Origin of the sequence: Gordonia oleivorans (genome assembly GCF_040044975.1) — a bacterium.
Lineage (GTDB): Bacteria > Actinomycetota > Actinomycetes > Mycobacteriales > Mycobacteriaceae > Gordonia > Gordonia oleivorans.
On the sequence record NZ_JBDZDI010000020.1, the window covers coordinates 1 to 57,671 of the forward strand.

Below are 57,671 nucleotides of genomic sequence, written 5' to 3' on the forward strand. Positions count from 1 at the left end.
CACGCCGTCGACCGCATCCTCGACTGGACCCTGTGGCGCCGACGTCACCAGAAACGCGCCCAACAATGCCACCAAAACCGCAGGTCACAACAACAATAAACCCGATCTACGGCTGTAGTACTAGACAACCATGACGAAGAACATGATCGACATGCCGGTCGCCATGAACACCTGACACAGATCGCCGGCGAAGGACAGCACGTCGTCGGGCGCACCGGCACGTCGCCGACGATCGAAGTACAGATACAGCCAGACGGCCGCCGCGACCGCGAACCCGAGCGCCAGCACCCAGTTCAGCGGCGCCACATAGCCCGGTTGCGGTGCCATGTGGGTCATGTCCATCCCGCCCATGTCGCCGCCACCGTGACTGTGCGCGAGCACCACCGTGTGGCCGGAACCCACACCACCCGGGCCCATCGCCAACGCCATCGGTTGCGCCGCAGGGGTTCCCGGCAGCAGGCTGCCGTTCATCACCGCATACATCCAGGCCATCGCCCCCATCATGGCCGCGTGGTACACCGCCGCCACCCGCCCGGTGGTGGTGGATGTCGGTGGGACGCAACCACAGTCGACGGCAGGGCGCGACGAGTTCGGCACCGCCAGGCTGGCCAGGAACCACACCGCCGCGGCGACGAAGAACCACAGCGGGCCGATGGTCGGCCAGTCTGAGGAGAACGGCCAGGCCATCAACAACATCGCGACCGACATGACCAGGTGCAGTGCATGCCCCACATAGGCCTGCCAGGGCATCGATTTCACGACCATCAGGTACAGGCACTGCGCCGCGGCCAGTCCGAACAGGATCGTGACGACCCACCGCAGCAACTCGTCGGCGATCATCGCGGCGCGCTCACCCGGCGCTCACCCGGTTGCGCGGACTCGCGCCGCTTCGACACGATTCCCCACACCGCGTCGACGATGACGAACAGCGCCAACGGGATTCCGAACCAGGGGAGGAACCAGCCGAGGACGGCGACGACGACGATCAGGGCCAGCGCCTCGGCCGGCAGCAGGGAACTCAGCGAACCCCGCCCGGGCGCCTTGGGGAGCCCGCCCTTCGTCGGGCGGCGACGCCACCACATCAGGTAGCCGCGGCAGATGACGGTGATCAGCCCGATGCCGAGCAGGATCAGCACGATCTGGTTGATCAGGCCGAACAGGCCCATGTGGGCGCTGATCGCCCACGTCGTCATCTTCGCCATGAACGGCCAGTCCGCGAAGTCGACGCGGTCGGTCACCGCATAGCTGTGCGGATCGACGGCGATCGAGTCGTAGTGACTCGGAAATCCGCGCGCGTTCTCCGACACCGACCACGCCGCACCCGTGGCCGCCGGCACCGAGATGACCATCGGGCCGACCAGACCGGCCTGCTGTGCGGTCTCGTAGACCTGGGTGAACGCCGCCGGATCGATCTCGGCCGGTGCCGTTTCGGCACCCGCGCCGTGATGCGCGGCCGCATCGTCGGACGGTTCGGTGGATGCTTCGGTGGACACACCGGGCGTCGTCCACGACAACTCGGTGCGCAGTTCCCCGATGTTCTCACCGGCATAACGGGACCAGCTCAGCCCGGACGCGGACAACCCGATCAGGCCGATGATGATCCAAACACCCACCGCGCCATGCCAACTCAGGGTGCGTTGGCGTTTGGGTGCGTCACGATCGGGCACCAGCAGTCGCTTGAGTTTGTGTGTGCGGCGCCGGTATCCGATCCACAGCACCAGGCCGCCGAGCGCCACGACCCACAACCAGCTCGCACCGATCTCGCTGTAGTTACGGCCCACCTCACCCAGGTGCAGATTGCGGTGCAGATCGTCGAACCAGGCGCGCACCGGCAACCACTCACCGAAACTGGTCAGCTCGCCACGCACCTCGCCGGTGTAGGGATCGACGAAGACGGTGCGGTTGTGATCGGCGGGGACGTCGTCGACGGCCAGCACCACGCGGGTGGTCTCGCCGGCCGCCGGTGCCGGAGTCACCGACACGATCGAACCCTCCGGGTGGGCGGCGCGGGCCGCGGCCACCTGCTCACCGAGGGGGATCGGCGCGCCACCGGGATCGTCGACGGTCAGCTCGTGGCTGTAGATCGCGCGATCGAGCTGCGGGATGAGCGCGTACAGCGTGCCGGTGATGGTGGCGACCAGCAGGAACGGGCCGATCAGGATGCCGGCGTAGAAGTGCCAGCGCAGCAGCAGCGGACGCCAACGGTCGGCGGCGCCGCGCGCACGACGCGGCCCCGGGGACGGCGATGACGCAGAGGAGCGCGCCGGCGCGGACCCCTCATCCAGGGGTGGGGTGGTGACCAACTCGAATCCTGCTTTCACACGAGGGGCTGATGAGTCCCGTGGCTGACGAGTCTCGCGTCAGAGGTCGGTGCTGCCCACGCGAAAGTTCCCGGCATCGCCGTGACGCGCGTCACTTCCCCTCCTGCGGTGGCCGGAGGACCTACCCTACGAGGGATGCAGCCGACCACCGAAGCGCCGACCACTGGGGCACCGACCACTGGGGCACCGATCACCGAACCCCCGATCACCATCTTCGGTCCGGACTTCCCGTTTCCCTATGACGACTGGGTCGGCCACCCGGCCGGGATCGGCACGGTGCCGCCGGAGGCGCTCGGCAGTGAGGTCGCGGTGATCGGCGCGGGGATGGCGGGCATGGTCGCCGCCTACGAGCTGATGAAGATCGGTCTGAAGCCGGTGGTGTACGAACCCGACCGGATCGGCGGCCGACTGCGCTCCGAGCCGTTCGTCCCCGGCGAACCGGAGGTCGCCGAACTCGGTGGCATGCGGTTCCCGATCTCCTCGAGCGCCTTCTTCCACTACGTCGACACCTTCGGACTGCGCATCCGCCCGTTCCCCAATCCGCTGACCGAGGCCGCGGGCAGCACCGTCATCGACATCGGCGGGGAGACGCTCTACGCCCGCACCCTCGACGATCTGCCGCCGATCTACCAGGAGATCTCCGACGCCTGGGACGCCGCGCTGGAACGCATCGCCGGCTTCTCCGGTCTGCAACGGGCCATCGCCGAACGGGACACCGCCGAGCTGAAACGACGTTGGAATGCCCTCGTCGCCGAATGGGACGACCGCAGCTTCTACGACTTCCTGGCCACCTCGACGGAATTCGGATCGCTGAGCTTTCGGCATCGCGAACTGTTCGGTCAGGTCGGATTCGGAACCGGCGGTTGGGATTCGGACTTCGCCAACTCGATGCTCGAGATCCTGCGGGTGGTGCTCACCAACTGCGACACCGACCAATACCTCATCGTCGGTGGGGTCGAACAGGTTCCGCGTCGACTGTGGTCACACGCACCGCACCGGATCGCGCACTGGCCGGTCGGCACGTCGCTGTCGTCGCTGCACCGCGGGGTGCCCAAACCCGGGGTGCGCGCACTGCGGCGCCTCGGCCCCGACCGCATCGAGGTCACCGACCGGTGGGGTGAGCGACGCGAGTTCTCCGCGGTGGTCGCCACCTGCCAGGCGTGGCTGCTGTCCACCGAGATCGATTGCGACGAGTCGTTGTTCAGTCAGGATCTGTGGATGGCGCTGGACCGCACCCGCTACATGCAGTCGTCGAAGACCTTCGTCCTCGTCGACCGCCCCTTCTGGTCCGACCGCGACCCCGACACCGGCCGCGACGTGCTGTCGATGACGTTGACCGACCGCCTGACCCGCGGCACGTATCTGTTCGACAACGGACCCGACCGGCCCGGGGTGATCTGCCTGTCGTACTCGTGGATGAGCGATTCGCTCAAGATGCTGCCGCATTCGGTGGAACGCCGTGTGTCCCTGGCACTCTCGGCATTGCGGAAGATCTATCCGGACGTCGACATCGCCGAGCACATCGTCGGACGGCCGATCACCGTCTCGTGGGAGGACGACCCGAACTTCCTCGGCGCCTTCAAGGGCGCGCTGCCGGGCCACTATCGGTACAACACCCGCATGTACGGGCATTTCCACGATCAGCATCTGCTGCCCGACGCCGAGCGCGGCATCTTCATCGCCGGCGACGACGTCTCCTTCACCCCGGCGTGGGTGGAGGGCGCGGTGCAGACCGGGCTCAACGCGGTGTGGGGTGTGCTGACGCATTTCGGTGGTCGCTGCGCACCCGAGAATCCGGGTCCCGGCGACGTGTACGCCGACCTCGGCCCGATCGACATCGGTGAGTGACGCGACGATGAACGAGACGACACCGGCGGACGTTCTGCGCGTCGCACTCTGGCAGGCCACGCCGCTACCCCCGGACACCCCGGACATCGTGGAACGCAATCTGGAGCGTCTGAGACGGGCGGCCGCGACGTGCGCCGGGCGAGCCGACCTGCTGATCACACCCGAGATGTTCGTGTGCGGGTACAACATCGGCGCGCGGGCCGCGCGGGAACGGGCCGAGGCTCCCGACGGGCCGATCGCGGCGGCGGTGTCGCAGATCTGCGCGGCCAACGGGCTCGCCGTGCTCTACGGGTGCGCCGAGCTGGTGGCCGGCGAGGTGTACAACGCGATCCGGCTCGTCAATTCCGACGGTCGGCTGCTGGCCACCCACCACAAGACCCACCTGTTCGGCGACCTCGACACCGAGATGTTCGCGCCCGGAACGGTTCCCGCCCCGGTGGCCGACCTCGGCCGCTGGCGACTGGGCCTGGGGATCTGTTATGAGGTGGAGTTCCCCGAGGTGGTGCGTTCGCTGGCGCTGCGCGGCGCCGACATCGTCTGCGTCCCGACCGCCAACATGCCGGAGTACGACGATGTGCAACGCATCCTGTTGCCGGCCCGCGCCCTGGAGAACCAGGTGTATGTGGGATACGCGAATCTCGTTGGCCGTGAAGGCGATCTGGCCTACGGGGGTCTCAGCGAATGGATCGGCCCCAGCGGGGCGGTGCAGGCCCTCGGCGAACCCGGCGAACACCTGGTGTTCGGTACCGCCGACCGCGGCGAACTCACCCGGTCGCGGGCGGGCTGGACCTACCTCGCCGACCGGCGGCCCGAACTCTACTGACCGTTTTGCTGTTCTGAACGGCGCACTGCCACTACGACATTCGGGATACGCCCGTTTCCAGAAGGTGTATCCGCCTCGTCTGGACATCACGGGCGCTGTGGTCTAACTTACATCCGGGAACGTGCACGTCGGGGCGCAGGAGAAACGCACGCAGGGCGGGATGTGGACGGGATGACCGACGTGGATTTCGAGGCGGATCTGCAGGGTTTCGAGGATGCGCAGTCGCGTGCACGACGCGGATTCCTCGGTGCGGCCGCGATCCTCGAGGCGCTCGACATCGAGTCGCTACTGTTCCTGCCCTCGCTGCGAATGATGTTGTCGCCCAATGCCATCTGGGATGACGGTGCCGGACCGGATGCGGCGCTGGCCCACCAGATCCGCTCCTCCATCAATCGGCACACCCGCGCCGCGGACGTGCTCGGCATGATGCTGCGCGACGCCATGCTCACCCGACGCGACGCCGAATCGGCCCTGCGCACGGCATCGGGTGCGCTGCCGGTCCGTGCGCAGCGGACACTGGTCGACGACGCCGTCGCCCTGTCCGATCCCCGCCGGGCCGATCTGCTCCGGCTGGCCTTCCTGCTGGTGGCCACCCATGCACTCAGTGATCCCACCGACTGCGCGACGGCGTCGCGGTCACTGAACCTGGTCCCGCCACCCCTGCATCGAGATCGTTCGATGATGAATTCTGTTCTTTCTCAGATCGTTCCGATGTTGTCGGCATCCGACGTCGACGGATTGGGCCGGACGTCGGTCATGCCGCATCGATCTTCGCGGTACCCGATGAACACCGGCTGCCGACCGCCGGCGCCGTCGAATTGGTGCACGGCACTTCGGATCTCACGCTTGTCCGCCTCAACCCGCATTCGCTGCACCTGGCCTGCAAGCTGTCCGGACTGCCGGCGCCGGAACCGGCCTGAGCGGCCGCGGGCACTGAGCTGCCCGGGTAGGCTGGCTCGGGTGAGCGCGTCGACCCCGCGCCGCCACCGGTGGCTGCTGCACATCGACCTCGACCAGTTCCAGGTCGCCGTCGAGCGACTCCGCAGTCCCGAGCTGGTCGGCGCGGCGGTGATCGTCGGCGGCAATGGTGACCCCACCGAGGCCCGCAAGGTGGTGACCTGCGCGTCCTATGAGGCCCGCGCGGTGGGGGTGCGAGCGGGGATGCCGCTGCGTACCGCGTACCGCAAGATGCCCGATGCGGTGTACCTACCGCTGGACATGTCCGCCTACGACGCCGCCTCCGCACAGGTGATGGAGACGTTGCGGCAGATGGGCCATCCGCTGGAGGTGTGGGGATGGGACGAGGCGTACGCCGGGATCGGTGACGTATCCGGCAGTGATATATCCAGCGGTGACAGTGAACCCGGCGACCACGAACCCGGTGACGACGAGATCCTCGCCCTGGCCTCGGACATACGCGACCGGGTGGCCGCCGAGTGTGGGCTGGCCTGCCGAATCGGTATCAGCGACAACAAACAACGCGCGAAGATGGCCACCGGCTTCGCCAAACGCGGAATCCGCGACGCCGGGCTCGATCGGGTGATGCCGCCGGGGTTGTTCCTGCTCGACAAACGGAACTGGTTGCCGCTCATGGGTTCCGCGCCGACCGGCGACCTGTGGAGTGTGGGACCGCGCACCGCGGACAAACTGGCCGCGATGGGCGTGGCCACCGTCGAGCAACTCATCGCCACCGACAAGGACGACCTCATCGCCAGATTCGGTCCACACCAGGGCAACTGGCTCTACGTCCTGTGTCGCGGCGGCGGGGATGCGACGATCACCGTCGAACCCTTCGAGGCCAAGTCGCATTCCAAGTCACACACCTTTGCCACCGACCTGACCGAACCGGCCGAGATCGCCGCGGCCGCCACCGACCTCACCGACGAACTGCTCGGCGAGATCGTCGCCGAGGGCCGCACACCCTTCCGGGTGGCGGTCACCGTGCGGACCGCCACCTTCTACACCCGCACCAAATCCCGGAAGCTGGCCGCACCGACCACCGACCGCGACACGATCGTCGCCGCCGTGAACGAGGTGCTCGCGAAATTCGAGCAGGGCCGGCCGGTGCGTCTGCTCGGCGTGCGGCTGGACCTCGTCGACACAGACACTGCCACCGACACCGACGAAGACGACGAACACGACGAATGAGTCCGAACGGACGACATCGCGCCGATGGTTGCCATTGCTAATTTGGCACGATGGCCACACCTCCGTCACCAACCCATGGGCGCAATCAAGCGGCCGATGTCGTCAATCGGATACCGCTGCTGCCCACCGTCGCCGCAGTGCTCGTGGTGTTCGGCCTGCTGTTCGGGGCTCTCGGCAGCTGTGGCGGTGCCACCTCGGCGTTCAACAGCTACTCCACCACGAACAGCGAACTGTGCTCTGCGTACCGGGTCGCGGTCAACGCCTTCGAGGACGACTCCGAGTACGACGTCACCGACGAGCTCGACGCCCTGATCAGTGCGGCCAAGGACTACGACGACAGTGGCGTCCGCGCCGACGCCGACGACCTCGACTCCAACACCGGCTACCTGGTGAGTGAGTCCAGTTTCCGTAGCGATACCCGCAACATCGCGGCCGAGTGCTGAGCAGGCAGGTAGAACGATGACCACACCTCCGTACGGCGGCGGACCGAACCCGCAGCAGCCCAACCCGTATCAGTCCTCACCCGGCTGGGGTCAACCCCCGACCGGGCAATCGCCCAGCGTGCCGCCCACCGGGCCGTATCCGGCGCAACAGCCACCGGCGACCGGGCCGTATCCGGCACAACAGCCGCCGGCCACCGGACCCTATCCGGCACGACAGTCCGCACCCTTCGGTCCGGGCCGGCCGGGACCCGGCACCCAGGGTTTCGGTGCCCAGGGTTTCGGGGCCCAGGGCCCGAACACGGCCGGCGCGCCGGTCCGTGCCGCGGTGGGCGGCGGGATCATCGCGGTGCTCGCGGTGATCCTCATCTTCGTGTTCTGGCCGGTGGCGATCTTGCTGTTCATCGTCGCCGGCGTGTACGCCTTCTTCCTGGCCACCGGAATGCCGATGGCCGCGGGCCCGCAGACGACGATCGCGCACGCCGCATATGCGTGGCGCTCGGTGATCGCCCCGGCATTCGGCGGACGATCGACCCCGAACCCGGCGCATCCCGGCCCGAACCCGGCATATCCCGGACCGAACCCGATGGCGCCCAACCCGATGGCCCCGAACCCGGTGGCGCCTGCGCCGGCGACACCGGCCCATCCCTACACGGCGGCGCAGGCATCCAACCCGGCCACCGACCCGCAGGTCCTCTCGCAGATCGCGGCCGCCGCACCGGAGTTGCGAGTGCTGGTGGCCAACAATCCGGCGACCTACCCGGGGTTGCTCGACTGGCTCGACTCCTACGGCGACGCGCAGGTCAAGGCGGCCGTCGCGCGGCGTCGCGGCGGCTTCTGACTGCACGAGCCGCGCGAGACGGGCGTACCGTGCGGACATGCATCGTGCCGAGGTGAGCTTCCGACACCGACGCCCGCGCGGCCTGCTGAGCGCACTGACGGTGTGCGCGCTGCTCGCGCTCGGCACCGCCACCGCGTCGGCGCAACCGTCGCCGTCGCAGCCCTTGCCGGTGACCTACGACTTCCTCGCCGGGATCTCCGCAGAGCTCGAGAACCCCGGTGGCTCGCTGCCCGGCACCAACGATTTCTCCTGCCGCCCGGCCGCGGCGCACCCGCGTCCGGTGATCCTGGTGCACGGCAGTGGTGGTGGGCGACAGACCAATTGGGCGACGATGGCGCCGGTGCTGGTCAATGCCGGCTACTGCGTGTTCGTCCCGACCTACGGCACGCTGGGCACCGCATGGCCGGCGTCGGCGCTCGGTGGGCTCGGGCCGAAACCCGACAGTGCCTGGCAGCTCAAGGAATTCGCCGATCGGGTGCGTGCGGCCACCGGCAGCGATCAGGTCGACATCGTCGGTCATTCCCTCGGCACCGAGATCCCCACCTACTGGATGAAATACCTCGGCGGGCGCGGGCACGTGGCGCACTATGTGTCGCTGGCCCCGTATTGGCGTCAGGGCCCCGACGACGATGACGCCCGCGGTGAGGCGATCGCGGAAATCCGTGCGCGCCTGGGCATTCCCGAACCGGTCCGGCCGTCGTGTCCGGAATGCTCACCGGCCCCGGCCGATCGGGATTTCAATCGTGCCGTGCGTGAGCCGACGCCATATCTGCCGGGCGTGCGGTACACCAACATCGTCACCCGGCACGACGAGATCGTCACGCCGTATGACGTGGGGATCCTCGACGGTCCGGTCGGCACATCGGTCACCAACATCGTCGTGCAGGACGGGTGCCCGGCCGACCATTCCGATCACCTGTCGATCGTGGCGAATCGGCGGTCGGCCGCGCTCGTGCTGCGGGCGCTCGATCCGTCATCGCCCGCGCCGGTGCCCTGTGTGCCGGTCTCCCCGGTCACCGGCGGTTGATCGCCTCCGGCCAGGGCCGGCCATGGCGTGGCGATATAGGTGGTCAGTACCCGAACGGCCGCGTCGACGGTGTGCTTCATCGCGGGTTCGTCGGCGGTCATGACGTATCCGAGCGTCATACCGTCGGTGAGTGCGATGACCACCGGCGCGATCTCCTCCTCGGCGACCGCCCACCGGAAGCTGCCGAGGCGGGCCCCCTCCCGCAGCATGCGCACCACCAGTTGGGCGTAGTTGGTGTAGAGATATTCGGCGAGCGTCTCGAGTCCCGGGGTGCGACGGGCGTAGAGCCCCAACGAGATCAGCGCGTGTTCGCGGGTGGCGTTGCCGGCGACGTCCCCGGCGAACGCCTCGAACCCGGCACGCAACACCGACTCCGCGGGCAGCCCGGCCGGCGTCGACTCCGTCTCGAGCATCCTCACCCGCTCGGTGAGAGCCTCCAACTCCTGATTGATACCGAATTCCGCGACCGCGGCCAACAATTCATCGCGATTGTCGAAGGCATAGAACAGACCCGACTGCGGGACACCCGCTTCGTCGGCAATGCGCCGGGTGGTGGCGCTTTCGACTCCTTCGCTTGCGATCACTCGCAACGTGGCCTCGATGGCGAGTCGGCGTCGCTCTGCGACACTCAACCGCATCTTTACTCCTCAGTTCTATTCGGTGACGCGTGGACGCGCGTCCAAAGCAATCCTAACTTTCACTGAGTGCTTCGTTTGGTGAGGTCGGCGTCGTTACATGTGAGCGGGCATGGGCCACCGCCTCATCGAGCGTGGCCATGAGGTGGTTCTCGTGCCGCAATGAATCGATGACGCCCACACCATTGAGCAGTCCTAGGTGTTCGGACTGGACGCCCTTGAGGATGACCGTGATTCCGCGTGATTCCAGATCGGTGACGATCTCGGCCAGTGTGTGGGCGCCCGTCGCATCGAGCATCCCCAGATGCGACATGCGGATGATCACCACCGAGACCTTCGATCGGCCGGCCCCCTCGCTGATCGTCGAGGAGATGCGCTCGGCCGCACCAAAGAACATGGCACCGTCGAGGCGGAGCAGGGCGATGTGCTCGTCGCCGGGCTGCGCCGGGCCGGGGAGTTCCTCGCGGGTGACGCTGGACCGGCGCGCGATCTGCCGCAGCGCGAAGAACGCGGCGACCACGATGCCGATCTGGACCGCCTCGATGAGGTCGAAACACACCGTGATCAGTGCGGTCACCACGAAGATGATGGCGTCGGACCGGGTGGAGCGGATGATCTTGCGGATCGTCGATGTCGAGATCATCCGGAAGCAGGTGACCATCAGCACGCCCGAGAGTGCGGCCAGGGGAATCGTCGCCACCGGGCCGGTGGCCAGGTACACGACGCCGAGCAGGAACAACGAGTGCACGATCGCCGACACCCGGGTGCGGGCCCCCGAGCGCACGTTGACCGCGGTGCGGGCGATGGCGCCGGTGGCGGGCATGCCGCCGAAGAGTCCCGACGCCACCGATGCAAGCCCCTGCCCGGTCAGTTCGCGGTCGGGATCGTAGGGGCCCGTCGGCGACATCGTCGCGGCGACACGCGCCGACAGCAGCGATTCGATCGCGGCGAGCGTGGCGATGGCCAGCGCCGCGCCGAACAGTGATTGCAGCGCACCGGCATCGACGTGCGGCAGGGTCGGGGCCGGCAGATGTGAGGGCAGTTCGCCGATGGTGGCGACGTCGATGTGGGCGAACCGCACGACAAGGGTGACGACGACGATCGCGGTGAGCGATTCCGGGATCGCCCGGTGAATGCGGGGCAGCGCGACCATCAGCACGGCGACGGCGGCCACCACCCCCAGGGTGCGTCCGGCGGCCGCCCAGTCGGCGTGCACGATGACCGTCCACGCCGCCGGCAGCGTCCGCTCACCCTTCGGCGGTGACGTCGCGAAGGCCGCGGGCACCTGCTGCAGGAAGATGATCACCGCGATGCCGAGGGTGAAGCCCTCGATGACCGGCCATGGGATGAAGGTGACCGCCCGGCCGAGTCCGACGGCACCGGCGATCAGCACGATCAGCCCGGCGAGCACGGTCACCATCGCGATGCTGGCGAGGCCGTGTTGCGCCACGATCGGCGCGAGGATCACCGCCATCGCTCCGGTGGGGCCGGACACCTGCACATGCGAACCGCCGAAGATCGCGGCCACCAGGCCGGCGACGACCGCGGTGATCAGTCCGGCCGCGGCACCGACACCCGAGGAGATGCCGAAGGCCAGCGCGAGGGGGAGTGCGACGACGCCGACTGTGACACCGGAGACGATGTCGAGCTTCCACGATGAGCGCAGACCTGCGTAATCGCTGCGTCCCGGCAGCAGTCGCCGGACGCGGGAGATGAGCGGTGTCATGGCCGGACGACGGGCGGCAGAGCGGAGATCGCGTCGAACTGATCGCGCTGGGCGCCGAGGGTGTCGTAGAGGAAGGTGCGGGCGATGAGCAGCAGTTCGGAGATCTTGGGGTGGGCGAGCCGATAGAAGACGGCGTTGCCGGTGCGCGTCGAGGTCACCACATGATGCCGTTTGAGCACGGCCAGATGCTGCGACATCGTGGTCGGTCCGATGTCGACGATCTTGAGCAGGTCACTGACCGGGGTGGGGTCGTCGTTGGCGCTGAGCACCTCGAGGACGCGGATGCGGGCCGGGTGGGCGAGCGCCTTGAAGAGATTGGCCTTGATCTCGTAGAGCGGCTGATCGGTTGTGGAGAAGCCGTGGGTGGTCATGAGGTCTCCTCGTGGCAGCGGATTCCGGAGCGGATACTGCGGACTAATGGATTACGCAAGCGCGAAAGCCATCGTACGACGGTTGGTGACAATCGCCAAACATGAGTGACGCGGATCGCGGGGGAGTCAGGAACGGGGAGTCAGGAACGCGGCACGCGAACACCCACCAGATGGGCGTCGGGATCGGGTGCCAGGCCGATCTCGGACCACGGCGAGCCGAGGGTCACGGCCGCATACGCCGACGTGGGGAATCGATCGATCTGGCCGTCGGAGTCCAGGCTCAACGCCGTCGACGGCATACCCGGTTCGTGCCCGACGACGAGCACGGTCGCCGCGTCGGCCGGGACATGAATGCGGATCGCCTCGAAGATGTCGTCGGGAGTTCCGCCGTAGATCTCGTCGAGGAACTCGGTCGGGGCGTCGATACCGGTCCGTTGCAGGGTCTGGCGGGTGCGGGTGGCGCTCGAACACAGCACAGCGTCGATGTGCAGGCCCTCGGCACGCATCCAGTCGCCGGCCAGGGCCGCCTCCCGGCGTCCACGGTCGGCCAGCGGCCGCTGATGATCGCCGACGCCGGGCGGATATCCGGACTTGCCGTGACGCATCAGGACCAGCGTCCGGGTGACCGAACTCACGCCACACCGCGCTCGGTGCGGCGCTCGCCGGAGCGGATTTCGGGCGTCGCCGAACGCAACACCCGCGCGGTCGCACGCCACGCGGCCGCCTCCTGGCGATGGAAATCCGCGAGATCGTCGTCGCCGGCCGCCTGCGCCGCATCCGCGAGGTCGTCGCACTCCCACGACTCGTCGAGGCAGTCGGTGATCACCGCGGGAATCAGTGTGTGATCGGCGCACAGCGCGCCGATCGTGGCGGCGTCGAGCGTCGCGAGGAGTTCCAATTCAGACCGCAACCGCATGACTCCAACCTACGAGCGACGCGCGCACGGATGCGGTAGCGACACCGCCCACCTCGCGGGAGACATGCCCTAGCCTGGTGGGCGTGCACTCCTGGCTCCCCGCGCTTCTCGCGGTTCTCGCGGCGCTGATGATCGCCGCCGGAACCGTGCTGCGCCAGCGCGCGTCCCGGGCGTCGGGGGCCATCACCAAGGGCTGGTGGCTGGGTGCGGGGATCGCGATCACCGGGTTCGCCCTGCAGGCCGGTGCGCTGGGCCTGGGATCGATCCTGCTGGTGCAGCCGCTGGTGGTGCTCGCGGTGCTCTTCGCGCTGCCGCTGGAGGCGTGGGCCGACCGCCGGCATCCGGCACATCGCGAATGGGCGTGGGGTGGGGTGCTGGTGGCGTGCGTGGCGACGTTCCTGGTGATCGCGCGCCCGGAGCCGTCGATGCGCCGACCCCCCGATCTGGTGATCTGGGTGACCGTCGCCGCGGTGATCGGGGTGATCGTGGCCTGCGTGCTGTGTGCGGAGCGCTCGACCCCGCACTACCGGGCCCTGTTCTACGGGCTCGCCGCGGGCACCCTGTTCGGCGTGTCGGCGCTGCTCATCAAAACCATCGTCTACCAGCTGTTCCATCATCCGGTGCACATGTTCGTACACCCGGAGATCTACCTGTTCGTGGTGGTCGCCGCGGGTGCGGTGATCGCTCAGCAGAAGGGCTTCGGGGCCGGCGACCTGCAGACCTCGTTCCCGGCGATGAACGTCATGGAACCGGCGGTGGCGATGGTGCTCGGCGTGGTCCTACTGGGGGAGAACCTCAAGGTGTCCACGACCACCGCACTGTTCCTCGGCGTCGTGCTCGCCGTGATGATCCGTGCGGTGGTCGAATTGGCGAAGGAATCGGCGGTGCGTTGCGGCACCCTGCCGGACTCCGTCGAGGCGCCGTCGGTCAGGCGTTTACCGGAGCGATCACCGGGATCAGATCCTGGGCCCACTGGGCGGCCATCGCGCTCGGCTTGATCGCCGAGGAGTTGTCGTGGCGGGCGTGCTCGCCGACCTGGGTGGCGCCGCGCGCGGTCAGCTTCTCGGCCATGATCTCGCCACCGCGGTTGAAGGTCTCGCCGTAGACGGTGTCGCCGAGTCCGAAGACGGCGAAACGCACACCGGTCAGATCGGGGGCCACCTCGTCGAGTTCGGCGGCAAACGGCTCGGCGCCGGTCGGCAGTTCGCCCTCACCGTAGGTTGAGCAGATCACCACCAGGAAGTTCTCGGGATCGAGATCCTCGACCGCGAACTCGCTCATGTCGTAGATCGACGGGTCGTGGTCGGCGGCCAGGACGTCGGCGATGGCGTCGGCCACCAGTTCGCAGTTGCCGGTCTCGGTGCCGTAGAGGATGACGACGGACATGGTGACTCCTTCCGATGGGTCGCGCGCAGGTCGCACAAACAGGGGCAAGGGTAGCCTTTTTTCCTGCCGAAATGCCATTGGACTTTGGTCACCCCTTGGCGCAATTACTTGGATGTCCTAGTATTGGTCGTGTCACGACCCCGATCAGAATTCAGGTGATCTCGCGGTGAGCGCATCCTCCACCACATCCATCCCGCACTACCTCAACGGTGCCAAGGTGGCCGCCGACGGCGGTCGCTTTGCCGACGTGTTCAATCCCAGCACCGGCCAGGTCGCCGCGCAGGTGCCCCTCGCCGACGCCGACGAGGTGGCCGCCGCCGTCGAGACCGCCAAGAAGGCGCAGAAGGAATGGGCGGCATGGAACCCGCAGCGCCGCGCCCGGGTGCTGATGCGCTTCGTCGACCTGGTGAACAAGAACGCCGACGAGATCGCCACCACGCTGTCCCTCGAACACGGCAAGACCCACGCCGACGCCCTCGGTGACATCCAGCGCGGTATCGAGGTCATCGAGTTCGCCATCGGTATCCCGCACCTGATCAAGGGTGAGTTCACCGAGGGCGCCGGTACCGGCATCGATGTGCACTCGATCCGTCAGCCGCTCGGCGTCGTCGCCGGCATCACCCCGTTCAACTTCCCGGCCATGATCCCGCTGTGGAAGGCCGGACCGGCGCTGGCGTGTGGCAACGCCTTCATCCTCAAGCCCAGTGAGCGCGACCCGTCGGTGCCGGTGCGGCTGGCCGAATTGTTCACCGAGGCAGGACTTCCCGACGGTGTCTTCCAGGTCGTCCACGGCGACAAGGAGGCCGTCGACGCGCTGCTCACCCACCCCGACGTCAAGGCGCTGGGCTTCGTCGGCAGCTCCGACATCGCGCAGTACATCTATGAGACCTCGGCGGCTCACGGCAAGCGGTCGCAGTGCTTCGGTGGCGCCAAGAACCACATGATCATCCTGCCCGACGCCAACCTCGATCAGGTCGTCGACGCGCTGATCGGCGCCGGGTACGGCAGCGCCGGTGAGCGTTGCATGGCCATCAGTGTCGCCGTTCCGGTCGGGGAACAGACCGCAGAACGCCTGCGCGCCAAGCTGATCGACAAGGTGAACGCGCTGCGCGTCGGGCACTCACTGGACCCGAAGGCCGATTACGGTCCGCTGGTGACCGCCGCAGCGCTGGAGCGGGTGACCGGTTACATCGGCCGGGGCGTCGAGGAAGGTGCCGACCTCGTCATCGACGGGCGTGAGCGCACCAGCGATGAGCAGACCTACGGCGACGAGGACATCTCCAACGGCTTCTTCATCGGGCCGACCCTGTTCGACCATGTCACCAAGGACATGTCGATCTACACCGACGAGATCTTCGGCCCGGTGCTCGCGATCGTGCGTGCCGGTGACTACGAGGAGGCACTCGCTTTGGCGTCGGATCACCAGTACGGCAACGGTGTCGCCATCTTCACCCAGGACGGTGACGCCGCCCGCGACTTCACCGCCCGCGTCGAGGTCGGCATGGTCGGCGTGAACGTGCCGATCCCGGTTCCGGTGGCCTACTACACCTTCGGTGGCTGGAAGCGCTCCGGCTTCGGTGACCTCAACCAGCACGGACCGGCGTCGATCCAGTTCTACACCAAGACCAAGACGGTCACCTCGCGCTGGCCGTCGGGCATCAAGGATGGCGCCGAGTTCGTCATCCCGACGATGGACTGAGGCCGTCACGTGACGACCTTCGCCGACGCGGGTCTCGACTCCGACGAACGGGTCATCGTCGAGACCGCGTCCGATTTCGCCGCCAAACGTCTTGCCCCCCATGCGCTTGCGTGGGACGCCGAGAATCACTTCCCGGTCGCCGAGTTGCGCGAGGCCGCGCAACTCGGCATGGGGGCCATCTACTGTTCCGAGGATGTCGGCGGTAGTGGCCTGCGCAGGCTGGACGGGGTGCGGATCTTCGAGCAGCTCGCCTACGCCGATCCGGCGGTGGCCGCGTTCCTGTCCATCCACAACATGTGCACCTGGATGGTCGACGCCTACGGCACCGACGAGCAACGCGCACAGTGGGTTCCGCGGTTGGCCGAGATGGACACGGTGGCCAGCTACTGCCTCACCGAACCCGGTGCCGGGTCGGATGCGGCGGCGCTGGCGACCCGGGCCGAACGCGTCGGCGACGACTACGTCCTGACCGGGGTGAAGCAGTTCATCTCCGGGGCGGGCTCGTCGGATCTGTACGTGATCATGGCGCGCACCGGTGACTCCGGGCCGAAGGGGATCTCCACCTTCCTCGTCGAGAAGGGTTCTGCGGGGCTGAGTTTCGGCGCGCAGGAACACAAGATGGGCTGGCATGCCCAGCCCACCGCGCAGGTGATCCTCGACGAGGTGCGGGTGCCTGCGGCCAACCTGCTCGGTGGCAAGGAGGGTATCGGTTTCGGTATCGCGATGAACGGCCTCAACGGCGGGCGGCTCAACATCGCGGCGTCATCGCTCGGCGGTGCACAGGCGGCCTTCGACAAGGCCGCCGAGTACGTCGCGTCACGAAAGGCGTTCGGGTCCAACCTGATCGACGAACCCACCATCCGGTTCACGCTCGCCGACATGGCCACCTCACTGCAGACGTCTCGGCTGATGCTGTGGCATGCGGCCGGAGCGCTCGATGCCGGGGCGGCCGACAAGGTGGAGCAGTGCGCGATGGCCAAACGCTATGTGACCGACGCGTGCTACACGGTCGCCGATCAGGCGCTGCAGTTGCACGGCGGCTACGGCTATCTGACCGAGTACGGAATCGAGAAAATCCTCCGGGATCTGCGTGTGCATCGCATTCTGGAGGGGACCAACGAGATCATGCGCGTGGTGGTGGGACGTTCCATCGCCGCGCGGCACGGCAACTGAATTCCTCGAGCAATCGACAAGGTGGAGATTCGACAATGACGACGATCGCTTTCCTCGGCCTCGGCAACATGGGTGGCCCGATGGCCGCCAACCTGGTCAAGGCCGGGCACACCGTGCACGGCTTCGACCCGGTGCCCGAAGCGGTGAAAACGGCGCAGGGCAACGGCATCGAGACCTTCCCGACCGCGGTCGAGGCGGTCGCGGTGGCGCAGGTCGTGATCACGATGCTGCCCAACGGCGGCATCGTCAAGCAGCTCTATGACGAGATCCTGCCGGCCAGTGCCACCGGCACCCTGTTCATCGACAGTTCGACCATCTCGGTGGCCGACGCGCGGGAGATCCATCAGCGGGCCGCCGACGTCGGTTTCGCGCAGGTCGACGCCCCGGTCTCCGGTGGGGTCAAGGGTGCCGTCGCGGGCACTCTGGCCTTCATGGTCGGTGGCACCGCCGAGGCGTTCGCCGAGTCGCGCACCATGCTGGACCCGATGGCGGGCAAGATCATTCACTGCGGTGACAGCGGTGCCGGTCAGGCGGCCAAGGTGTGTAACAACATGCTGCTGGCGGTGCAGCAGATCGCCGTCGGCGAGGCCTTCGTGCTGGCCGAGAAGCTGGGGCTGAGCGATCAGGCGCTCTACGACGTCGTCACCGGCGCCACCGGCAACTGCTGGGCCATCGAGACCAACTGCCCGGTCCCCGGACCGCAACCCGGATCGCCGGCCAACAACGAGTTCAAGCCGGGCTTCGCGACCGCGCTGATGAACAAGGACCTCGGCCTGGCGATGGACGCCATCGGCGACACCGGTGCACGAGCCCCGCTGGGCACCCACGCCGCCCAGCTGTACAAGGCCTTCGCCGAACAGCATGCTGGACTGGACTTCTCGGCGATCATCGAGACGCTCAAGTAACCCCGGATCACTCACAGCGCTCTCCCTTATCGCTGGTCGAGCCCGACGAGGCGCCAGCCGAGGAGGCGTCGAGACCTCTGAAGGGACCTCAGAAATCCCCGGCCTGATGCCGCAACGACTGGATCGCCCCGACGAGGCCGGTGATCTGGCCGGAATCCATGCCGACGTTCGCGAACACCTCGCGATTGAGGGTGGCGGTGGCGTCCTCGACGGTGGAGCGGCCCAGGTCGGTGATCTCCACGAGGGTGGTGCGTCCGTCGGTGGGGTGGGGGAGTCGCCGCACCAGCTTCGCCTCCTCCAGTCGGCGGATGGCGTGGGTGACGCTGGTGACATGGACCTGCAGACGGTCGCTCGCCTTGGTGATGGGCAGCGCACCCTGCTTCGAAAAGGCCAGCAGCCGAAGCAGTTCGAAGCGGGAGAAGGTCAAATCGTAGGGGCGCAGCGCGGTTTCGACGCGCGCCAGCAGGATCTGGTGGGCGCGCATCACCGAGGTCACCGCCACCATGCCGTCGGAGACGTCATCCCATCCGGCGGCGTCCCAGTTCGCCTTCGCCTCGGCGATGGGGTCAAAACTCATGCTGCGCCCGGCCATGACGATCAGCCTAGGGCACGCCAGCCCGCGACCACCGCACTCCCGGCGGCGACGGGGTCGGCGTCGTCGGGAAATCGTCCGGCCAAGAGCAGCAATGACAGTCCGTGCACCTGCGCCCACAGTGACGCCGCGACGGTGGCCGGCTCGGCGGGCCGGAAGACGCCGGCGTCGATGGCCGCGGTCGCGGCGTGCCGCAGCGGGGCCATCGCCCGTGCCGAGGCCGCCTCGGTCTCCTCGGACGGTTCGATGCCGACCGTGGACAGTCCGAACATGAGCTCGTAGAGCCGCGGATTCTCCAGCGCCCACCCGACGTAGGCGATGCCCAGCGCGCTCACCGCGTCGTCCTCGCGCGTCGCGACCTCCTGCGCGCCCGCGAACTGCTCGAACGCCCGCACCAGCACCGCACGGGTCAGCCCGTCCTTGCTACCGAACAGCGAATAGACGGCGGTCGTCGACGTCCCGGCGGCCTGAGCGGCCGCGCGCACCGACAGCCCGCCGACGCCGCTGTCGGCGACGATGCGGGTGGCCTCGTCGATCAGACGCCTGCGCAGATCGTCGTCGTGCACCTTGGGTCTTGCCACGCCTCCAATTGTTTCATAACATCGTTTCGTAACATCGTTACAAAACATGGGAGACGACATCATGGCTCGACCCGACACCCGCCGGATGACCAGCACGATCCCGCCCGAGGGCACCACCCTCTTCCTCATCGGCATGAGCCTGCCGCGGCCGTGGCACCCACGCGCGTGGCTCGGCGTGTTCCTCGCGATGCCACGGATGCTGATGTTCCTCAAGCGACATCCGGAGGCGGGCCTGCTGTCATCGCGCCTGTATGTCGGGTCGTCGATCATGGTGGTCTCGTACTGGCGCAGTGCCGAGGACGTGCGTCGCTTCGCCGCCGATCCCGACGCGCCGCATCGCCCCGCGTGGCAGTGGTTCACCAAGCGCTACGCCGACACCAACGCCGTCGGGATCTGGCATGAGACCTACGTGATCGGTGAGCACGAAACCATCTACGGCGGCATGCCGCCCTACGGACTCGCCGACGCGGTGGGTGCGCAGCCGCTGGGCCGGGGCACGCGGACCGCGGCGCAGCGGGCGGAGCGGAATCGGCGTTACGCGCTCGGCTGATGCTCGATGAGCATCTCGATGGCGCCGACGATGGTGTCGACGAGGCCGGCGGCGGTGTGGTCGCCGAGTTCGCCGCGTTCCTCGTCGGAGCGCAGCATGATGATCGACTCGACGAGCCGGAACGGCAGCAGGCACCGCTTGTCGGCCGGATCGCCGAGTACCTCGACGGTCAGCGACTCATAGGCCCGGGCCAATTCCTGGCGCGCGGAACGGAATTCGGCGTAGCGCTCGTCGGCGACCTCGGGCAGCAGGTACAGCGATCCGAGGTTCCAGCGGGAGTCCACGAGTTGCCCGGCGTCATAGCGGGCGAGATCGAGGAGTCGGTCCATCGCCGGGCCGTCGCCGACGAGGAGTTCGCGGGCACGTTCCAGTGACGGTACGACGGTGGCCTCGAGGAGGTCGGCGAGGATGTCGTCCTTGTTCTTGAAGTAGTGATACATCGAGGCCTGCCGGATGCCGACGGCCTCCGCGATCATCCGCGTCGACGTCCCGCTGTATCCGTGCCGGACGAAGAGTTCGGCGGATGCGTCGAGGATCTCCTCGCGTGCCGTCGCCCCCCGCCTTCTCGGTTCGACGAGGCGCGGGCGCCCCGGACCGGCGCCGCGAGTGGATGACATGGCTCCACCCTAGGCCACGGCTGTAGGTCCACAGACGGACCGCAGGCGGTCCGCGCCCGGGGGCCGCCGCGTAACACGGATGTCACCGGGGTTTCCCGATTTGCAACATATCTATCATCTGATAGAAATAGCTTCACGGTTATCTATCAACCGACAGATAAAACGCTCAACGGGGAGCCCTCTCGAAGGACATCCGCATGACCCTGGCATCTTCCACACCACCCGCCACCCCCTCGCCCACCACCGGACACGACGCCGACGACCTGTCGGAATTCGGCTATGACCAGCAACTCCACCGATCCCTCGGCAAGTTCGCGTCGTTCGCCGCGGGCTTCTCGTTCGTCTCCATCCTGACCACCATCTTCCAGCTCTTCGGCCTCGGCTTCGGCTTCGGCGGACCGGCGTTCTTCTGGACCTGGCCGATCGTCTACGTCGGCCAACTCCTCGTCGCCCTCTGCTTCGCCGAGATCGCCGCCCGCTACCCACTGTCCGGGGCCATCTACCAGTGGTCCCGCCGCATGGGCGGGGAGGTGATCGGCTGGTTCGGCGGCTGGTTCATGATGATCGCCCAGATCGTCACCGCCTCCGCCGCCGCGATCGCCCTGCAGGTGGTGTTGCCCAGCGTCTGGACCGGCTTCCAGATCATCGGCGACGACCCGACGCTGACCAGCACCTCGGGCGCCGCGAACGCCGTGCTCCTCGGCTCGATCCTGCTCGTCATCGTGACCGCCATCAACTGCGTCGGCGTCCGCTGGATGAGCCGCGTCAACAACATCGGCGTCACCTGCGAACTCGTCGGCGTCGTCGCCGTCATCCTGGCGCTGTTCACCCACGCCAAGCGCGGCCCCGACGTCGTCTTCGACACCGGCATCCCCGGCCAGCAGCCCGGCTACATCTGGGCGTTCATCGTCTCCGGCCTGATGGCCGCCTATGTGATGGTCGGATTCGGCTCGGCCGGCGAACTCGCCGAGGAGACCCGCAACCCGCGTCGCGTCGCGCCCCGCACCATCCGGATGGCATTGACCGTCTCCGCACTCGGCGGTGGCCTGATGCTGCTCGGCGCCCTGATGGCCGCACCGACCCTCGACGAGGAACTCGCCACCGGCGGTCTGCCCTACGTGCTCGACTCCGTGCTCGGCAGCTTCTGGGGCAAGGTCCTGCTCTGCGACGTCGCGGTGGCGATCTTCATCTGCACCCTGGCCATCCAGACCGCGTGCTCGCGACTGATGTTCTCGATGGCCCGCGACAATCGGCTGCCGTTCTCCAAGACGCTCTCACATGTCAACTCCCGCACCGGAACCCCGATCGCCCCGGCCATCCTCATCGGCGTGCTGTGCATCGGCATCCTGGTCATCAACGTGGGCAACTCGGCCATCTTCGCGACGCTGGCCAGCGTGTGCATCATCCTGATCTACCTCGCCTACCTCGCGGTGACCGGACCGATGCTCTACCGCCGCTTCCAGGGCTGGCCGAAGGGTACCGTCGCCACCGACGCCGCCGGCAAGAAACTGTTCGGGCTCGGACGATTCGGCATCGTCATCAACATCCTGGCGGTGGTCTACGGCACGCTGATGGTGATCAACCTGGCCTGGCCGCGCGCCGAGGTGTTCGACCCGAGCGGCGAGATGCCGATCCTGCGCTGGGCCGGCCCGATCTGCATCGTGGCCACCGTCCTCGTCGGGATCGCCTGCTTCCCGCGCGGCAAGGAACATCCCAAGCCCGTCACCGTCGGCGCCTGACGCCGCAGAGCACCAGCACTACAAGGAGTTTCGATCATGACCACCACCGCAACCGCAACCGGCGCAACCGCCACCGGTACCACGGCCGGCGCCCGGGAACACGCCCGCGCCCAGGCCGGCACCATCACCGATTCGATGCCGGTCGTCCCCGCCTCCCGCTGGCCCCACCCGCCGGCCGGCGTCGACGCCGCCGATTTGACCTGGGCCGAAACCGTCCCGGGCGGGCGCTACACCACCAAGGTGCTGGCCCGCGGTACCCGAATTCGCCTGCGCGACATCACCGGAAGTGCCTGTGCACACATCCTGATGTGGCGGGCCGACGCACCGTGGGAACGACTCAACGTCGCTGACACCGTCAAGGTGCCGTGGCAGGCCTACCTCACCACCGGGCATCCGCTGCTCAGTGACCAGGGGCGGGTGCTGGCGAGCGTCGTCGCCGACGACAGCGCCCATCACGACGCACTGTGCGGTACCAGCACGCTGACCGGCAACACCGCAAAATACGGTGCCGGGCAGGCCTATTCGGATACCCCGGCCGGCCGGGAACTGCTCATGCTGGCGGCCGCGAAGAACGGCCTCACCGCCACCGACGTCGCGCCGTCACTGTCCTTCTTCCACGGGATCGTCGTCGAAGAGGACGGCACGCTCACCTCGAAAGGATCAGCCGGACAAAACAAGTCGGTGGAGCTCGTGCTGCATCTCCCGGTCATCGTGGCGATCGCCAACACCGCGCACCCGCTCGATCCCGCACCGGAGTTCGCGACCGGCCCGCTCGAGGTTCTCGCCTGGCAGGCCACGGCGAACCTCGACGACCTGATCGCCGGCGCCGCCGACCGTGACCCCGAGTATCAGCGCGCCGTCGCCAACAGTGAAGACGCCCACGCCGCACTGCACTTCTGATCACCCACCTTTCTCGAGGACTCCCATCATGACCACTTTCCTGGACCCCACCCTGATCGATCCGACCACCGCCCCCGCCGCCGATGTGGCACTCGTGCCCGGGCAGGTGATCGCCGACGAGATCATCGCCGACCGCGCGCCGTGGTCGGGAATCGTTGCCGCGGGCGATGTCCTGACCATCGTCGACCTGCACGGCAACCAGGCCGTCGACACGCTGTTCTACGGCGCGCACGACCACGCCGTGCGGTACTCGGCGCAGGCCACGATCGCCGCGCAGGGCAACATCTTCCTGACCACCGGATCGGTGATCCGCGACCAGGAATCGGCCCCGATGATGACCATCGTCGGCGACGAGGTCGGCAACCACGACACCCTCGGTGGTGCCTGCTCGCAGGAATCGAACACCCTGCGTTACGGCCACCACACCAAACATCAGCACGCCTGCGTGGAGAACTTCCTCATCGGCGGTGCCCGCCACGGACTCGGCAAGCGTGACCTGGTCGGCAACGTCAACTTCTTCATGAACGTGCCCGTCGACCCGGACGGGTCGCTCGGCATCGTCGACGGACTGTCGGCACCGGGCCGTCGCCTGGCCCTGCGCGCCGAGGTTGACACCCTGGTGCTGGTGTCCAACTGCCCGCAGATCAACAACCCGTGCAACGGATTCGACCCGACCGCTGTGCGTGTGGTGGTGACCCGATGAGTGCCGACTCTTCGCAGACAAGCTCGTCCACGACGATGGAGATCCTGCGCGCCGGTCCGCTCACGACGATTCAGGACTGGCCGGGCCGGGTGGGTTACTGGAAGGTCGGGGTGCCCCCGTCCGGGCCGATGGACGACCTGTCGTTCCGGCTCGCGAATCTCGCTGTCGGAAACCCGGATTCGGCGGCCGGTCTCGAGGCCACCATGGCCGGCCCGCGGATCCGGTTCGACGAGGCCACCGTCGTGGCCGTCACTGGCGCCCCGGTGCCGGTGACCGTCGACGGAAAGCCGATGCCGCAATGGGTTCCGCTGCATCTGGCCGCCGGTCAGGTGCTCGACGTCGGGATGGTCGGTGAGTTCGGCCTGCGCGTGTACATCGCGGTCGGTGGTGGACTCGACGCCGAGGAGTATCTCGGTAGCCGGTCCACCTTCACGATGGGTCGCTTCGGTGGTCACGACGGCCGGACCCTCGCCGACGGTGACATGCTCGTTGTGGGGTCGGCCCCGACCGGACTGGTCACCCGCATCCTCACCGAAGAGCAACCGGCACTGACCAATTCGTGGGAGCTGGCGGTCACCGTCGGTCCGCATTCGGCACCGGAGTTCTTCACCCCCGCCGACATCGACGATCTGATGTCGACGCCCTACGAGGTGCACTTCAACTCCGACCGCACCGGCGTCCGCCTCGTCGGGCCCAAACCGCGGTGGGCACGCACCGACGGCGGTGAGGCGGGACTGCACCCTTCCAACATCCACGACAATGCGTATTCGGTGGGGGCACTGGACTTCACCGGTGACACCCCGATCCTGCTGGGTCCCGACGGGCCGAGTCTGGGTGGCTTCGTGTGTCCGGTCACCGTGGTGGCGGCCGAACGGTGGAAGCTGGGGCAGCTCAAACCCGGTGACACGGTCCGCTTCGTGGCCGTGCGGGCCGAGCAGGCGGCCTCTCCGGCCGAACTCGGGCTGGGCCGCCGGGCGCACTTCGCGCATGTCATCTCTGCCGGCGGCGACACCGACAACGGCATCCTGGGGCGTACCACCACCGCCGACGGCGCCACCGAGGTCACCTACCGGCGCAGCGGCGACGACAACATCCTCGTCGAATACGGGGACATGCGCCTGGATCTGGCGCTGCGGGCGCGGGTTCATGCCCTGGCCGAACGGATCGCGGCGGAGTCGCCGACCGGCCTCGTCGACCTGACACCGGGCATCCGGTCGTTGCAGGTCAAGGCCGATCCCGGGGTGTGGTCGCAGGCGGCCATGTTGGACTGGCTGACCGAATGTGAGTCGCAACTGCCGTCGGCCGGCGACCTCGTGGTGCCCAGCCGGGTCGTCGAATTGCCGCTGTCCTGGGACGATCCGGCCACCCGCGAGGCCATTGAACGCTACATGCTCGGCGTGCGATCGGATGCGCCGTGGTGCCCGTGGAACATCGAGTTCATCCGCCGGATGAACGGCCTGGATTCCGTCGACGATGTGCATCGCATCGTCTTCGACGCCGAGTATCTCGTTCTGGGTTTGGGCGATGTGTATCTCGGTGCGCCGGTGGCGGTTCCGCTCGATCCGCGCCACCGCCTGGTCACCACGAAGTACAACCCGGCCCGTACCTGGACTCCGGAGAACGCCGTGGGCATCGGCGGGGCGTACATGTGCATCTACGGCATGGAGGGGCCGGGTGGCTACCAGTTCGTCGGGCGCACCACGCAGGTCTGGAACCACCGGCATCCGCAGACCGCACCCGGCTTCGACGCCGAACACCCGTGGCTGCTGCGGTTCTTCGACCGCATCCGCTGGTATCCGGTGAGCGCCGAGGAGTTGCTGGACATGCGCGCCGACGTCGCGGCGGGCCGCGGCGACAGCACCCGCATCACCGACGGCATCTTCTCGTTGGGCGCACACCAGCAGTTCCTCGATGACAACGCCGAGTCGATCGCCGCGACTCGTGGTGTCATGGAGGAGGCACGCGCCGAGGAACGTCAACGTTGGTCGCAGAAGGGAGAGTTCGCCGCATGAGCCGCATCGATGAGATCTACGCGCGGATCGCTGCCGCCGACCGTCCCGAGGTGTTCACCACGCTGCGTGCCCAGGCCGACGTTGCCGCCGAGCACGAGGCGGCAGTGGCCGCTGGCGGCCTGCTGGCCGGCATGGTGCTGGCCGTCAAGGACAACGTCGACGTCGCCGGAGTGCCGACCACCGCCGCCTGCCCCGGCTACGCCTACACCCCGGAGGTCGACGCGCCTGCGGTGGCCGCACTGCGGTCGGCCGGCGCGGTGGTCATCGGCAAGACCAATCTCGACCAGTTCGCCACCGGTCTGGTCGGAACGCGCAGTCCCTATGGGGCGGTGCGTGATTCGCGACGACCCGACCGAATCTCCGGAGGGTCGAGTTCGGGCTCCGCGGTGGCGGTCGCCCTGGGATTCGCCGACATCGCGATCGGCACCGACACCGCCGGCTCGGGACGCGTACCCGCCGGGTTGCAGGGCATCGTCGGGGTGAAGCCGACCGTCGGCGTCGTCTCGACCGACGGTGTGGTGCCCGCGTGCGCGGAGTACGACGTGGTCACCATCTTCGCCGCCGACGTGGATACCGCCGATCGTGCGATGGCGGCGATGGCACACGCATCGGGTCCGCGGCCCTTCGGTGCCGAGGTGTCCTTCGCGGCACCGACGGACGGGGTCGTCGTGGTACCCGAACAACTTCCGGAATTGTCGGAGGCGTGGCGACATGCCTTCTCCGAGGCGGTGTCTCGGGTGGAGGCGGCCGGATTCCGCGTCAAGACCATCGATCTGAGCGCATTCCTGGCCGCGGCGAAACTGCTGTACGACGACGCGCTGGTGGCGCAGCGGTATGACGCGGTGGGGGAGTTCATCGACGGTGTCGGGTCGGCTGAAGAGGCCGGGCTCGATCCGACGGTGGCTGCGATCATTTCGGCCGCCGACCGTTTCTCGGCGGTCGAGATGCTCCGTGCTCGAGCGCAGTTGACCGAACTGCGGGACGAGGCGATGCGGCAGTGGGGCGAGGCCGCGGTGTTGATGGTGCCGACGGCGCCGATGCACCCGACGATCGCCGAGGTCGCCGCCGATCCGGTGGGGGTGAACTCCCGGATGGGTACCTACACCAACTTCTGCAACCTCTTCGACCTGTGCGGGGTCGCGGTGCCGGCCGGGTCTGTCACCGAATCCGACGGGAGCACTGCACAATTCGGGGTGACGTTCCTGGGTCGCGGGCACGAGGATGCCGTGGTCATGGATATCGCCCGACGATTCGGTGGTGCCGAGGAATCGGCGCCGACGTGGGTCGAGAGTGCCGCGACGACGGTGGAACTCGCCGTGTTCGGGGCGCACATGGCCGGCGGCCCGTTGGTGCATGAGCTCGCCGACCGCGGTGCCCGATGGGTCGGCAAGCTGACGACGTCCGCGATGTATCGCGTTGTCGCACTCGACACGACGCCACCGAAGCCCGGTCTGATCCGTGATCCGGCCGTGGGGCGTGCGATTCACGGCGAACGGTGGATCGTGTCGACCGCGGCGCTCGGCGAGTTCCTTGCGGCGCTGCCGGAACCGATGATGCTGGGCAGGGTCGAGTTGTCCGACGGCCGGTGGATCGTCGGATTCGGTTGTGCCGCAGATGCCGCGGCCCAGGGGCAGGACCTGGACCGCGACCGCTGGTGACGCCACCTCAGAAGGGCGGTGGTGCGCCGTCATCGGGCACGACGGGGTATCGCTTCTTGCGTCGTTTCGGGCGTGGCGGGTTGAGCGGGTCCACGCCGTCGGTGATGCGGGCGCGGTTGCGTTCGCGTTCGCGGCGTCGCCGTTCGTACTTGGCGGCGAGCCGATCCCGTTTGCTGGTCGGGATCACGCCCGGTTCCCGTGGTGTCGGTGGCGCGGCGGGTGGGTCGGCGAACCGGTAGCGGCGTAGCCCGCCGAAGAAGTCTTCGAGGGTTTCCGCCGGTCCCGGAATGTTCAGCCCTTCCGGGGTGGTGAAAACCGTGACCAGCCGACCGTTCTCATCGCGGTACTGATCATCGAGCCAGCGGGAGTGCGTTTTCTGCAGGTGATGGCCACGGCACTTCGCGTTCAGTCCGTCGGGGGTGGTCTGCCCACCGAGTTCGGGATGCTCGTGGTCGTATTCGTGTACGTGATCGCAATCCCCGTCGAACGCGCTACCCCGGCAGGCGGGGATGACGCACTCGCCGTGACGAATCCGGATGAATGTGTCCAATGCCGTCGACAGTCGGCACGGATCCGACGGCAACGCGCTCGGGAGTTCGACGTCCTCGGGGTTCACCCCTTTGGGCACCATCCGTCGGATCGTCGTCGGGTATCGGCTGATCAGATCGAGGATCTGTTCGGGGATGACCGCGCCCTGCCCGACGAGGTAGCCGAGGTTACCGTCGATCGGGGTCTCGGCGGCCGAAACCGTTTCGGCAGAGCCGGATTCGGCATCGGTAGAAGCGGTGTCGGCGCTGGTGGCCGCCGTTTCCTGTGCTCGGCGTTCGGCGTTCACCAGCCACTCGATGGCGTCCTCGCTGGAGCGCGCGGTATCGCGGCGCAACCGCTGGATGTACTTCTGAGCGTCGGACAAGGGCGTTTCGCCGGATGAGTCGTCGCCGGTGTCCGCGACGGCCGCATCGGGAGTGCCCTCGCCGTTAGGAGCGTTCCCCTCGGGACTCTCCATACGCGACGACATCCGCGCCGCACCCACGTCGGCGTCTGGCTCCGGTTGGGGTTCGGGCGCCGGTTCCGGTGCCTGTTCCGCGTCTGCACTGTCCGCGTCAGAGGGACCGCTCTCATCGAGTAGCGACATCTGGGCCGGACCCGCGTCGGCCTCGGCGACTGGCTCGGGTTCGGGTACCGATTCCGATTCCGGACGCTGTGACTGGACCACCGATTCGGTTGCACTGCTATCGGATTCGCTCGCGGCCGCAGACTGCTCCCGCACCTGTCGTCCCCGCTGCTCCTGCTGTTCCTGTTGCCGTTGGCGTTCCTCGATCGCCGCGGCGGTGGTCTCATCAGCGATCACGTGCAACACGATCTGCACATCCGGAATACAGCCCGGCTCCGGGATCACCGCGGGACAGTCCTCACGCCCGCAGTCACACCTGAACTGCGTCCCCGACAACAGGGAGTACATGGCATCGGCCTGACGTTGCCGCCGGGTCCGCGGATCCTTCCGGCACGCGCAGTCGGCCAACGCACTGATCGTCTTCTCCGCGATCGTGATGTTCTCCGCGGACATGGTGCCGGTGATCTCCCCGGTCCCATCCCCCTCGAAATGAGTGAACACACCCCGCTTCTCCAGGTTCCGCTTACGCGGTTCCCGCACAGCATCCGGAGCATGCTGGAACACGATTTTGTCGGCCATGTCCCGCAAGCTGGTTGCCGGCCACTGCCCGGTCCGCTCGAACAACCGGTCCGCGATCGCGGCGTCGACCAGTGCGGTGTTCGGATGCAGTGCCGGGCCGGGATCGAGCAGGCTGGTGCGGTCGATCAGGGTCCGGAACTGACTGTGACTGATCCGCCCCTCGCGTAATGCCCGCCCGGTCTTGGGCAGCCGGATGGCCATCACGATCGCCTCATCAACCAACCGTCGGGTGGTCGCGTTCGCCAGGTTGCGGGTGCGTGCGATGTGTTCGGCCACGATCTGCGCGTACTCCGCCGACTCATCCAACCGATGATCGGTCAGACACGTCACCAGATACGCGATGAAGAAGTAATCCAGCCACGCCATATACGAGCGGCACCGATCCAACTCGGTCATCGCGACCAGCACCTCGTTGATCGAATGCTGATCCAACCGATCGACGTCCACCCCGAACAAGAACTCGGCCGGCAATCCAGGCCACGGAGACGGGCCCTGGTTCAGCAACGCATCCCGCACGTCGGCACGAATCCTGGTGGATAGAGGTACTGTGCTCATCGTCGCCCCTCGAACATGATGACCGTCGAAGCTCTCTTCGATCTGACCATCATTGTAGTGACGGCCACCGACAAAAAATTCTGACGAGCACGACCACCCCGGAATCTGTGGATCAACGGAGTTTGTGGATCGCGTGCGTGGGCAGGGTTACTCGTGGTTAACTGTCTCAGCTTCTCTTAAGGAAACAGGAGACCACTGCATGAGCACCACCCCGTTGCGTCCGGAAACGGAACGCCCCGAACATCTTTCCGGGACCCAACGCGGACCTCGGCGGCACCGCCGGATCACCGCCGGGATGATCGCCATCCTCACCGTCCTGACCCTCGGCATCGGCGTGACCATGGGGGAGGGGCAGGCGCGGGCGGCCGACTACAGCGACTTATCCGCCCTTGTTGACTGGCTGGATGATGACTACGACTCCACTAATCCACTTGGTCAGGTAGTCGCGGACGCGCTGAGCGACGGCGGGGCTGAACTCCTTGAACAGTGGCGCCTGGAGATGTGCGCTTCAGGCGGCGACCCCAACGGCGGAGCGGATTGCACTCAGTCCAGCACCGACATGGGTGGGCTCGGCATTGCCATCGTGAGCCCCACCAGCATCGAGCTGGTTCCAGTTGCGGTTTACGACCCGGTGAAAGGGCTTGTAGACAGTGCGGGAGGTGTCCTGACCGCTCTGAACGGTTTCTTGGAGTGGCTGAATTCCGATCTCAGGCTCCCGACATCGCTTCCGACTCCTCCCGCTGCTGATGGTTCGGCGACGGTAATCGGCAACGGCTTCCAGTTTGCGTTCGCGTCGGGAGGTGGCAAGGCCACTGCTATCTCGTACTTGCCTCTGAGTCTGGCTACCGCAGGTGCTAGTGGTGGTCGCAGTGCCTATGCGTTCGCCTTGGTGGGCATCGCGAATGCCTGGACCACCGATGAGATTCCGTTGACCCTTCTTGGTGTGAACACCGGGCTCAAGATCCCCGCCATCCAATCCGTCGGCTGCTACGGCGGACTGACAGCGGCCTACGCCGAGAACGTCGGTGCGTGTGCAAATGTGTTGGGCACCTTCGACTTCAAGCTCGATCAGCTGCAGAGCATTCCGCAGGTGCAGTTCGCGTTGACCGATCCGTCGTCGGTGCTCTTCGACACCACCAACGTGCTGGGCGAGGTCATCACCGACATCTTCGCCGGGCAGACCCCGTCACTCAGCCAGGACTTCATCCGCCTGTCGCTCGGCGGTGATTCCCTCCTGGCCCTGACGAGTGACTACGGATTGTCGGCGCCGGTCACGGTGAACTGGCTCGGATCGACCATCACGATCTTCCCGACAACCACGATCAACGGTTCCGTCCGCCCCAACGGCCTGGCATTGCCGACGATCGCCCTCGGGGATCTCGACACCGACCAGATCATCCCGATCATTTCGATTCCGCAGAGCACGTTCCCGTTCGGTCTGCAGCCGCTGGGGCCGTACACGACCGGTTCGACGTCCGCGTCGTCGCTCGTCTCGACGCGCGCCCTGACGTCGACGTCCACGACCCCGAGTGCCGGCCTGCTGCGGTCCGCGGCGATCTCGGAGACCGACGACGATGACACGGAAAGCGATTCGGCCACAACCACAACCACCTCACCGTCGACCACCTCATCGTCGGCGACGGCGACATCGGGCTCTACGGCGAGCTCGTCGAGCTCGTCAAGCTCGAGCAGCAAGACGTCGACCTCGACGAGCCGCTCGACAGCCGCAACCCCGTCGACCGGGTCGACCGACGACACCGATCAATCCGATGACTCCGACGACGATGACACGTCGAGCTCCAACGGCTCGACCCCGACGGTGACCGGCGCCAACTGACGGTTCCCCGGGTTCTACAGAACGCGCGGCACAACCCGCCGCACACCGCCCCGCGATCGATTCCGACGCGGGGCGGTTTGCGCGGCCGAGTCGTCGCCTTCGTTGGTTACAGTGGATGGGGCATCAGTAGTCACATGGATGCCGACAAGGAGACGCCGATCCCCATGGCCATCGACCCGAACAAGAGCAAAGCCGTCAGCCAGGTGGTGCGGCAGCATCCGGTGATGAGTGCGGTCGCGGTGTCGCCGGCGATCGCGATCTTCGCGGTGCTGTGGATTTTCGGCGCCGAATGGCTCGCCATCATCTTCGCGATCGCTGCGATCGGGGGCGGCTACTACATGCTGACGCGGCAGAAGTAGCGAATGTCGTCCATTCGCGTCGACAGCTGGATCTGGGCGATCAGACTCACCAAGACCCGATCGGCGGCCGGTGCCGCCTGCCGCGGCGGACATGTCCGGGTCAACGGCGTCACCGCGAAACCGGCCCAGCACGTGGCCGTCGGCGACCGCGTCGAGGTCCGCCTCAACGGCCGCGACCGCATCGTCGAGGTCACCAAACTCCTCAGTAAACGCGTCTCCGCCCAGCTCGCCGCCGAGTGCTACATCGATCACTCGCCGCCACCCCCGTCGCGGGAGATCATCGCCAGCCAGCCCCGACGCGACCGCGGCGCCGGACGGCCCACCAAACGGGAACGCCGCGAACTCGACAGATTCCGCAGCGGGCCGGCCATGCTGGCCCTCACGGCAGCCGTCACCGTCATCACCGTTCTGCTCTCCGGCTGCTCGTCGAGTTCCGACGACGACTCGCCGACCACCCGCAACACTCCCGTGGCACCGGGTGCGGCCGGGGCCGGTCCGTTCTTCGGTGCCTGCGGCAACGTCACCACCGAAGAGGTCAATCGCATCACCGGATTCGGGAATCTGGCCCTGGTCGTGAACAACCCGTCGGCCTGCGAATGGAGTTCCGGACCCAGCCCGACCGGCCCCGTCGCCTCCTTCAACTGGTACCGCGGCTCGCCGATCGGCCGGGAACGCGCCACCGAACAACTCTCCCGGGATAGCACCGAAGACATCGACATCGACGGGCACAAGGGTTTCATCGCCTCCGATGCCGGGATCTGCGAGATCGGGATTCAATTCGACGCCGACTTCTTCGAATGGTCGGTCAGTGCCGGTCTCACACGCTCCACCACGGCGACGCCGGTCCCCGACTCCGAGGCCGTGTGCAACGCGGCACGCGAACTGTCGACGATGTCGATCGAGCGTGCGCAATGACCGGCCGCACCTGTTCCCGCACCCATGGCCGTCGTCGGCGCACCGCGCTGGTGATCATCCTCGCCGCACTGATCGTCGGCCTCCTCGCGTCGTGTACCCGCAGCGTCGACGGCCAGGCACTGTCGGTGGAGGAGGCGCGCTCGTCCGGACAGCAGTCGGGCAACGTCGACACCGACCAGTTCGACCAACTCACCCTGGAATGTCAGGTGCTGTCCACCGATCAGGTCGCCAAGGCCGTCGGCGGAAGCGCGGCCGAGGCCATCTTCTTCGGTGCCAACTGCCGATGGTTCGTCGCCGGAGCGGTCACCGCGTACGTCACCTTCAACTGGTTCGAGTGGGGAAATCTCAACGTGGAGAAGGACACCGACAAACAACTCGGCTACACCACCGAGAACATCAAGATCGCCAGCCAGACCGCCTTCACCGCGAGAGACCCCAAACGGCCCGCGGTGTGCGGGGTGACCACCAAGGCGCCGAGTCGTGGCATCTACACCTTCTGGGTCGAGCCCGTCGGTTCCGGCGCCTTCGACGACCCGTGCACCGCGCCGACAAAACTGATGGAATTGCTGCTCAACGGCGGTCAGTGAGGCCGTCAACCCGGTGGTAAGGAGGGCGTCGTGCCCGCAACATTCCGGACGGCGATCGTCGTCGCCGTCGGCGCCGTGATCGCCACGGCAACAACGGTTTCCACGACGCCGGCACGAGCGGACACACCGCACTGCACCACTGCCACCACGACAACCCTCCTCGACAGCCCTGGGCTCGACGGGTGGGCCGAGAATCTCGTTGTGGCCGACGACGGTTCGCTGTGGGTGTCACGATCGTTCCGCAACGTCGTCGAACGGTACGACGCCTCGGGTCGGCGGACGGCGTCGGTGTCCCTGAACGCCCCGGGTTCCATCCGGCAGGGTCCCGACGGGCAACTGTATGTCGCCACCGGCGATTCGCCGACCGGCATGCTCCCCGGTGCGCCCCGCACCGGAACCGTGGTGCGATTCGATCCCCGTGCGGCGCAACCGGTTCCGCAGGTCTTCGCGCGCGGACTCGGGATGCCCAACGGGCTGGCCGTCGGCGCGGACGGAGCGGTGTACCTCGCCGACGGCGCGCTCGGCCTGCTGCGGCTGCGTCCCGACGGACAAGTGGACCCCGACAGTCGCATCGACGAGGCATGGTCGCGCACCGCCCCGCAGAATCTGTCACCGTCGACAACGGTCAACGGAACCGGGATCAACGGCGTGACCATCCTGGGCGACGATCTCTACGTGACCATGACGGTCAGCGCCACCGGCCGCGTGCTCCGGGTGCCCGTCGACGATCCGGCCGCCACCGTCACGGCGGCCGATCTCACCGCTCCGGCACCGGGATTCCTCGACGATCTCGTCGCGATCGACGACTCGACGCTGGCCGTCGCATCGACCACCGGACAGGTTCACCTGGTGAATATCGATACGGGACAAGCATGTTCGATCACCGTCGGCGTACCCGTCACAGCACTGGCCACCGACCCGGCACACCCCGGAACCCTGCTGGCCGCGAGCGAGACCGGCCAGATCCTCCGGCTCAGTCCGCGCTCGGGCGGCGCGTGACCGACACCGACGCCGCGACCTGCAGATCGTCCGGTGACGCGTCGCCGGACGGCGTCATCAACCACATGAGCAACTGATCGGGTTCGCGCACCCGGCGCACGGTGATCGGGGTGCCGGGCACGATCGGTCGCAGATACTCCACGATCAGGCGGTGCGGACCGTCGATCAGGTCGCCGTGATCGAGCAACTCGTCCTCGACGGCGGCGAGGTAGGCCGCATTGTTCAGGTGTTTGAACGGATCGAAATCGGTGCTGCGCAACACGTGGACGCGATCGGGCAGTTCCAGCACCTCGGGGGTGGGGGCCTTCTCCGGATTCATCGACTTCCACCGCAGCCGATGCTCGTCGGTCATCGCGGACAGCATCTCGAAGGCGTTGTCGGTCAACCGGGACGGCATGCCCTGGTCGTTGACGTTGATCCAGAACGCCTCGGTCTCGATCAGCCCGGGCTCACGCGCGTCCGGGTTGAAGCGGTTGGTCTCGTGGTCGGCGGTGAGCCGGACCCGCATGTTGGTCCACCGGGTCGACAGGGCGCCACACCAGCGTTGCGCGCTGACCGCCGCCGGCCAGGAGAACGGGCGGATGACGTCGATGATGGTGCGGCGCACGATCCAGAACGGGTCGGTGTCGCCGAAGTCGGTGGCCTCGATGTTGTCGTTGGCGACGTCCTGCAGGTAGCGGGCCACCGCGTCGAGTCGCACCCGCATGTCCTGATCGACGTCACCGGTACGCACCCGGTAGTCGACCTCGAAGTACCGGGCGCCGTCCTTGCGGTCGGACAGCGGCGCCAGAATATCCGGTTCCGAAACGGTGCTCACTCCACTCCTCGTGGCTCGCCTGTTGTGTGAGACTTAAGATACAGTCACTGACAAAACTAGAACGCGTTCTAGGTCAAAACGAGAACACGTTCTAGTCGACTTGAGGCAAGGAAACCGCAGATGGCGCATGTGATCACTCGACCGTGTTGCAACGATGCATCGTGCGTGAGTGTGTGTCCGGTGAACTGCATTCACCCGACGCCGGACGAGCCGGAGTTCTTCACCGCCGAGATGCTCTTCATCGATCCCGAGACCTGCATCGACTGCGGGGCGTGCATCGACGAATGTCCGGTCGAGGCGATCATCCCGGACGATCAGCTCGAGGAGCGCGACGAGCCGTACCTGCAGATCAACGCCGACTACTACAACGATCACGACGTCGAGGGCGGGCTGGTACCGCCCAAGAAGTCGCCGCAACTACCCGACAAGCCGTTGCACGTGGCGATCGTCGGCGCCGGTCCGGCCGCCTTCTACGCCGCCGAGGAACTCGTCCGCAAACAGCAGGTCAGCGTCGACATGTTCGACCGCCTACCCACGCCGTACGGTCTGGTCCGCGCGGGTGTCGCACCCGATCACGCGGCCACCAAGGGCGTCGAGGCGGGATTCGCCGCCGTCGCCGCCAAGAAGAACTTCAGCTACTTCCTCAACGTCGAGGTCGGCAAACACATCACCCAGGACGAACTCGCCGAGCGCTATCACGCGGTCATCTACGCGGTCGGCGCGCCGACCGACAAGCGGCTCGGCGTCGAGGGGGAGGACCTGCCGAACTCGTTGCCCGCCACCGAGTTCGTGGCCTGGTACAACGGGCACCCCGACTACGTGAACCTGTCCGTCGACCTGTCGGCGGAGCGCGCGGTCGTCGTCGGCAACGGCAACGTCGCCCTGGACGTGGCGCGGATTCTCGTCAGCGATCCCGACGAACTCGCCGGCACCGACATCGCCGACCACGCGCTGGCCGCGTTGCGGGACTCGAAGATCACCGAGGTCGTGGTGTTGGCCCGCCGCGGTGTCGCGCAGGCCGCCTACACCAACAGCGAGTTCCTCGCCCTCGGCGATGTGGACGGCGTCGACGTCGTCATCGATCCCGACGAACTCGTCCTCGACCCGGCCACCGAGTCCGCCTACGACGACGGCACCCTGGATTCGACGATCACCACCAAGATCCGGCTGGCCCGTGAGTTCGCCGAACGTCCGGCCACCCCCGGCAACCGGCGCATCGTGTTCCGCTTCCTCGCCTCGCCGGTGGCGATCACCGGTGGCAACGGTGTCGAGACCCTGACCTGTGTACGCAACACCTATGCCGACGCGACCGGGCCGAGTGCCGCGGTCACGCCGACCGGCGAGACGTTCGACATCGACGCCGGGTTGGTCCTGCGGGCCATCGGATATCGTGGCGTACCGGTCACCGACCTGCCGTTCGACGAGGGGCACGGGGTGGTCCCCAACGCCGCGGGCCGGGTGCAGGCCGCCGCCGACGGCGACGTCATCAGCGGGTTGTACGTCGCCGGCTGGATCAAGCGCGGTGCCACCGGCGGTATCGGGCGCAACCGTCTGTGCGGTCAGGAAACGGCCGAGTCGGTGATCGCCGACTTCGTGGCCGGAACCCTGCCGGAGCCGACCATCTCCCGCGAGGGCGTCGCCGACCTGGTGGCCGACCGCGGTGCACACCGCATCGATCTCGCCGGGTGGAAGCGCATCGACCAGGCAGAACGCACCGCCGGTAAGACCGGAGGCCGTCGACGTGTGAAGCTTGTGGACATCACTGCGCTGGAAGCAGCGGCGCAGTCCGAACCGGCCTGACGGCTCGAGAGAAACGGGGACCAGATCAGTGCGCGTCGCATTGTTGTCGTATCGCAGCAAGCCGCATTGCGGGGGCCAGGGAGTGTACGTCCGGCATCTGAGCCGTGAACTCGCGCTTCTCGGGCACGAGGTGGAGATCTTCTCCGGGCAGCCCTATCCCGAACTGGATCAGGTGGCGATCGACGCGGGTGTGACCCTCACCAAGGTGCCCAGCCTCGGTCTGTACGACGAGCCGGACCCGTTCCGGACGCCGCGGCCCGGCGAGTACCGCGACTGGATCGACGCCCTCGAGGTCTCCTCGATGTGGACGGCCAGCTTCGGCGAGCCGCTCACCTTCTCGCTGCGGGTGGCGCGGCTGCTCGCCGACCGCCGCGACGACTTCGACATCGTCCACGACAACCAGTGCCTCGGGTACGGGCTGTTGCAGATCCAGAAGGCCGGCTTCCCGCTGATCGCGACGATCCATCACCCCATCACCCGCGACCGCACCCTCGCGGTCAAGGCGGCCAAGGGCTGGCGCAAGATCACCGCGTGGCGGTGGCATTCGTTCCTGCGGATGCAGGGCCGGGTGTCGCGTCGGATTCCCGAGTTGCTGACCGTCTCACGCAGCAGCGAGGTCGACATCCGCAAGGCCTTCGACATCCCGTCCGGCCGCATCACCACCATCCCGCTGGGCGTCGACACCGAGGTGTTCCGTCCCGGCGCGGCCCGCGAGCCGGGCCGAATCGTGTGCGTGGCCAGCGCCGACGCCCCACTCAAGGGCGTGTCCTATCTGTTGGAGGCCGTCGCGAAGCTGGCCGCCGAACGGGACGTGAAGCTCACCCTGGTCTCCAAGCTGGACCCGAACGGTCCGTCGGCACGACTCATCGACGAACTCGCGATCGGTGATCGCGTCGAACTGGTCTCGGGACTCTCCGATGAGGAGATGGCGCATCTGATGGCGTCGGCGGAGGTGGCCGTGGTGCCGTCGCTGTACGAAGGGTTCTCGTTGCCGGCCGTCGAGGCGATGGGCTGTGGCACCCCGCTGGTGGCCACCCGCGCCGGGGCGATCCCCGAGGTCGTCGGCACCGACGGCACCGCGGCGCGGCTGGTCCGGCCCCGCGACTCCGGGGCATTGGCGCAGGCCATCGCGACGTTACTCGACGACGCCGACCTGCGTGCCCGGATGGGTGCGGCCGGGCGCGCCCGCGTGGAGGAACGCTACAGCTGGGCGGCCGTCGCCGCCCAGACCGCCGAGCATTACCGCACGGTCCTCGATCGTGTGGCACGAGAGAAGGCGTCCGGGCAGACAACGACATCCGGGCAGGGAACGACAGAGGAGACGAGTGCGTGCTGACAGTTGACTTCGACCGGCTGGGTGTGGGTCCGCAGACCAAGGCGATCGACATCGGGGCGGGACAAGGCAGGCATTCGTTCGAGATGTTCCGGCGCGGAGCCGACGTCATCGCCTTCGACATGTCCGAGTCGGATATGTCCGACGTCGGCGAGATGTTCGACGCCATGATGGCCGAGGGACACGTGCCCGCCGAGGCGAAGGCGCGTGCCGAGGTCGGCGATGCGCTGCGGCTGCCGTACGCCGACAACACATTCGACGTCGTGCTGATGTCGGAGATCCTCGAGCACATCCCGTCCGACGAGGCGGCCATCGCCGAGATGGTGCGGGTGCTGCGTCCGGGTGGGCTGGCCGCGGTCACAGTGCCGCGGTACTGGCCGGAGAAGGTGTGCTGGGCGCTCTCGGATGAGTACCACGAGGTCGAGGGCGGCCACGTCCGCATCTACAAGGCCTCCGAACTCGCCGGCAAGCTGACCGCCGCCGGCCTCGAGGTCACCGGCACCGACCACGCGCACGCCCTGCACGCCCCGTACTGGTGGCTCAAGTGCGCCGTCGGCGTCGAGAACGACAACAACCTGCTGGTCAAGGGCTATCACCAGCTGCTGGTGTGGGACATGATGAGCAAGCCGTGGCTGACCCGGGTGGGTGAGCAGGTCCTCAATCCCGTCATCGGCAAGTCCGTCGCCCTGTATCTGCGCAAGCCGGAATGAGGCGCATACCTGCCATCGCAGGTGTGCTGACCGCCGAGCAGGTCGTCGCGACCGGCGCCGCCATCGTCGGCATGCAGGAGGATTCGGGGGCGTTGCCGTGGTTTCCCGGCGGCAAGACCGACCCGTGGGATCACATCGAATCGGCGATGGCGCTGACGGTGACCGGGTTCCACGCCGAGGCCGAGGCCGCCTACGACTGGTCGCGGCGACATCAGCGCCCCGACGGGTCGTGGCCGATCACCACGGTCTGCGGAGAGGTCACCGACCCGGGCATCGACTCCAACTTCTGCGCCTACATCGCGGTCGGGGTGTGGCATCACCACGTCATCACCGGTGACGACGCCTTCCTGGAACGCATGTGGCCGACGGTGTGGTCGGCGATCAACCTGGTGTGCAAGTTCCAGCGGCCCGACGGCGCGTTCCGATGGGGTGGCGATCACCGCACCCACGCGATGTTCGACGAGGCGCTCCTCACCGGCAACGCCAGCATCTATCAGTCCCTCGACGCGGCGATCCGCATCGCCGCCGCGGTCGGGCAACCCGACGCGGAGTGGGTGGCCGCCTTCGACAAACTCGGTGACGCGTTCCGCAACCGCATCGACGTCTTCGAGGACCCGTCGGAGCACTCGATGGACTGGTACTACCCGGTGCTCGGCGGCGCGATCCGCGGGCAGGCCGGCCAGGAGCTGATCGCCCGACGGTGGGAGGAGTTCGTCGTCGACGGCCAGGGCTGCCGCTGCGTCGATCACCGGCCGTGGGTCACCGGAGCGGAAACCTCCGAACTCGCGCTCGCCCTCGACGCGCTCGGTGACACCGGCGACGCCATCGAGTTGATCGCGTCGATCCAGCATCTGCGTGACCCCGACGGCTCGTACTGGACGGGTCTGGTCTACGCCGACGGCAAACGGTGGCCGGTGGAGAAGAGTTGTTGGACGTCGGCCGCGGTGGTCCTCGCCGCCGATGCGGTGAGCCGATGCTCGGCGGCCAACGGCATCTTCCGCGACGTCGGTGATCGGCTGCCCGCGCGGCGCTGATTGCTCTTAATGAATGCGCTCTCGCCGCCGACCCCGCACGACGACGAGAGCGCATCCCCCGACACTCCACCCGATGGCCCGATCGCTACCGGGGAGTGACTCAAGTCAACGTCACCGGCGGATGCCCGTGCCAATCCGGATCCGGAAAACTGGACATAGTCGCAGCTAGACTGTCCGGACGAGTTTTCCGGACCGGAAAAAAGTCTCGTCTGATGTGGAGTACATGATCCACTCCGACTTGTCCCGGCGGAACCGGGTTCGTACATTCGTGACCAGAAGCGCGGTCGGGGGTTGCCGCGACGGGGAGGATTCATGACGACGCGCCGAGCGGATGCGCCTGCGGCCGATGCGCCCGCACGGTTCGGTGCGCATCTGCTCGCGTTGTTCGCCTCGGCCGGATCCCCGACCCTCGCGTCGACCGTCAGCGGTGCGGCGCGGCTGTCGCCGGGACGTGCCGAGGTGACGGTGCAACGCCTGTCCGACTGGCGTCGCGGACGCCACCTGCCGGCCAGTTTCGAAACCCTCGAGCCCGTCCTCGCCTGGCTGATCCTGCAGGCGCAGTCGAAGGGTGCCGACGCCCCGGGGCTGGCCGAGTGGCAGCGGTGGTGGTCGGCCGCGCGCAGCACCCGCGCCACCGACCGGACGCCCCAACCGGCGCCCGACATCCCGACCCCGGTGTTGCCCTATCGCGGTCTGGACGTCATGACCGCGGCCGACTCGGCGGTCTTCTTCGGACGTGAACGGGTACTCGACGAACTCGTCGGACTCGTCGACGCGGCCGCCGCCCACGCCGACCGGACGCCTGCGGTGGTCATCGTCACCGGGGTGTCCGGGGCGGGGAAATCGTCGTTGCTGCGCGCCGGCATCGCGCGGATCGCCGCGCGGCCCGAACACCGATGGTCGGTGCGGGTTCGCCTGGCGATCGCCCTCACCGACGAGGCCGACGAGACCGGGCGCTCCGACGCCGGTGCGGGCACCCCGGACGGCGAGGAGCCCGATACCGGGCACGCGGACGCGGATCGTCTGACGATCCACGTCGTCGACCAGATCGAACAGGTCCTCGTCGGCGAGTCCCGGCACAGCACGCGGGTGCAGCGACTCATCGACGCGCTCACCGAGCTGGCGTCGACACCGGGGCACGTGGTCGTCGTGGGTGCGCGTGCCGACATGTACGAACGGTGCTCGACGATCGAACCACTCGCCACGGCGTGGCAACGGCGATCCATCGTGGTGCCGCCGCTGACCGACAAGGAACTCGAAGAGGTCATCGCCGGACCGGCCCGACTGTCCGGGATCCGCGTCGACAAGGGACTCGCGCCGACGATCCTGTCCGACCTCCGTGGCCTCGGCGGGCTCGGCGGTCAGCGCGGGCCCGTCGAGGACCGGGCCGGGCAATTACCGCTGGTCGCGCACGTGCTCGCGGAGATGTGGTCCGCGCGTGGCGGCGGCATGCTGACCGTCGCCGGCTATCACGCCGCCGGTGGGGTCGCCTCGGCGATCTCCGACACCGCGGAGAAGACGTGGCAGGCCTTCGACCCCGCACAACAGCGGATCGCCGAACGATTGCTGCGATCGCTGATCCACATCTCCGACGGTGTCACCGCCCGCCGTCCCCGCACGCTGGCCGAACTGACCGCGGGGGAGACCGACCGCGCGGCCACCGTCGCAGTCATCGAGGCGCTCGCCGAGTCACGACTGATCACCGTCTCCGACCAGCAGGTGCAGATCATCCACGACGTGGTGCTCACCGCGTGGCCACGGCTCGACGACCTCATCGAACGCACCCGGGAGATCGCGCCGGTCCTCGAGCGCGTCGACGCCGACGCGGCCGAATGGGACCGGCAGGGCCGTGAGACGTCGTTGCTCTACAACCCGAACCGCTATGCGTGGGCGTCGCCGGTGCTCGACGACCCGATCGCCCCGACGCTCACCCGCGACTACCTCGCGGCATCGCGACGCAATATCGACAGCCAGCGTCGACGCCGGCGGTGGGGTATCGCCGCGGTGGCCCTGCTGGCCGTGATCTCGGTGGTCGCGGCGATTATCGCGATCGTCTCCAACGCCGCCCTGGCCCGGGAGAGCAACGACGCGAAGTTCTCGGCATTGCTGTCGACGGCCGCGCGTCTCGCACAGACCGACCCGGGTCTGGCCGCGCACCTCGCGGTCGGGGCGTGGCGGATCCGGCCCGACGATCCGCTCGCGCAGATGCGGGTGCTGCAGACCCAGCAGTTGCCGCTGCCCTCGCCCGCGCAGGCCGCGCATGCCGGATCGATCTACGACATGATGGCCAATCCGTCGAAATCGTTGCTGGCCACGGCGAGCTACGACAAGACGGTCCGGCTGTGGGCGGCCGGCGATCCGAGCCGGATCAGCGCCGCATCACCGCCGATGGGCGGGTACAGCTCCTTCGTCACCTCGGTGGACTTCGCGCCCCAGGGTGATCGGCTCGCCTCCGCCGACGGTGACGGTCACATCACCGTGTGGGACATCGGCGACGTCGCGCGGCCGCGTCGGATCTCGGAGCTGGATTCGCCGTTCGGGTCGGGGACGTCCTACATCCTGCGATACAACCGGGCCGGCACGCTGCTCGCCACCACCCACGACAACGGGGTGGTGACCCTGTGGGACACCACCGCTCCCGGCGGGTATCGCGCGATCTCCGCGGTCCGCGGTTTCGACGGCCCGGTCCGGACGGTCGCGATCAGTGATGTCGCACCGATCATGGTCGTCGGGTCCGACGACGGCACCATCGGCGTCGTCGACATCAGCAACCCGAGCACCCCGGAGCTGATCGCACGGATCCGCGACGGGGTGGACAGCGGATGGCATTCGGTGGCGGTGTCTCCCGACGGTCGGCTCGTGGCCGCCGGGCGCGACGACGGTGAGGTGGCGATCTGGAGCATCGCCAACCCGCGCGCGCCGGCCGAATTGCGTCGGGTGCGTGCCCACGATGCCGCGATCTGGTCGGTGAGCTTCGCCGACGACGGACGATCACTGGTGTCGGCGGGCCTCGACGGTACCGCCAAACGCTGGGACGTCAGCACCGACGGCAACGCCGGATCGCCCAATCTGCTCACCGCCCTCGGCGTTCCGATGCGCACCACCGGCGGGGCGTTCTTCACCGCGCTGGAATTACGCCCGCACGTCGTGCTCACCGCGGGCGGTGCGGGAACCGTGCAGTCGTGGGACATCCCGTCCTCACCCACTCCTGCTCATACCCTGCCGATCACGCGGACCTCGGTCAGCGCCGACGGAAAGATCCTGGCCACCAGCGGCGCCGACCAGAAGGTGTTGCTCTGGGATCTGAGCACCGGCACCCCCACCGAACTGTCCCAGATCCGGCGACCACTGCGTCCCAGCGGCGGGTACGTCGCGGCCTTCAACCGGACCGGCACCGTCCTGGCGACCGCATTCACCAATGGTGGCGAGGTCGAGTTGTACGACATCTCCGACCCGCGAAGTCCGCAGCAGACCGCGACCCTGCGCCTGGACACCAGACACGCCTTCCCCCTGGCGTTCTCGCCGTCGACGGGCATGTTGGTGACCGGCAGCGATGACAACTCCCTGCAGCTGTGGGATGTGTCGAATCCGCGGGCACCCACCGAGATCGGGCCCCCCGTCGCCGCGGCGGAGGGCTTCGTCGAGGATGTCGACTTCAGTCCGGACGGTTCGAGTCTCGCCGTCGCCGACGCCCGCCACCGCATCACGCGCTGGGACGTCAGCGACCCCGACAATCCGACGGAGGTGCAGGTGGTCACGTCGCCGCAGGGTGCGGTGAACGCGGTCGAGTTCAGTCCGGACGGCAAATACCTGTACGCCGGTGACGACGATCAGAAGATCTCGGTCATCGACGTCGGATCGAGTTCGATGGCGCGGGTGTCGGTGCCGGCGGGCGTACGGGTGAGTTCGCTGTCGATCGCGAGTGACGGCAAGACCCTCGTCGTCGGCGGCACCCAGACCATCCAGCTGTGGAACATCAGCGATCCGGTCGCGCCGACGCCGATCGCGCCCGATGAGTCGATCACCTCGGAATCGGTCTATGTGCGTGAGCCGACGATCGACCCGCAGAACACCATCTACGCCGGTGGCAGCTCCGACCTGCAGTGGTGGACGATCGACGTGGAGGCCGTCGCCGACCGCGTGTGTACCGCCGAGGGCGGCATCGACCGGCAGACATGGGATGCCTTCGCCGAGGGCGTCGACTACGTCGACGTGTGTCCCGGCAGCTGACGGGGCTCGATCGCGGAAAACTGCAACAGGTTCTAGACAGGTGTCCAGGAGGCTGTCTATTCTGAGCGCATGGAATTCGGGATCGTTCAGTTCACCAGTGACCGCGGACTCGCGCCGCAGGTCCTCGCCCCACTGATCGAGGAGGCCGGCTTCGCGTCGTACTTCGTGCCCGAGCACGGGCACATCCCGACCCGTCGAGACGCCGCGCATCCCCGGACCGGCGATGCGACGCTGCCCGACGACCGCTACATGCGCACCCTCGACCCGTGGACGACGCTGGCGGCCGCTGCCGCGGTGACCGAACGCATCCGGCTGGCCACCGCGGTCGCGCTGCCGGTGCAATCCGACCCGATCACCCTGGCCAAGACGCTCGCCACCCTCGACCACATCTCCGGCGGCCGGGTCACCCTCGGCGTCGGATTCGGTTGGAACCTCGACGAATTGGCCGATCACCACGTGCCGCCGAAGCGGCGCCGCACGATGCTGCGCGAGTACCTCGAGGCGATGCGCGCCCTGTGGACCGACGAGGAGGCCGAATACCACGGCGAGTTCGTCGATTTCGGCCCCAGTTGGGCATGGCCGAAGCCGCAGGCGCACATACCGACCCTGGTGGGAGCGGCGGGCAACGAGAAGAACTTCACGTGGATCGCCCGCAGTGCCGACGGCTGGATCACCACCCCCGGCGAGGCCGACATCGAAGGCTCGGTGGCACTGCTGCAACAGATCTGGTCCGACGCCGGCCGTGACGGCGACCCCGAGATCGTGGTCCTCGACTTCAAACCAGTGCCCGAGAAACTGGAGAAGTGGCGCGAGATCGGAGTCACCACAGTGCTTTACGGACTGCCCGACGACACCGTCGAACGCGCGACCGGCTACCTCGCCAAGCTGGCCGGAAAACTGGGATTGGCTCCGGCTCCAGTGTGACCGTCCCCGCCGCGCTGGTACATCCCACCCGTCGTCCCCGCCCGCCGTCCCCATCCGCCGGTCGAGGTGTGAGGAGCGCAAGCGACGAGCCTCGAGACCAGTTGCACCGGCGCTGGTTTCGTCCCGCCGGCCGCACCCACCCGCCGGTCGAGGTGCGAGGAGCGCTAGCGACGAGCCTCGAGACCCGTTGTACCGGTGCTGGTTCCGTCCCACCGGCCGTGCCCGCCCGCCGGTCGAGGTGTGAGGAGCGCTAGCGACGAGCCTCGAGACATGGTGTGGTGCAGCTGGTTCCGTCCCAAGGGCGGTGCTCACCCGCCGGTCGAGGCGCGAGGAGCGCTAGCGACGAGCCTCGAGACCTCTTATGGTGCAGCTGGTTCCGTCCCACCCGTCGTCCCAACCCGCCGGTCGAGGCGCGAGGAGCGCTAGCGACGAGCCTCGAGACCCGTTGCACCGGTGCTGGTTCCGTCCCACCGGCCGTTGCCGCCCGCCGGTCGAGGCGCGAGGAGCGCTAGCGACGAGCCTCGAGACCTGGTGTGGTGCAGCTGGTTCCGTCCCAAGGGCGGTGCCCACCCGCTGGTCGAGGTGTGAGGAGCGCTAGCGACGAGCCTCGAGACCCGGTGTGGTGCAGCTGGTTCCGTCCCAGCATCGTCCTGCGGTGGTCTCGACACGGGCACTCGTTTCGACGGGGCTCAACGCAAGGCTAGCGCTCGCACCCGGCGCGACCGGCGGGGTGGCTGCACTCGTCTCGACCCGTCTCGACCGACGGGGTGGCTGCGCCCGGCGCGAACGACGGGGTGGCTGCACCCGGCGCGAACGGCGGGGTGGCTGCGCCCGGCGCGAACGACGGGGTGGCTGCACCCGGCGCGAACGGCGGGGTGGCTGCGCCCGGCGCGATCGGCGGGGTGGCTGCGCCCGGCTCGACCCGGCGCGACCGGCGGGGTGGCTGCACCCGGCTCGACCGACGGGGTGGCCGCACCCGGCCCGACCAGCGGGCGGGAGGCACGTACCCAACTCGACTGGCGGGATGGCTGGACTCACAACTCCGGCGCGACCCGCAGGCCGGGCATGACGAACCGGTCGATCTGGCGCCGCACCGATACGGGGTCGTCGGCGTCGACGGTGGCGCCGGGGGCGGTGCCGATGCTGATCAGGATGCGGGCGACCCATTCGGAGACCTCGTCGGGATCGTGGGCGGCGTGCACCTCTCCTCGTTCGATGGCGGCCTCCACGAACGGTTTCCAGAACAGGGCGAGGTCGGGAACGAGGGCGGTCACACCCGCTCCGGCGCAGGCGGCGAACTCGTCCGGCTCGTCGGTGCGCAGGCGCAGCAGCAGTGTCCCCGGGTCGTCGTAGGCGCCGCGCCCGATGCGGACCCCGGCGGTGAGTTGTTCGGCGAAGGTGCCCAGTTCGTCGAGTTCGGATCGTGCGTCGGTCCAGAATGATTCGGTGAGCCGGACGATCGCGGCGCCCACCATCGCCTGCTTGTCCGGAAAGTGGCGGTACAGCCACGCCCGTGACACTCCGGCAAGGTCGGCGACCTGCTGCACCGTTGTCGCCCGGATTCCGCGTTCGGCGAGCAGTTTCTCTGTCGCGTCGAGAAGTCGATCGGTGACGGAGGTCGTCGGGGCGGGGGTCATGCACCCGACTTTAGGGCATGCCCCAGTAGACAGTTCTGTGAAACTGTGTACTTCACCCACCCCGGTGCGGTAGACAGATCTGGAGATCTGTCAACAACCCTAGGGGGTCCCATGCGTGTTGCCACCCCACGCACTGCCATCATCGGCGCCGGAATCAGCGGACTGACCGCTGGAAAGATGCTGTCGGACTACGGCGTCGACTACACCTGCTTCGAATCGTCCGATCGGATCGGCGGGAACTGGGCATTCGGCAATCCCAACGGTCACTCCAGTGCCTACCGATCGCTGCACATCGACACGTCGAAACATCAACTCTCCTTCCGGGATTTCCCGATGCCTGAGGACTATCCGGACTTCCCGCACCACACCCAGATCAAGCAGTACCTCGACGACTACGCCGACGCATTCGGATTGCTGGACAACATCGAATTCGAGAACGGGATCACCCACGCGCGGCGGCTCGACGGAGGTGGTTGGGAACTCCAGACGCAGAGCGGGACGACCCGCCCATTCGATCTGCTCGTCGTGGCGAACGGCCACCACTGGGATCCGCGCTACCCCGACTTCCCCGGCGAGTTCGCCGGGATCACCATGCACGCACATCACTACATCGATCCGCGGACCCCACATGACTTCTCCGGCAAGCGGATTCTGGTAGTCGGCCTGGGCAACAGTGCCGCCGACATCGCGGTGGAGTTGTCGTCGAAGGCCCTCGACAACGAGTTGACCTTGTCCACCCGCTCGGGTGCATGGATCGTACCCAAGTACTTTGCCGGGCAGCCTGCGGACAAGTACTACCGCATGAGTCCGCACATCCCTTCTTCGTGGCAACGCAAGTTCATGCAGGTGATGCAGCCACTGACCGCCGGGCATCCCGAGGACTACGGCTTGCCGACGCCGAACCACAAGTTCTTCGAGGCGCATCCCACGCAGTCGGTCGAGCTGCCGCTCCGACTCGGTTCCGGCGACATCACCGCCAAGCCCAACATCGATCGATTCGACGGCGACACAGTGTATTTCGAGGACGGGTCATCGCGCGACTTCGATATCATCATCTATGCCACGGGATACAACATCACCTTTCCGTTCTTCGATCGGGACTTCCTGAGCGCTCCGGACAACCGCATCGACCTGTACAAGCGGATGTTCGCGCCGGGTATCGACGATGCGGTCTTCATCGGCTTCGCGCAGGCCACACCGACGCTATTTCCGTTCGTGGAGTGTCAGACCCGGTTGCTCGGGGCGTACGCGGTCGGGCAGTACCGGCTGCCGCCGGAGGATGAGATGAGGCGGGTGATCGACGACGATACGCACTTCTATACCGGCCACATGCTCGACCGGCCGCGGCATACCCAGCAACTCGACCACTACCTGTACGAACACAACATGAGGACCAAGGAGATTCCGCAGGGCCGGGAGCGTGCACAACGCCGTGGTCCCCAGCGCTGGGCGAATGTGGCCGAGAGCGCCGCCCACGATGACGTCCTACAGGAGGCACGATGACGACGATCGACACCCGCCGCGACGTCGAGTTCATCTCGGACGGAACACGATGTGCCGCATGGCTCTTCCCGGCGCCGGAGACTTCGCCGTTCCGTACCGACTCAGGTGTTCCCGTCGTCGTGATGGCCCACGGATTCTGTGGCACCAAGGATTCCGGGCTCGAACCGTACGCCCGGGCGTTGGCCGATGCCGGCCTCGCGGTCTTCGCCTTCGACTACCGCCACTTCGGCTTGTCGGAAGGTCAACCACGCCAACGGGTGTCGATGTCCGGTCAGGTCGCCGACTATCACGCCGCGATCGACGCGGTCGCCACCCAGCCGGGGGTCGACGGCGGTCGGGTGATTCTGTGGGGACTGTCGCAATCCGGCGGGCACGTCCTCATCGTCGCCGCCGAACGCGCCCGCCGCGGCGATGACGATGTCGCAGCCGTGATCTCGATGGTTCCGATGGTCAGTGGTATCGCGGCCGGTGCTCACCACTACCCACAGGTGGGTGCGGCGTCGATGCTGCGAACGACCGGAGTCGGGATCGCAAGTGCGTTGGGCGCCAAGCTCGGTCGTGATCCGGTGATGATGCCGGTGGTCGGCAGGCCGGGGGAGCGGGCCGCGCTCACCTCCGACGGCTATCTCGAGGACTACCAGAGGATCGCCGGACCGTCGTGGCGTAACGAGGTCGACGCCTCCATCGGGCTGGAACTCGGCAACTACCGCGCCGACAAGCACGCCGCCGACGTCGCGGCTCCGGTGCTGATGCAGATCGCCGACTTCGACCGTGGCGCACCACCATACGCGGCGGCCAAGGCAGGATTCGCCGCGCGCGCCGAGCTCCGTCACTATCCCTGCGATCACTTCGGCATCTTCGCCGACGTGGACGACTCCTGGTTCGACACCGCGGTGACACACCAGATCGGCTTCCTGGAAAGGCATCTCGGATGAGCGCGGCGCTGGTCATCGGCGGGGCGTCAGGAATCGGGCGGGCCACCGCGACGCGCCTGCACGAGGTGGGGCATCGGGTGATCGTCGCCGACATCAACGGCGACGCCGCGCAGCTCGCCGCGGAGGAACTCGGCGGCGAGAGCGCCGCCATCCGCCTCGACGTCACCGACGAAGACTCTGTCGCAGCGGGTTTCGAGGGCGTCGGCGATCTCGCCGTGGTGGTGAACTGCGCCGGCCTGTCCATGCCCGGCGCACTCGTCGATCTGGAACTCGACCACTGGCGGACCACCGTCGACGTCTGCCTCACCGGAACCTTCCTGGTGCTCAAACACGCCGGTCGGCACGTCGTCGGCGGCGGCTCGATCATCTGCGTCGCCTCGCTCAACGGCCGCCAACCCGGCGCGGGAATGGGTGCCTACTGCGCGGCGAAGGCCGGGGTCCTGATGCTCGTCGAGGTGGCCGCGCTGGAGTTGGCCGAACGCGGGGTGCGCGTCAACGCCGTTTCCCCGGGGCTGGTGGACACTCCGCTCACCGCCGGAATCGCCTACGTGCCCGGCCTCACCGAGGAGTATCTGGACAACACGCCGCTCGGGCGGGCGGGCACCCCCGACGACATCGCGCAGACCATCGCCTTCCTCGCCTCCGACGCGTCGACGTGGATGACCGGCGCTGCCATCGATCTCAACGGCGGCGCGCACCTCCAGCGCTACCCGGACGTACTCGGCAAGGTGCGGGCGCTGGCGGAAGGTTGACCGAGACCTGCGAGTCCGGCCCGCCGCCGGTCGAGTAGGTCCGAGGGACGAGGGCCGTATCGAGGCCACCTCGGTGAAGCGGGCAGCCCTGCCTCACCGGGACATCCGGGCCACGCTGTCGCGTCAGAGTGCCCTTCTATCCGCGGGGCAGGGGCTCCCCGACGACACCGGAGTCCCGACGCAGCACGCGTAGTGATCCCTCCACCCGCACGTCGGTGAACTGTCCGGTCGCCAAGGCCTGGCAATAGATCTCGTACGGGGGCCGGCCGCCGTCGGCGGGATCGGGGAACACGTCGTGGATCAGCAGGGCCCCACCGACGCGCACCCAGGGTGCCCAGCCGTCGAGGTCGTTCTGTGCGGCCTCCATCGAGTGGCCGCCGTCGATGAAGACGAAGTCGACGGGTTTGCCCCACGCCTGGGCGGCGACGGTCGACGGCGCGAGCATACCGATCACGGTCTGCTCGAGGCCCGCGTCGAACATCGTCCGGCGAAAGCGTGCGGAGGTGTCCAGGGTGCCCGCATGCGGGTCGACGAGCGACTCGTCGTGATACTCCCAGCCCGGCTGGTGCTCCTCGGATCCGCGGTGGTGATCGACGGTGACGATGACCGCGCCGGCGGCTTCGGCGGCCGAACCCAGGAACACCGTCGACTTACCGCAATAGGTGCCGATCTCCACGCCCACCTTCGTCGAATCAGGCTGTGCCAGATACTCTCCAGCGATCTCGAACAACGTCTGGGCCTCGTCGAGCGGCATGAAGCCGGGGGCCTCGTCGGCCACCCGGATGCGATCGGGCGAGGGGGCGGAAATCGGCTGCGGGGCCGACGGTGCGGTCATGGCACCGATCGTAACCGTTCCCTACCGAGCGATTGTTCTCCCCGCGTAGTGTGGCTGCCATGAAAGCTCAGGTACTCACCGCAGAGAACGGCCCGTCAGCTCTCGAACTCACCGACGTCGCCGACCCGACGCCCGCCGATGGCCAGGTGCTCGTCGACATCAAATCGTGCGGGATCTGCTTCCCCGACCTGCTGATGAGCCAGGGCAAGTACCAGCTGCGCGTACCCACCCCGTTTGCCCCGGGCACCGAGGTCGCCGGCGTGGTGCGCAGTGCGCCCGAGGGGTCGTCGGTGAAGGCCGGTGACAAGGTCCTCGTCGCGTCCATCGTGGGAGGGTTCGCCGAACAACTCGTCGCCGCACCCGAGCAACTCCTGCCGCTGCCCGAGGGCCTGAGCTTCGACCAGGGTGCCGCGATGGGCATCAACTACCAGACCGCGCTCTTCGCGCTGAAGGTCCGCGCGCAGACCGCGCCCGGCGAGGTGGTGGGCGTGCTCGGTGCCGCGGGCGGTGTCGGCACCGCGTCGATCATGGTGGCAAAGGCCATGGGCGCCAAGGTGATCGCCATCGTGCACCGCAAGAGTGCCGAGGAGTTGCTGGCCGGCGCCGGCGCCGACGAGATCGTGCAACTCGAGGAGGGCTGGGGTGCCAAGCTCAAGGAGATCGCACCCGAGGGCGTCGACGTGATGATCGATCCGTCCGGCGGCGACGTCTTCGACGAGGCGCTGCGCCAGGTCGCCCCCGACGGCCGGTACGTGGTGGTCGGGTTCGCCGCCGGCGGCATCCCCACCGTCAAACTCAATCGCGTCCTCTTCCGCAACATCGCCGTCGTCGGCGCGGCGTGGGGTGAGTACGTCCGCACCCATCCCGGCGTCCCGGAACTGCTGCACGACGAGCTCACCGAGATGATCGCGGCGGGTCTGAGTCCGCAGGTCAACACCACCTACACCCTCGATCAACTCCCCGAGGCGTTGACGGATCTGGCGCAGGGGCGGATCCTGGGGAAAGCGGTCGTCCACATCGCCGACTGAGCCCGCTCTCCTTGCTGGTCGAGTAGTCGACGAGCGAAGCGAGGAGACGCTTCCCGTTGGTCGAGTAGTCGACGAGCGAAGCGAGGAGACGTATCGAGACCCCCCGAGGAGTGCCCCATGTGCCGCAACATCACCGAACTGCGCGGGCTGGAACCACCGGCCACCCACGACGAAATCGAGGCGGCCGCGCGTCAGTACGTGCGTAAGGTCAGCGGCATCCGGGCGCCCTCGGCGGCGAATGCGGAGATCTTCGAGGCGACGGTGACCGCCGTCGCCGCGGCCACCCGGGAACTGCTCGCCGAACTACCGCAGCGGCGTCAGCCGCCGAAGACGGTGCCGCCGCTGCGCCGTCCGGAGGTGCAGGCGCGGATCGCAGCGCGGGGTTGACGCGCGTCGACGACGAACCGATGTCGGGTGCGGACTACGGAGCCGAGTCGACTGGCAGGCAACTGCTGATCAGGCGTTCGGCCATCATGTCGTCCAACAGCGTGTCGATCGGTAGCGGCGACTGCAATAGCACCGTTTCCCCGAACGACCAGGCCTTCGCCTGCGGATCTGAGATCTCGAACATGAACACGGTGTTGATGCCGTTATTGGCGGCCACGACCATCTTTGGTGGCGGGGGCACCTCTGACAGGCCGACGGGTCTCCCGTCCTCCAGGTAGGCCTCCACCGAGACAGCGTTGTCGAGAATCGCGTTGTCCTGGGCGTAGATGTCCAGCGTCTGAAGGTACGCCGATGGGACGGGCCCACAGTCCAGTTGGGGATAGACGACGAGCCCGTCGTGCACGTCGGCGGCGAGTCCGCGGAGCCGCGCGGCGACGGTCGGCCAGAACGTCGGAGCCCCGACCGCGGACGGGTTCGGCGGGAACCCCAGCAGGGCCAGTGGACGTCCATCGTCCTTGGCGCGCGTCAGGTAGAAAAGCCCGACCCCGGTCCGAGGTGGGTTCCGCGTGAGCGTGAAACGGGCGACCCTGACATCCGTCACGAGCTCTGTCATCGCGGTCGCAGTATCGGGGAAGTGATCCCGGAGGGCATCCGCGGCGCGTCGTACCCCGGCGCGTCCCGAGCTTGCCAGGTCGAACCAGTGGTCAGGGACAGACTCGCCCGGCCGCAGCTCGCCCATGTGCTGCAGGTACTCCAAGGTGCGTTCTCTGCTATGGGTGACCGTCTGAAACGATTGCGGCACATCGTCATATGTCAGGCTGCTGGGAAATGGGTACGGCTTATCCCACCACACATCCCGTCGGTACATACTCGGCACTCGTCGCCGTAGCCGGTCCATGGTGGAGCATTGAGATGGTGTGAGAGTGGCCATGTCGTCGCTGGAGGAAGGTGACACGGGCTCAGGGTAGCCGAACCCCGTCGTCAAGAACTGCGGCGCGCGGCTGACGCGCGTCGACGCTCAGGCGCCGATCCCGAACACCTCCGCAGCGTTCTCGTAGAGCACCCCGCGCACCCAGTCGTCGCCGAGGTCGAGTCGGATGACGGCCTCGAGGGCGTGGGTGTAGGTGTAGGGAATGTTCGGGAAGTCGCTGCCGAACAATATCTTTGAGCCGATGTCACGCAGCCGGGGGCGCAGTTCCGGCGGGTACGGTGCATCCTTCTCGGAGAAGTCGGTGAACGACATGGTGGTGTCGAGCCGAACGTTCTCGTAGTGCTCTGCCAGGTGCAGGAATTCGGTGTACTCCGGTGTCCCCATATGGGCGACGATCAGCGGCAACGATGGAAAGCGCTTCAGCAGAGCGGCAATGGGTTCCGGACCGGTGAATCGTCCTGGTGCCGGACCACTTCCGCAGTGGATGATCACCGGCACCTGAGAATCGGCCAGCTGCGACCACACGCCGTCGAGCAGCGGATCCAGGGCGGAGAAATCCCCGACCTGGATGTGGCACTTGAACACTCGTGCGCCCGCGGCGATCGCCTTCGAGACGTATCCGGTGGCCGACTCCTCGGGATAGAACGTCGCGGTGTGCAGGCAGTCGGGGTGATGGGCGGCGAAGTCGGCGGCCCACCCGTTGAGCCACTCCGCCATATTCGGTTTGTGCGGGTACACCAGCGACGAGTACGCACGCACCCCGAACGACTGCAGCGTCGCCACCCGTACGTCCTCGTCGGCGCGGTAGGTGATCGGCCACTCACGGCCGATGAGCGGCCCGGCGGAGTCGAAGTAGGCCCAGACCTTGTCCATCACCGATCGCGGCATGAAGTGGGTGTGGACGTCGATCAGGCCGGGCAGGTCCAATCCCTGCCAGACCGCGCGTATCTGTTCGACCTCGGAGTCGCTGAACGGTGCCGGCTGATCGGGGATCGGCCGATCGGGGTGAACGTCGCTGCCCATGTGTCGACGCTACCGCGCGTCGATTCAGGGTCGAATCAGAACCTTGCGTTCCTTGTTGGGTGCACTGAGCGTCGCAAAGATCTCGGTGAGGTCGTCGAGTCCCGCGGTGCGACTGACGAACAACCCCGGATCGATCGAACCGTTCATGACCGACGTTGCGGCCGTGACGAATTCGTCCTTGGTGTAGTAGGAGACGAAGTGCATCGACACCTCTTTGACCACCGCCGCGACCGGCATGAACTCGTCCGGCGTCAGGCACACCCCGGCGACGACGATCCGCCCGCCGGGTGCGACGCATTCCAGTGCGGTGGCAACGATGCCGGGCTTGCCGACACACTCGATCACCACGTCGAAGGGTTCGGACGCCGACACCGCGTCGGGAGTGGTGGTCGACGTGGCACCGAGGTCGGTGGCGGCGACGAGGCGTTCGGGTACCGGGTCGCTGCAGACGATCTCGCCGGCAGACGACCGCGACAACCACGCCAACGCGGCCAAACCCACCGGCCCCGCGCCGGTCACCAACACCCGATCGCCCGGCGCGATGGATGCGCGGGTCACCGCATGCAAGCCGACCGCCAGCGGCTCGGTGAGCGCTGCATCGCCCAGGCCTGCATCATTGCCCGTCACCTCGCGCGCCCCGGGCAGCCGATCCAGTCGGACGCTTTCGGCTGCCCCGACCAGCACGAACTCCGCCAATGACCCGGCGAGGACACCCAGACCGAGGGTTCGCGCCGCCGGGCACCGTGCGACGTCTCCGACGAGGCAGGCGCGGCACGCGCGACAACCGATCACCGGCATCGACGCCACCGGAGCACCCAGCCAATCGGTCAGCCCCGGTCCGGTGGCCACCACCTCGCCCGCGAACTCGTGACCCATGATCCTGCCGTCGGGGAGAAACGGCGCCGTCGAGAGATCCGATCCGCAGATGCCGGTCGCGGCGACCCTGAGCACCAGTTCGCCGTCACCCGGTTCCGGGTCGGCCACGTCATCGACCCGGAAGGTTCCGTTGGAGATCACCGCGGCGCGCATCGTTCAGCTCTCCTTGTCCACGAGGCTCTCGTCGACGTACTTGTCGGCCCTCCGCGGCATCTGCCCCGACCAGTCCTTCGGTGCGATGAACACACCCTCGGCCTCCACGGTCACGCCGTCGGCGTCGGAGAGGGTGCCGCGGACGATCTTCTTGCGGCCGTCTCGGGCGACGATGGACGCGCGTGCGGTCAGTGTGCCGAGGGGAGTGGGGCGCAGGTAGCGCACTGTGATGGTGCCGGTGTAGCAGGGCACGTTGTCGAGGCTGGCGCCCTCGCCGAGTACGTGATCGAGGATCATCGCGCACACACCGCCGTGGACGTGATGGTCCGGGCCCTCGTAGGCCGCGCCGAGGGTGAACTCCGCGGACACCTCGTTGTCGTGAAACCGGGTGCGCAGCGGTGGCGCTATCGCGTTGCGGACGCCGATGACGGCGTTACCCCACGGCATTCCGATGAAGTCGGGGGTGTAGCGCACGCCGTATGGGCCGTCGATCTGTTCGGCCCGCAACATCGCCACGACCTCGTCGATCCGTCGACGCGCCTCGCCGATCACCTCGTCGGGGACCTCGGTGCGGATGGCGGCATCGATGAGTTCGCGGACCGATTCGGTCAACGGCTCATAGACGCCGCGGCGGCGGGCGATCTCGGCATCGGAGATGTCCTCGAGGGTGAACTGCATGGGGCCGCTCCCGGAGGTGTGCGAGTGGGACGAACTGGCGAGATCGTCTAGAACGTGTTCCAATTTACATCTAGAACCTGTTCTAGTTCTGGGAAATGCGAGGAGGCGACCATGGAGTGGGACGAGACCTGGGTGCGCCAGGCGATGCCCCTGCTGTCGCTGATCTCCAAGGGATACTTCCGGTCCGACGTCCAGGGGATGGAGAAGGTACCCGACGGTGGGGCGCTGCTGATCTCCAATCATTCGGGCGGCCTGCTGGCGTTCGACGTGCCGTTGATCGCGGTGGCCTTCGCCGATCACTTCGGGCCCGCGCGGCCGCTCTACACCCTCGCCCACGACATCCTGTTCCAGGTCGGTGGCGGTGCGCTGCTGAGCAAGTTCGGCTTCCTGCGCGCCCATCCGCGCAACGCGGTCGCAGCACTGGAATCGGGCGCCGCGACGCTGGTCTTCCCCGGTGGTGACTGGGATGTGATGCGACCGAGTCGCGACGACGCCACGATCGACTTCGGTGGCCGCACCGGCTACATCCGGACCGCTCTGCAGGCCGACGTGCCGATCGTCCCGATCGTCACCATCGGCGCGCAGGAGACCCAGTGGTTCCTCACCCGGGGCGAAGGCCTGGCCAAACTGCTGCGCCTGGACAAACTGTTGCGCATCAAGGGCACGCCGCTGTCGCTCGGCTTTCCCTTCGGGCTCACCGCCGGACTGCCGGCGAACGTCCCGCTGCCGTCCAAGATGACCACGCGCGTGCTCGACCCCATCGACATCCGCGCCGAGTTCGGGACCGACCCGGACATCGCCGAGGTCGATCAGATGATCCGCAAACACATGCAACACGCCCTCGACGACCTTGCCCGCAAGCGCCGATTCCCCGTGCTCGGCTGACTCTTCCTGGATACCACCATGATCGCGATCCTCGACCGTCTCCGTTCCCTCGTCTGGCTGACCGGAGTCCTGTTGCGCAGCGGGTTCCTGAGCCTGGCCCGCCCCGACCGCTACGTCCGGATGGGCCTGAACCTGCGGAGGCACGGCGGTCCGTCGCCGGTCAGCGGCATCGGGCTGGCCGCTGCCCGCACCCCGGACCGGGTTGCCATCATCGACGAGGCGGGCTCACTCACCTGGGGCCAACTCGACCGACGCGCCGACGCACTGGCCGCCGGCTTGGGTGAGCTCATCGGGCCGCGTCGCCCCGATCGGCCTGCGCGGGTGGCCATCATGTGCCGCAACCACGCCGGTCTCGTTGAATCCCTGGCTGCCACATCGCGACTCGGCGCCGACGCCATTCTGCTCAACACGGGTTTCGCCGGCCCCCAGTTCGCCGAGGTCCTCGACCGCGAGGGCGCCGACCTGCTCATCGTCGACGACGAGTTCGGCGAGCTCGTCGGTTCCGCCGCGGCTCGACTGCCTCGGCTTCGCTGTCTGCGGGCGTGGGTCGACGACCCCGACAACTATCCGATGCCGCATGCCGTCGGCACCGTCGAATCGGTGATCGCCGATCACGCCGGGCAACGGGTGCCCACGCCGCCGCG

General features: G+C 67.6%; 53 protein-coding genes (1 of these 53 running past the window's edge). 34 read left to right on the forward strand and 19 right to left on the reverse strand.

The annotated features are described in order from the left end of the window. Window positions 1–120: 120 nt before the first annotated feature. Both ABLE92_RS21040 and ABLE92_RS21045 read right to left on the reverse strand, forming a co-directional pair. Window positions 121–840, reverse strand: a complete 720-nt coding sequence (locus tag ABLE92_RS21040) for a DUF5134 domain-containing protein (protein WP_348806742.1) — start codon at window positions 838–840, stop codon at window positions 121–123. Then, on the reverse strand, window positions 837–2,303 hold the full coding sequence (locus tag ABLE92_RS21045) for a PepSY-associated TM helix domain-containing protein (protein ID WP_496560834.1): 1,467 nt from the start codon (window positions 2,301–2,303) through the stop codon (window positions 837–839). The genes ABLE92_RS21040 and ABLE92_RS21045 overlap by 4 nt, the downstream gene beginning before the upstream one ends. A gap of 153 nt (window positions 2,304–2,456) precedes the next feature. Here ABLE92_RS21045 and ABLE92_RS21050 point away from each other — a divergent pair, with 153 nt between their 5' ends. The 6 genes from ABLE92_RS21050 to ABLE92_RS21075 all read left to right on the forward strand — a co-directional run bounded on the left by ABLE92_RS21050 (window position 2,457) and on the right by ABLE92_RS21075 (window position 9,448). Then, the gene (locus ABLE92_RS21050; protein WP_348806743.1) at window positions 2,457–4,169 is read left to right on the forward strand and encodes a flavin monoamine oxidase family protein; all 1,713 of its coding nucleotides are present in this window, start codon (window positions 2,457–2,459) and stop codon (window positions 4,167–4,169) included. Between the two features lie 7 nt (window positions 4,170–4,176). Then, on the forward strand, window positions 4,177–4,992 hold the full coding sequence (locus ABLE92_RS21055) for a carbon-nitrogen hydrolase family protein (RefSeq protein WP_348806744.1): 816 nt from the start codon (window positions 4,177–4,179) through the stop codon (window positions 4,990–4,992). Window positions 4,993–5,952: 960 nt separating this feature from the next. Next, window positions 5,953–7,140, forward strand: a complete 1,188-nt coding sequence (locus tag ABLE92_RS21060) for a DNA polymerase IV (protein ID WP_348806825.1) — start codon at window positions 5,953–5,955, stop codon at window positions 7,138–7,140. 50 nt (window positions 7,141–7,190) lie between these two features. Next, window positions 7,191–7,583: a hypothetical protein gene (locus ABLE92_RS21065; protein WP_348806745.1), complete on the forward strand. Its 393-nt coding sequence runs from the start codon at window positions 7,191–7,193 to the stop codon at window positions 7,581–7,583. Between the two features lie 16 nt (window positions 7,584–7,599). Then, window positions 7,600–8,421, forward strand: a complete 822-nt coding sequence (locus ABLE92_RS21070; RefSeq protein ID WP_348806746.1) for a variant leucine-rich repeat-containing protein — start codon at window positions 7,600–7,602, stop codon at window positions 8,419–8,421. Between the two features lie 37 nt (window positions 8,422–8,458). Continuing rightward, a complete protein-coding gene (locus ABLE92_RS21075) occupies window positions 8,459–9,448 on the forward strand; it encodes an esterase/lipase family protein (RefSeq protein WP_348806747.1) in 990 nt (329 codons plus the stop codon). Here the strand turns inward: ABLE92_RS21075 and ABLE92_RS21080 are convergent. From ABLE92_RS21080 to ABLE92_RS21100, 5 genes are all read right to left on the reverse strand, one after another. Continuing rightward, complete coding sequence (locus ABLE92_RS21080; protein WP_348806748.1) at window positions 9,334–10,086, reverse strand: TetR/AcrR family transcriptional regulator; 753 nt, start codon at window positions 10,084–10,086, stop codon at window positions 9,334–9,336. The two genes, ABLE92_RS21075 and ABLE92_RS21080, sit on opposite strands and share 115 nt — an antisense overlap. Before the next feature lie 52 nt (window positions 10,087–10,138). Then, complete coding sequence (locus ABLE92_RS21085; protein ID WP_348806749.1) at window positions 10,139–11,809, reverse strand: SulP family inorganic anion transporter; 1,671 nt, start codon at window positions 11,807–11,809, stop codon at window positions 10,139–10,141. After that, the gene (locus ABLE92_RS21090; RefSeq protein ID WP_348806750.1) at window positions 11,806–12,180 is read right to left on the reverse strand and encodes an ArsR/SmtB family transcription factor; all 375 of its coding nucleotides are present in this window, start codon (window positions 12,178–12,180) and stop codon (window positions 11,806–11,808) included. The genes ABLE92_RS21085 and ABLE92_RS21090 overlap by 4 nt, the downstream gene beginning before the upstream one ends. Window positions 12,181–12,320: 140 nt before the next feature. Beyond that, complete coding sequence (locus ABLE92_RS21095) at window positions 12,321–12,785, reverse strand: SixA phosphatase family protein (protein ID WP_348806826.1); 465 nt, start codon at window positions 12,783–12,785, stop codon at window positions 12,321–12,323. Between the two features lie 26 nt (window positions 12,786–12,811). After that, window positions 12,812–13,096, reverse strand: coding sequence for a hypothetical protein (locus ABLE92_RS21100; protein WP_348806751.1), 285 nt, complete (start codon window positions 13,094–13,096; stop codon window positions 12,812–12,814). 83 nt (window positions 13,097–13,179) lie between these two features. On the opposite strand from ABLE92_RS21100, the gene ABLE92_RS21105 reads away from it, so the two are divergent. Beyond that, window positions 13,180–14,094, forward strand: coding sequence for a DMT family transporter (locus tag ABLE92_RS21105; protein ID WP_348806752.1), 915 nt, complete (start codon window positions 13,180–13,182; stop codon window positions 14,092–14,094). Here ABLE92_RS21105 and ABLE92_RS21110 read toward each other — a convergent pair. After that, a complete protein-coding gene (locus ABLE92_RS21110; RefSeq protein ID WP_348806753.1) occupies window positions 14,024–14,482 on the reverse strand; it encodes a flavodoxin domain-containing protein in 459 nt (152 codons plus the stop codon). The genes ABLE92_RS21105 and ABLE92_RS21110 overlap by 71 nt on opposite strands. Window positions 14,483–14,648: 166 nt before the next feature. Between ABLE92_RS21110 and ABLE92_RS21115 the strand changes: the two genes are divergently transcribed. The 3 genes from ABLE92_RS21115 to mmsB are packed head-to-tail and all read left to right on the forward strand — an operon-like array spanning window position 14,649 to window position 18,259. Then, window positions 14,649–16,181 (forward strand): CoA-acylating methylmalonate-semialdehyde dehydrogenase, encoded by a 1,533-nt coding sequence (locus ABLE92_RS21115; protein WP_348806754.1) that lies wholly within the window; start codon window positions 14,649–14,651, stop codon window positions 16,179–16,181. A gap of 9 nt (window positions 16,182–16,190) precedes the next feature. Continuing rightward, window positions 16,191–17,354, forward strand: coding sequence for an acyl-CoA dehydrogenase family protein (locus ABLE92_RS21120; protein WP_348806755.1), 1,164 nt, complete (start codon window positions 16,191–16,193; stop codon window positions 17,352–17,354). 35 nt (window positions 17,355–17,389) lie between these two features. Then, the gene (mmsB, locus tag ABLE92_RS21125; protein ID WP_348806756.1) at window positions 17,390–18,259 is read left to right on the forward strand and encodes a 3-hydroxyisobutyrate dehydrogenase; all 870 of its coding nucleotides are present in this window, start codon (window positions 17,390–17,392) and stop codon (window positions 18,257–18,259) included. A gap of 88 nt (window positions 18,260–18,347) precedes the next feature. Here mmsB and ABLE92_RS21130 read toward each other — a convergent pair whose 3' ends face one another. Beyond that, complete coding sequence (locus ABLE92_RS21130; RefSeq protein WP_348806757.1) at window positions 18,348–18,851, reverse strand: MarR family transcriptional regulator; 504 nt, start codon at window positions 18,849–18,851, stop codon at window positions 18,348–18,350. Between the two features lie 5 nt (window positions 18,852–18,856). After that, the gene (locus ABLE92_RS21135) at window positions 18,857–19,441 is read right to left on the reverse strand and encodes a TetR/AcrR family transcriptional regulator (protein ID WP_348806827.1); all 585 of its coding nucleotides are present in this window, start codon (window positions 19,439–19,441) and stop codon (window positions 18,857–18,859) included. A 37-nt stretch (window positions 19,442–19,478) separates the two neighbouring features. On the opposite strand from ABLE92_RS21135, the gene ABLE92_RS21140 reads away from it, so the two are divergent. Then, entirely contained in the window at window positions 19,479–19,982 is a 504-nt protein-coding gene (locus tag ABLE92_RS21140; RefSeq protein ID WP_348806758.1) for a DUF4188 domain-containing protein, read from the forward strand. Here the strand turns inward: ABLE92_RS21140 and ABLE92_RS21145 are convergent. Beyond that, a complete protein-coding gene (locus ABLE92_RS21145) occupies window positions 19,967–20,599 on the reverse strand; it encodes a TetR/AcrR family transcriptional regulator (RefSeq protein WP_348806759.1) in 633 nt (210 codons plus the stop codon). The genes ABLE92_RS21140 and ABLE92_RS21145 overlap by 16 nt on opposite strands. Window positions 20,600–20,796: 197 nt before the next feature. Between ABLE92_RS21145 and ABLE92_RS21150 the strand changes: the two genes are divergently transcribed. Genes ABLE92_RS21150 through atzF form a run of 5 tightly spaced genes read left to right on the forward strand, consistent with a single transcriptional unit; the run spans window position 20,797 to window position 27,611 of the window. Further along, window positions 20,797–22,338, forward strand: coding sequence for an amino acid permease (locus tag ABLE92_RS21150; protein WP_348806760.1), 1,542 nt, complete (start codon window positions 20,797–20,799; stop codon window positions 22,336–22,338). 36 nt (window positions 22,339–22,374) lie between these two features. Beyond that, window positions 22,375–23,238: an urea amidolyase associated protein UAAP1 gene (locus ABLE92_RS21155; RefSeq protein WP_348806761.1), complete on the forward strand. Its 864-nt coding sequence runs from the start codon at window positions 22,375–22,377 to the stop codon at window positions 23,236–23,238. Window positions 23,239–23,266: 28 nt separating this feature from the next. After that, window positions 23,267–23,941 (forward strand): urea amidolyase associated protein UAAP2, encoded by a 675-nt coding sequence (locus tag ABLE92_RS21160; RefSeq protein WP_348806762.1) that lies wholly within the window; start codon window positions 23,267–23,269, stop codon window positions 23,939–23,941. After that, entirely contained in the window at window positions 23,938–25,953 is a 2,016-nt protein-coding gene (locus tag ABLE92_RS21165; RefSeq protein ID WP_348806763.1) for a 5-oxoprolinase/urea amidolyase family protein, read from the forward strand. Before ABLE92_RS21160 ends, ABLE92_RS21165 begins: the two co-directional genes overlap by 4 nt. After that, entirely contained in the window at window positions 25,950–27,611 is a 1,662-nt protein-coding gene (atzF, locus tag ABLE92_RS21170) for an allophanate hydrolase (protein WP_348806764.1), read from the forward strand. Before ABLE92_RS21165 ends, atzF begins: the two co-directional genes overlap by 4 nt. 7 nt (window positions 27,612–27,618) lie before the next feature. Here the strand turns inward: atzF and ABLE92_RS21175 are convergent, their stop codons facing one another. Continuing rightward, window positions 27,619–29,859 (reverse strand): DUF222 domain-containing protein, encoded by a 2,241-nt coding sequence (locus tag ABLE92_RS21175; protein ID WP_348806765.1) that lies wholly within the window; start codon window positions 29,857–29,859, stop codon window positions 27,619–27,621. Window positions 29,860–30,058: 199 nt separating this feature from the next. Here ABLE92_RS21175 and ABLE92_RS21180 point away from each other — a divergent pair, with 199 nt between their 5' ends. The 5 genes from ABLE92_RS21180 to ABLE92_RS21200 all read left to right on the forward strand — a co-directional run bounded on the left by ABLE92_RS21180 (window position 30,059) and on the right by ABLE92_RS21200 (window position 34,556). Next, complete coding sequence (locus ABLE92_RS21180; protein ID WP_348806766.1) at window positions 30,059–31,696, forward strand: hypothetical protein; 1,638 nt, start codon at window positions 30,059–30,061, stop codon at window positions 31,694–31,696. 164 nt (window positions 31,697–31,860) lie between these two features. Beyond that, complete coding sequence (locus ABLE92_RS21185) at window positions 31,861–32,055, forward strand: hypothetical protein (protein ID WP_348806828.1); 195 nt, start codon at window positions 31,861–31,863, stop codon at window positions 32,053–32,055. 3 nt (window positions 32,056–32,058) lie between these two features. After that, the gene (locus ABLE92_RS21190) at window positions 32,059–32,970 is read left to right on the forward strand and encodes a DUF3558 family protein (RefSeq protein WP_348806767.1); all 912 of its coding nucleotides are present in this window, start codon (window positions 32,059–32,061) and stop codon (window positions 32,968–32,970) included. Next, complete coding sequence (locus tag ABLE92_RS21195) at window positions 32,967–33,557, forward strand: DUF3558 domain-containing protein (protein WP_348806768.1); 591 nt, start codon at window positions 32,967–32,969, stop codon at window positions 33,555–33,557. Before ABLE92_RS21190 ends, ABLE92_RS21195 begins: the two co-directional genes overlap by 4 nt. A gap of 30 nt (window positions 33,558–33,587) precedes the next feature. Next, window positions 33,588–34,556, forward strand: coding sequence for an SMP-30/gluconolactonase/LRE family protein (locus ABLE92_RS21200; protein WP_348806769.1), 969 nt, complete (start codon window positions 33,588–33,590; stop codon window positions 34,554–34,556). On the opposite strand, the gene ABLE92_RS21205 is transcribed toward ABLE92_RS21200, so the two are convergent. Continuing rightward, complete coding sequence (locus tag ABLE92_RS21205) at window positions 34,531–35,373, reverse strand: acyl-[acyl-carrier-protein] thioesterase (RefSeq protein WP_348806770.1); 843 nt, start codon at window positions 35,371–35,373, stop codon at window positions 34,531–34,533. The genes ABLE92_RS21200 and ABLE92_RS21205 overlap by 26 nt on opposite strands. Window positions 35,374–35,493: 120 nt before the next feature. Between ABLE92_RS21205 and ABLE92_RS21210 the strand changes: the two genes are divergently transcribed. From ABLE92_RS21210 to ABLE92_RS21235, 6 genes are all read left to right on the forward strand, one after another. Then, a complete protein-coding gene (locus tag ABLE92_RS21210) occupies window positions 35,494–37,173 on the forward strand; it encodes an FAD-dependent oxidoreductase (protein WP_348806771.1) in 1,680 nt (559 codons plus the stop codon). Window positions 37,174–37,201: 28 nt separating this feature from the next. Continuing rightward, complete coding sequence (locus ABLE92_RS21215; RefSeq protein ID WP_348806772.1) at window positions 37,202–38,509, forward strand: glycosyltransferase family 4 protein; 1,308 nt, start codon at window positions 37,202–37,204, stop codon at window positions 38,507–38,509. Continuing rightward, window positions 38,503–39,216, forward strand: coding sequence for a class I SAM-dependent methyltransferase (locus ABLE92_RS21220; RefSeq protein WP_348806773.1), 714 nt, complete (start codon window positions 38,503–38,505; stop codon window positions 39,214–39,216). Before ABLE92_RS21215 ends, ABLE92_RS21220 begins: the two co-directional genes overlap by 7 nt. Continuing rightward, window positions 39,213–40,250: a prenyltransferase/squalene oxidase repeat-containing protein gene (locus ABLE92_RS21225; RefSeq protein WP_348806774.1), complete on the forward strand. Its 1,038-nt coding sequence runs from the start codon at window positions 39,213–39,215 to the stop codon at window positions 40,248–40,250. Before ABLE92_RS21220 ends, ABLE92_RS21225 begins: the two co-directional genes overlap by 4 nt. Before the next feature lie 312 nt (window positions 40,251–40,562). Continuing rightward, window positions 40,563–44,480, forward strand: coding sequence for an nSTAND1 domain-containing NTPase (locus ABLE92_RS21230; RefSeq protein ID WP_348806775.1), 3,918 nt, complete (start codon window positions 40,563–40,565; stop codon window positions 44,478–44,480). 69 nt (window positions 44,481–44,549) lie between these two features. Then, window positions 44,550–45,404, forward strand: a complete 855-nt coding sequence (locus ABLE92_RS21235; RefSeq protein ID WP_348806776.1) for an LLM class F420-dependent oxidoreductase — start codon at window positions 44,550–44,552, stop codon at window positions 45,402–45,404. Window positions 45,405–46,438: 1,034 nt separating this feature from the next. Here the strand turns inward: ABLE92_RS21235 and ABLE92_RS21240 are convergent. Further along, window positions 46,439–47,041, reverse strand: a complete 603-nt coding sequence (locus ABLE92_RS21240; protein ID WP_348806777.1) for a TetR/AcrR family transcriptional regulator — start codon at window positions 47,039–47,041, stop codon at window positions 46,439–46,441. A gap of 111 nt (window positions 47,042–47,152) precedes the next feature. On the opposite strand from ABLE92_RS21240, the gene ABLE92_RS21245 reads away from it, so the two are divergent. The 3 genes from ABLE92_RS21245 to ABLE92_RS21255 are packed head-to-tail and all read left to right on the forward strand — an operon-like array spanning window position 47,153 to window position 50,231. Further along, entirely contained in the window at window positions 47,153–48,544 is a 1,392-nt protein-coding gene (locus tag ABLE92_RS21245) for a flavin-containing monooxygenase (RefSeq protein ID WP_348806778.1), read from the forward strand. Further along, window positions 48,541–49,479 carry an alpha/beta hydrolase gene (locus ABLE92_RS21250; RefSeq protein WP_348806779.1) on the forward strand — a complete coding sequence of 313 codons (939 nt, stop codon included), beginning with the start codon at window positions 48,541–48,543 and terminating at the stop codon, window positions 49,477–49,479. Before ABLE92_RS21245 ends, ABLE92_RS21250 begins: the two co-directional genes overlap by 4 nt. Beyond that, on the forward strand, window positions 49,476–50,231 hold the full coding sequence (locus ABLE92_RS21255) for an SDR family NAD(P)-dependent oxidoreductase (RefSeq protein WP_348806780.1): 756 nt from the start codon (window positions 49,476–49,478) through the stop codon (window positions 50,229–50,231). Before ABLE92_RS21250 ends, ABLE92_RS21255 begins: the two co-directional genes overlap by 4 nt. 136 nt (window positions 50,232–50,367) lie before the next feature. Here the strand turns inward: ABLE92_RS21255 and ABLE92_RS21260 are convergent, their stop codons facing one another. Next, a complete protein-coding gene (locus ABLE92_RS21260; RefSeq protein WP_348806781.1) occupies window positions 50,368–51,066 on the reverse strand; it encodes a class I SAM-dependent methyltransferase in 699 nt (232 codons plus the stop codon). A gap of 59 nt (window positions 51,067–51,125) precedes the next feature. On the opposite strand from ABLE92_RS21260, the gene ABLE92_RS21265 reads away from it, so the two are divergent. Next, window positions 51,126–52,094: an NADPH:quinone oxidoreductase family protein gene (locus ABLE92_RS21265; protein WP_348806782.1), complete on the forward strand. Its 969-nt coding sequence runs from the start codon at window positions 51,126–51,128 to the stop codon at window positions 52,092–52,094. A 117-nt stretch (window positions 52,095–52,211) separates the two neighbouring features. Continuing rightward, on the forward strand, window positions 52,212–52,481 hold the full coding sequence (locus ABLE92_RS21270) for a DUF2277 domain-containing protein (RefSeq protein WP_348806783.1): 270 nt from the start codon (window positions 52,212–52,214) through the stop codon (window positions 52,479–52,481). A gap of 34 nt (window positions 52,482–52,515) precedes the next feature. Here the strand turns inward: ABLE92_RS21270 and ABLE92_RS21275 are convergent, their stop codons facing one another. The 4 genes from ABLE92_RS21275 to ABLE92_RS21290 form a co-directional block, all read right to left on the reverse strand. Then, window positions 52,516–53,238, reverse strand: a complete 723-nt coding sequence (locus tag ABLE92_RS21275) for a hypothetical protein (protein ID WP_348806784.1) — start codon at window positions 53,236–53,238, stop codon at window positions 52,516–52,518. A gap of 261 nt (window positions 53,239–53,499) precedes the next feature. Further along, window positions 53,500–54,435 carry an amidohydrolase family protein gene (locus ABLE92_RS21280; protein WP_348806785.1) on the reverse strand — a complete coding sequence of 312 codons (936 nt, stop codon included), beginning with the start codon at window positions 54,433–54,435 and terminating at the stop codon, window positions 53,500–53,502. 24 nt (window positions 54,436–54,459) lie between these two features. Continuing rightward, window positions 54,460–55,464 (reverse strand): alcohol dehydrogenase catalytic domain-containing protein, encoded by a 1,005-nt coding sequence (locus ABLE92_RS21285; RefSeq protein ID WP_348806786.1) that lies wholly within the window; start codon window positions 55,462–55,464, stop codon window positions 54,460–54,462. A 3-nt stretch (window positions 55,465–55,467) separates the two neighbouring features. Further along, a complete protein-coding gene (locus ABLE92_RS21290) occupies window positions 55,468–56,142 on the reverse strand; it encodes a PaaI family thioesterase (protein WP_348806787.1) in 675 nt (224 codons plus the stop codon). Between the two features lie 111 nt (window positions 56,143–56,253). Between ABLE92_RS21290 and ABLE92_RS21295 the strand changes: the two genes are divergently transcribed. Continuing rightward, window positions 56,254–57,027 carry a lysophospholipid acyltransferase family protein gene (locus ABLE92_RS21295; RefSeq protein WP_348806788.1) on the forward strand — a complete coding sequence of 258 codons (774 nt, stop codon included), beginning with the start codon at window positions 56,254–56,256 and terminating at the stop codon, window positions 57,025–57,027. A gap of 18 nt (window positions 57,028–57,045) precedes the next feature. Further along, window positions 57,046–57,671: the beginning of an AMP-binding protein gene (locus tag ABLE92_RS21300; RefSeq protein ID WP_348806789.1), read on the forward strand. The gene runs 1,078 nt beyond the window's last position; 626 of the gene's 1,704 nt are visible here — the first part of the coding sequence; it begins with the start codon at window positions 57,046–57,048; the stop codon falls past the right edge of the window.

Coding starts and splice junctions, on each gene's coding strand:
- ABLE92_RS21180 (WP_348806766.1), top strand. CDS start 30,059: ATGAGCACCACCCCGTTGCGTCCGGAAACGGAACGCCCCGAACATCTT.
- ABLE92_RS21095 (WP_348806826.1), bottom strand. CDS start 12,785: ATGCGTCACGGCAAGTCCGGATATCCGCCCGGCGTCGGCGATCATCAG.
- ABLE92_RS21055 (WP_348806744.1), top strand. CDS start 4,177: ATGAACGAGACGACACCGGCGGACGTTCTGCGCGTCGCACTCTGGCAG.
- ABLE92_RS21280 (WP_348806785.1), bottom strand. CDS start 54,435: ATGGGCAGCGACGTTCACCCCGATCGGCCGATCCCCGATCAGCCGGCA.
- ABLE92_RS21155 (WP_348806761.1), top strand. CDS start 22,375: ATGACCACCACCGCAACCGCAACCGGCGCAACCGCCACCGGTACCACG.
- ABLE92_RS21065 (WP_348806745.1), top strand. CDS start 7,191: ATGGCCACACCTCCGTCACCAACCCATGGGCGCAATCAAGCGGCCGAT.
- ABLE92_RS21070 (WP_348806746.1), top strand. CDS start 7,600: ATGACCACACCTCCGTACGGCGGCGGACCGAACCCGCAGCAGCCCAAC.
- ABLE92_RS21145 (WP_348806759.1), bottom strand. CDS start 20,599: ATGTCATCCACTCGCGGCGCCGGTCCGGGGCGCCCGCGCCTCGTCGAA.
- ABLE92_RS21090 (WP_348806750.1), bottom strand. CDS start 12,180: ATGACCACCCACGGCTTCTCCACAACCGATCAGCCGCTCTACGAGATC.
- ABLE92_RS21150 (WP_348806760.1), top strand. CDS start 20,797: ATGACCCTGGCATCTTCCACACCACCCGCCACCCCCTCGCCCACCACC.
- ABLE92_RS21290 (WP_348806787.1), bottom strand. CDS start 56,142: ATGCAGTTCACCCTCGAGGACATCTCCGATGCCGAGATCGCCCGCCGC.
- ABLE92_RS21185 (WP_348806828.1), top strand. CDS start 31,861: ATGGCCATCGACCCGAACAAGAGCAAAGCCGTCAGCCAGGTGGTGCGG.
- ABLE92_RS21295 (WP_348806788.1), top strand. CDS start 56,254: ATGGAGTGGGACGAGACCTGGGTGCGCCAGGCGATGCCCCTGCTGTCG.
- ABLE92_RS21240 (WP_348806777.1), bottom strand. CDS start 47,041: ATGACCCCCGCCCCGACGACCTCCGTCACCGATCGACTTCTCGACGCG.
- ABLE92_RS21265 (WP_348806782.1), top strand. CDS start 51,126: ATGAAAGCTCAGGTACTCACCGCAGAGAACGGCCCGTCAGCTCTCGAA.
- ABLE92_RS21250 (WP_348806779.1), top strand. CDS start 48,541: ATGACGACGATCGACACCCGCCGCGACGTCGAGTTCATCTCGGACGGA.
- ABLE92_RS21210 (WP_348806771.1), top strand. CDS start 35,494: ATGGCGCATGTGATCACTCGACCGTGTTGCAACGATGCATCGTGCGTG.
- ABLE92_RS21235 (WP_348806776.1), top strand. CDS start 44,550: ATGGAATTCGGGATCGTTCAGTTCACCAGTGACCGCGGACTCGCGCCG.
- ABLE92_RS21080 (WP_348806748.1), bottom strand. CDS start 10,086: ATGCGGTTGAGTGTCGCAGAGCGACGCCGACTCGCCATCGAGGCCACG.
- ABLE92_RS21285 (WP_348806786.1), bottom strand. CDS start 55,464: ATGCGCGCCGCGGTGATCTCCAACGGAACCTTCCGGGTCGATGACGTG.
- ABLE92_RS21100 (WP_348806751.1), bottom strand. CDS start 13,096: ATGCGGTTGCGGTCTGAATTGGAACTCCTCGCGACGCTCGACGCCGCC.
- ABLE92_RS21165 (WP_348806763.1), top strand. CDS start 23,938: ATGAGTGCCGACTCTTCGCAGACAAGCTCGTCCACGACGATGGAGATC.
- ABLE92_RS21195 (WP_348806768.1), top strand. CDS start 32,967: ATGACCGGCCGCACCTGTTCCCGCACCCATGGCCGTCGTCGGCGCACC.
- ABLE92_RS21050 (WP_348806743.1), top strand. CDS start 2,457: ATGCAGCCGACCACCGAAGCGCCGACCACTGGGGCACCGACCACTGGG.
- ABLE92_RS21260 (WP_348806781.1), bottom strand. CDS start 51,066: ATGACCGCACCGTCGGCCCCGCAGCCGATTTCCGCCCCCTCGCCCGAT.
- ABLE92_RS21075 (WP_348806747.1), top strand. CDS start 8,459: ATGCATCGTGCCGAGGTGAGCTTCCGACACCGACGCCCGCGCGGCCTG.
- ABLE92_RS21230 (WP_348806775.1), top strand. CDS start 40,563: ATGACGACGCGCCGAGCGGATGCGCCTGCGGCCGATGCGCCCGCACGG.
- ABLE92_RS21160 (WP_348806762.1), top strand. CDS start 23,267: ATGACCACTTTCCTGGACCCCACCCTGATCGATCCGACCACCGCCCCC.
- ABLE92_RS21270 (WP_348806783.1), top strand. CDS start 52,212: ATGTGCCGCAACATCACCGAACTGCGCGGGCTGGAACCACCGGCCACC.
- ABLE92_RS21245 (WP_348806778.1), top strand. CDS start 47,153: ATGCGTGTTGCCACCCCACGCACTGCCATCATCGGCGCCGGAATCAGC.
- ABLE92_RS21255 (WP_348806780.1), top strand. CDS start 49,476: ATGAGCGCGGCGCTGGTCATCGGCGGGGCGTCAGGAATCGGGCGGGCC.
- ABLE92_RS21140 (WP_348806758.1), top strand. CDS start 19,479: ATGGGAGACGACATCATGGCTCGACCCGACACCCGCCGGATGACCAGC.
- ABLE92_RS21175 (WP_348806765.1), bottom strand. CDS start 29,859: ATGAGCACAGTACCTCTATCCACCAGGATTCGTGCCGACGTGCGGGAT.
- ABLE92_RS21110 (WP_348806753.1), bottom strand. CDS start 14,482: ATGTCCGTCGTCATCCTCTACGGCACCGAGACCGGCAACTGCGAACTG.
- ABLE92_RS21190 (WP_348806767.1), top strand. CDS start 32,059: ATGTCGTCCATTCGCGTCGACAGCTGGATCTGGGCGATCAGACTCACC.
- ABLE92_RS21130 (WP_348806757.1), bottom strand. CDS start 18,851: ATGGCCGGGCGCAGCATGAGTTTTGACCCCATCGCCGAGGCGAAGGCG.
- ABLE92_RS21085 (WP_348806749.1), bottom strand. CDS start 11,809: ATGACACCGCTCATCTCCCGCGTCCGGCGACTGCTGCCGGGACGCAGC.
- atzF (WP_348806764.1), top strand. CDS start 25,950: ATGAGCCGCATCGATGAGATCTACGCGCGGATCGCTGCCGCCGACCGT.
- ABLE92_RS21040 (WP_348806742.1), bottom strand. CDS start 840: ATGATCGCCGACGAGTTGCTGCGGTGGGTCGTCACGATCCTGTTCGGA.
- mmsB (WP_348806756.1), top strand. CDS start 17,390: ATGACGACGATCGCTTTCCTCGGCCTCGGCAACATGGGTGGCCCGATG.
- ABLE92_RS21225 (WP_348806774.1), top strand. CDS start 39,213: ATGAGGCGCATACCTGCCATCGCAGGTGTGCTGACCGCCGAGCAGGTC.